This is a genomic window from Arthrobacter pullicola (genome assembly GCF_014836875.1).
Taxonomy (GTDB): Bacteria; Actinomycetota; Actinomycetes; order Actinomycetales; family Micrococcaceae; genus Arthrobacter_B; species Arthrobacter_B pullicola.
In genome coordinates, this window is sequence record NZ_JACSQC010000004.1 from 457,927 (window position 1) to 510,195 (window position 52,269).

A 52,269-nucleotide genomic window follows, 5' to 3' on the forward strand; every position below is an offset into this window, starting at 1 on the left:
CTCCACGTCATCGATGCCTGGACCGGAGTCCGCCGGGATACTTCCACGCTTTCCGGCGGGGAATCATTCATGGCATCGCTTGCGCTGGCACTGGGGCTGGCCGATGTTGTGCAGCAGGAATCGGGCGGCACCAGCATGGAGACGCTTTTCGTAGACGAAGGCTTCGGCAGCCTGGACGAGGAAGCCCTGGAACAGGTGATGGATGCTCTGGAAGGGCTCCGGGACGGAGGCCGGGTGGTGGGACTGGTCAGCCACGTGGCGGAGATGAAGCAGCGGATCGGAGCTCAACTGCAGATCACCCGGGGCCGTAACGGGTCCAGCATCCGGTTCCGGGCCGCGGACGCTTTACCTGCCTGACCTGCACAGGAGCAGGGGAGAGTAGTAGAATCGCGGTGTAACCGGGTCGGGCGCATCGGGAGGAGGGACGATGCGCGGTTTTCGCGTGAACAGAGCCAGGAAATGACCCGAGACTACGAACCCGAACAGCGCTCACCGGCCGCCTCCGGGACTCAACCCGACATCTCCAGCGTCCGGCCAAACGTGCCCACAGCGCAGCCGGAAGCAACAGCCCCGCCAGAACCCCTGGCCAGCCCCGCATCCGCGCCCCCGCCGTTGTCCCAGGGCCGATACGGGCGGATCTTCGAGATTGCGGGGAAGGCATTTTTCCCCGTTGCCTTCCTGGCGAGGCTTCCCCTGGCAATGCTCACGATCGGCGCACTGACCCTCATCACCAGCATCACCGGCTCCTATGCCCAGGGCGGGTTCGCCGCCGGTGCCGTCGGCTTGGGGTCCGCAGTGGGAGGCCCGCTCCTCGGGTACCTGGCGGACCGTGTGGGCCAGCGCCCGCTGCTGCTCGGGGCCGCCGTCGTCAATCCGCTGATGATCCTGACCGTCCTGTTCACGGCAGCTCAGCTGCCTGCGGGCGGCCCGCTGCCCGCTGTGCTCGCAGCGGCCTTCGCGATGGGAGCTACCGGCGCCCAGGTAGGCCCGCTGGCGCGCGTGCGGTGGATGGCCATGACCAGCCGGGACCGCAGCGGCCGGGAACTGGGCACCGCGCTGTCCTACGAGAGCATGGCCGATGAACTCAGTTTTGTCCTGGGCCCGGCCCTGGTTGGCCTGCTCGCCGCAGCGGTGGCGCCGTGGCTTCCGCTGGTGCTGGCTGCAGTGATCTCCGGGACCATGGTGACGGCCTTCGCATTGCACCGCTCCGCTGAGACAGTAGTGCCTGCCGGGCGCCGCCGCACGGATCGGAACCGGGCCAAAGCCCGTGCCGCCGGCGCAGACCGGCCGTCACCGGCCGGTATCTGGCGCACCTGGGCGGTGCTGGCGCTGCCGATCCTGGGGATGGTGGCCATGGGGACATTCTTCGGTGCCACCCAGGCCAGCCTCACCGCATTTGGCGGGACCTTCGGCATCGCCGACGCGGCCGGGCTGCTCTACGCCGTGATGGGGATCAGCTCCGCTGTGGCGGCGCTGTCGGTTGCGTTCTGGCCGGAACGTCTGAGCCAGTCCGTGCGGTGGGTCCTCTCCGCACTGGCAATGACGGGTGCCGCCCTGATGCTGCTGCTTCCGGCCGGGATTCCGGAGATGCTGGTGGTTCTGTTTGTCCTGGGCATCCCCGTGGGACCAACCATGGTCAGTATTTTCGGCATCGGCGCCCAGCTGGCGCCCCAAAACCTGATGGGTACCGTGATGACCCTCCTGGCCAGCGGGACGGTGGCCGGAACTGCAGTGGGTTCGGCCCTCGCCGGTCCGCTGGCGCAGGAGTACGGGCACTCGGCAGCGTTCTGGGTCAGCTCCGGGGCAGCCGGTGCCCTCCTGGTCCTGGGCGTGGCATCGGCAGTTGCCGTACGGCGGCTAAAAAAGCCTCAAGCCTAACCGAGCACGCACGCATTGCGCGCATTCTTTGCGGGCAGCGCGGGTAGATTACGTGCCGGTATCAAATGTGGCTCCAATCACGTTTTTTCCTTGACGGAGGGTGACCTATTTCATAGCGTTTACCTGTAGAACTTATGTTCAACATGCGAACAAGATGCAAACCTCAACGATTTTTGTGGCTGGTTGTTTCTGCGCCGTTCCGTTGTTGTTGAACTGAGGTCTGGATCCCGCGACCGTCTTCGCGGGGTTTCCCCCGTACAAGGAGCGCTTTAGTGAAACGCAATACCCCCCTCCTCCTGACTGCCGCGCTGGCCCTGACTCTCAGTGGCTGTGGAGGCGGATCTCTCTCCGGTGGCGAGGACACCTCTGCTGCAGAGGGCACCTCCGGACTGACCACCCTCTCCGTGGGCATCATGCCCATCGTTGACACCGCCCCCATCTGGCTGGGCAAGGAACAGGGTTTCTTTGAAGCCGAGGGCCTGGACCTGGACATCCAGACCACCACCGGCGGGGCCGCGGCCGTGCCCGGCGTGGTCAGCGGAGATTTCGATTTTGCCTTTGGCAACGTCGTGTCCGTCATGGTGGCTAATGACAAGGGCCTGGACATCGAGCTGGTTTCCAACGGCAACTCGACCACCGGAGACACATCCTCGGACTTCGGCGCCGTCGTCGTTCCTGCCGGATCCGACATCCAGAGCGCCGCCGACCTTGCCGGCAAGACGATTTCGGTCAACAACCTCTCCAATATCGGTGACACCACAATCCGGAAACTCGTGGAGAACGCCGGCGGTGACCAGGAGAGCATCAAGTTCGTGGAGATCCCGTTCCCCGACGCACCTGCGGCGGTCGAATCCGGGCAGGTCGATGCCGCCTGGATCCTGGACCCGTTCCTCACCCAGACCGTCGAAAACGGTGCCCGGGTCATCGCCTACAACTTCGCCGAAACGCACCCGAACCTGGACATCAGTGGATACTTCACCACCTCCGCCTACGTCGAGGAGAACCCTGAACTGGTGGAGAAGTTCACTGCGGCGATGAAGAAGTCGCTGGAGTATGCCCAGGAGAACCCGGATGAGGTCCGGGAAATCGTCGGCACCTACACCAAGATTGACGCCGAGATGCGCGCCAAGATGATCCTGCCGACCTTCCGGGCAGAATTCGACCGCGACGGCCTGACCGTTTTGGGCGAGGCTGCCGCAAGCTACGGAACGCTTTCCAAGGCACCGGACCTGGCCGCTATGCTGCCCGCACAGGACTAGCACCGGACATCCGTCCGGATAACAGAACGAGACCATATGAACACCTCCAAACGACTCCCCACGGGGCCGTTGCTGGGTTTGGCGGGAATCCTCGGATTCCTGCTGACCTGGGAACTGATTCCCCGGCTGGGCGTGGTCAACCCCCGTTTCCTCCCTCCCGCCAGCGAGGTGCTGGGAGTCTTCTTCAGCAACCTGGGCCTGGGAGCCTTCTGGAACGCCGTCCTGGACACCATGACCGGCTGGTTCCTGGGCCTGCTCATCGCCACCGTTGCCGCCATTGTCCTGGGACTGGTGATCGGCTCCAGCGATTTCCTGCGGAAGGCCACCAACTCCACCATCGAATTCCTGCGGCCGATTCCCTCGGTCGCACTGATTCCGCTGGCTGTGCTGCTGTTCGGTCTCAAGCTCGAATCGACCCTTCTGCTGGTGATTTACGCCTCCTTCTGGCAGGTCCTGATCCAGGTCCTGTATGGGGTGGCGGACGTGGATCCGGTGGCCAGCAACACCGCCAAGAGCTTTGGCCTTGGCCCGCTGGCCCGGATCCGGTACGTCGTGTGGCCCACCACGCTGCCTTACCTGATGACCGGCATCCGGCTGGCTGCGGCCGTAGCCCTGATCCTGGCGATCACCGCCAGCCTGATCATCGGCTCACCCGGTCTGGGCAAGGAGATTGCCAACGCCCAGTCCGGCGGCGCGATTTCCCAGATGTACGCGCTTGTACTGACCACCGGTGTGCTGGGCATCCTCATCAACATGGGCATGCGATTCGTTGAACGCCGCACCCTGTCCTGGCACAGCTCGGTCCGCGGGGAGGTCGTGGTATGAACACGCTCAAGAAAGCCGGCTACCTGGTCGCACTGCCCGTCCTGCTGATCTTCATCTGGTGGGTCAGCACGCTGGGGAGCACCAACTTCTTCGTTCCCAAGCCAGGCATGCTCGTGGACAAGCTGGTGACGGTTTGGACGGGGGAGCGGCTGGTCGGGGACGTGCTGCCCAGCCTCACCCGGCTGATTATCGGCATCCTGCTCGCAATTGTCCTGGGCACCGGACTCGGCATCCTGGTCGGCACCACGCGCTGGCTCCGGAACCTGCTGGAACCGGTTCTGGAGTTCTTCCGGGCCATCCCGCCACCGGTGCTCATCCCGGTCCTGATGCTGCTCATCGGGGTCAATGACCAGATGAAGATCGCGGTCATCGTTTCGGGCTGCATCTGGCCGGTGCTGCTGAACACCATTGAAGGCGTCCGCGCCGTCGACGGCGTGCTCAGCGACTCCGCCCGCACCTTCCGGATCAGCGGGTTCGCCCGTCTGCGCTACTTGGTCCTGCCCAGCGCCAGCCCGCAGATTATGGCCGGCGTGCGGCAGTGCCTGTCCATCGGACTGATCCTGATGGTGATTTCGGAGATGTTCGCATCCTCGGAGGGCCTTGGTTTCACCATCGTCCAGTTCCAGCGCTCCTTCGCTATTCCGGAGATGTGGAGCGGCATCGTGGTCCTTGGACTGATCGGTGTGGCCATGTCATTTATGTTCCAGTGGGCCGAACGCCGCATTCTCGGCTGGTACCACGGTTTGAGAGAGGTAGAACATGCAGAGTAACCCCACGGACGGCCCGGGCCAGCCGCTGCTTTCGGTCAGGGGCATCCAGAAGATCTACAAGGTTGACGCCGGCGAAATCGAAGCCGTCCGGAACCTGACCTTCGACCTGCGTCCGGGGGAACTGGTCTGCCTGGTAGGCCCCTCCGGCAGCGGCAAAACGACCCTGCTGAAGATTATCGCGGGCCTGATGGCTCCGACGTCGGGCGAAGTGGTCCTGGCTGGCAAGAAGGTCACCGAGCCGCCGAAGGACATGGCCGTGGTCTTCCAGGAGTACGGACGCAGCCTGTTTCCATGGATGACAGTCCGGGGCAACGTCGAGCTTCCGCTGAAGAACGCCGGAATCGCGAAGGGCGAGCGTAACAAGTTGGTGGACGATGCCCTGGAGGCTGTGGGCCTGGCCCACGTTCCCACCAGCTACCCGTGGCAGCTGTCCGGCGGTATGCAGCAGCGCGTGGCCATCGCCCGCGCCGTTGCCTACCAGCCCAAGGTGCTGCTGATGGATGAGCCGTTTGCCGCCGTCGACGCCCAGACCCGGGCGGATCTCGAGGACCTGGTCCGCAGCGTTTGGGAAAAGCTCGGCGTGACCATCCTGTTCGTCACGCACGACATCGATGAGTCCGTCTACCTGGGGGAGCGGGTGGTGGTGCTTTCGAGCTCGCCGACCGTTGTCCAGGAAGACATCATTATCGATCTGCCGGAGAAGCGCGACCAGCTGACCACGCGTTCACTGCCGCGTTTCGTGGAACTGCGCAACCACGTATACGAGCAGATCCAGATCGCGAAGAAGAACAAGGGAGTTGCCAACCCCGCTCCGGTGGACCCGCGGGTCACAGTGCCGCATGCCGCGGCGGCCGTGGAGGGTCTTCCTCCGGTTAGCGGAGTAGACGTTTCCTAGCCGGTGAGGGAACGGTTCCGGGCAGCCGCCCGGAACCGCGAAGGGACCTGGGTTCGCCCGCTTCGGCGGGGGAGGCCAGGTCCCTGTCCACTTAAAGGATGGTGGCCTAGTATCGGAAGTCAGCGGCCACGGCAGGCAGCGCGGCCGAGGTACCAGCCGAAGGAGAAAGTCATGGCTGAATCAGGCAAGCAGCCGGAAGAGCAGCATGGGAAAGAGCAGGCGGACCGCCCCGAGGCGAAGGGTGGAGCTGGGCCCGAAGGGACCATTCCAGCTTCGGCGGACGGCGTTGCGGCCGGAAGCGCGGACGAGGCCTCAAACTTTGAACCGGAAGAGGACACTGACTCTGCCGGGGACGGCGGGTCCTGAACCTGCTTAGCCCAGGCTGGGCGCGTGGTCCGGCGGCAGCGGGATGTAGATATTGCCGGTGGTGATTCCGCCAGTGCTGACTTCGTCGTCCTCAGCCGGGGGCAAGCTGCCCACCTCCGGCCCGGTATCGGGTTCCGCGGCCAGCAGGCGCAGTGCCGCGGCCGCTTCATGCGCTGCCGGGCGGACATCGGGAAGGCGTGCCGTCATGGCCCGGAGGAGTTCCACCCAGTCCTCGCCGAGGGCAGCGGGAACCTCGGGATCCCGCAGCAGGCGCGCCACTGCAGCTTCCACGATGGGACCGGGGAAGGCTTTTTCCCCGGTCAGTGACTCAAGGAGCACCAGGCCCAGCGAATACACATCCGTCGAGGGCTGGACTGCGCCGCCCTGGGCCTGTTCCGGGCTGAGGTAATTCGCGGTACCGATGGTCGCGCCGTGTGCGGTCGCCACAGTGGCTTCCACCAAGCGGGCAATGCCGAAATCCGTGAGCTTGGGGTACAGCCGGGAATCATGTTCCTGCGGGAAGAGCAGGATGTTGGCCGGCTTCACGTCGCGGTGGATGACCCCCTGTGAGTGCACATAGGCGAGGGCATCTGCCAGGTCGGCGCCGAGCGACGCGACCGCGACCGGGGGCAGCGGACCCGATTTCAGGGTGCGGCGCAGGTCCGGTCCGTCAACCAGTTCCATTACCAGGTAGCTCAGCACCCGGCCGTCCTCTTCGTGGTGCAGGCCGGCATCCAGGAGCGTTACGAGTCCCGGGTGGTTCAGAGTCGCCAGCAGCAGTGTTTCAGTATGCTGCCGGCGGTAGTTGTCGTCTTCCTGCACGGTGGGTCGAAACAGCTTCACGGCAACTTCGCGTCCCAGGTTCTCATCCGTCGCGCGGTGTACGGATGCAGCGCCGCCGGTGCCGATGAGCTCGGTAATGCGGTAGCGCTGCCCCAGGAATAGGTCCAACGGCGTCCTCACTTATTGGTTGAACTGCAGCGGAAGGCTGCGGCATAAAATGCAGGGGGAAAGGTGCAGGCAGTAATCGTCAGCACGCTTAGTAATTCTTTAAGTGTACTGACGATTCGATCCTAGCCTGTACCTGTACCCTGCATCCCGCATTTGCGGCAGGTCGTGACCAATTCTTGACCTGGCGTGCCTTAGGTGGACTCCGCGCTGTCCGGTCCGAGGAACTCCACCGCGGCTGTCTTGAATGCCCGCGAGGTCACGGCGTTCGCATGGCTTCTGCCCGGTAGAAGCAGCAGGTCCGCCCGGCCGCTGAGTTCTGCCAGCCGCGGGGCGGTGACGGCCAGGGTGTCCTTGTCTCCGGCGACCAGCAGCAGCGGCATGGCAGGAACTGCTGCTGCGGGCTGGAACGGTTCCTGTTTGATGGCCTCAATCAGTGTGAACAGTGCCTCAAGGTCATTGGACGGGACCAGGGTGGCCATCCGGAGCAGGTCAGCGCTGACCGGATCGGGAAGGGGTGCACCTCCGGCCAGCGACTCGCGGGCAGCAGCCAGGTCGAAGTCCGCCAGCGGATCTCCGGTACCCGGGCCGCCCAGAACCATTCTGTGGACGTAGCCGGGCGCTTCGGCACCAAGTTCCCACGCCAGGCGGGAACCCAGCGAGTAACCGGCCACGTCGACGCCGGAGGACTCATCGCCGTCCACCAGCGGACGGACCCCGTTTGCGATGAGCAGCTGCAGCAGTCCGGCCCGGATGCTGCTGGGCCGGCAGCTGTCCCGATCTGCCGGGGCAGGGCTGCGCCCGTGGCCCGGCAGATCGGCGGCGATGACCCGCCGTCCGGCCTCGGTGAGGGCCGGGATCCAGCCGGTGGACTGCCAGTTCATTTCCGTTGAGGAGGCAAAACCGTGCAGCAGGAGGATGGGCCGCAGGCCGGCATCTGTTCGCGGGGCTGGTTCGTGAATCTCGACGTGCAGCGCTGCCCCTGTGCCGTTGAGGGTGCCCGCCGTCATCAGTCTTCGTCCAGGACCGCGGAAAGCCGGACCCGGCGGCGCGCCGGAGCTTCCTCGGGAACGGTGCCGACGATGCCGGCGGTGTTGTCCGGAACCTCGAACACCACCAGGGGTTCGCCGACGTTGATCTTGTCGCCCGGTCCGCCGTGGATGCGGGCCACGACGCCTGCCTGCGGTGAGGGAAGCTCGACGGCGGATTTGGAGGTTTCCACCTCAACCAGCGGCTGGTTGCGCTCCACCTGGTCACCGGGGGCCACCAGCCATTCGAGGATGGTTGCTTCAATCAGGCCTTCGCCGAGGTCGGGCAGGGGAAAAGATATTTCAGCCACGCCGGTACTCCAATACTCGCTGGATCCCAAAGAGGATGCGGTCAATGTTCGGGATGTATTCGTCTTCGAGGTCACCTGAGGGATACGGTACGTCGAATCCGGTGACGCGTTCCACCGGAGCGCGCAGGGTATCAAAGCACTGCTGCGTGATGAGGGCGGCTACTTCCGCGCCCAGTCCCGCGGTCAGCGGAGCTTCGTGGACGACGACGGCGCGCCGGGTCCGGCTCACCGAGGCTGCCAGCCCCTCGGCGTCGATCGGCTTGAGCCAGCGCAGGTCCAGGACTTCGATTTCGATCCCGTCCTCGGCGGCGAGTTCGGCTACCTGCAGGCAGCGCGCGACCATGGCACCCCATGCGACCAGGGTCAGGTGCGCGCCGGGCCGGACCACCTTGGACCCCAGCGGCGAACCGGCGTCCGTGAAGTCCACGGAACCCTTCTGCCAATAGCGGGACTTCGGTTCCATGAAGACCACCGGGTCCGGCCGCGAAGCGGAGTACTTGAGCAGGTGGTAGGCCTCGTGCGGGCTGGAGGGTGAGACGACCAGCAGTCCCGGAACATGGGCGAACAGGGCTTCGAGTGACTCCCCGTGGTGTTCGGGCGCACGGATGCCGCCGAAGCTGGGAACACGCAGGGTTACCGGCATGGGTAGCGTGCCGCGGCTGCGGTAGTTCATGCGGGCCAGCTGCGTAATGATCTGGTTAACGGCGGGGTAGGTGAAACCGTCGAACTGGACCTCGGGAATGGGGTGGAAGCCGGCCATCGCCAGGCCCACGGACATGCCCAGGATTCCGGATTCGGCCAGCGGAGTGTCAAAGACACGGTCCGGGCCGAAACGCTTCTGGAGTCCGTCCGTGATGCGGAAGACGCCGCCGAGCCGGCCAACGTCTTCGCCGAGCACCACGGCCTTGTCGTCTCCGGCCAGGATTTCTGCCAGCGCACGGTTCAGTGCCGCCTGCATGGAGATCGTCTCGACGGCCGGGGACTCTGCGGCGCCCGCGGGGCGGATTCCTTCTGTGAGTTGGCTAGACATGTTCGGATTCCTCCCGCCAGGCCCGTGCCTGGGCCTTCAGTGCTTCAGTGGGTTCTGCAAAGACAAAGTCGAACATTTCCCGGCCGGGCCGGGACTTGAGTGCCTGGACCCCTTCGCGGACGGCCTCGGCGTGCGCCTTCGCTTCGGCAGCCGCAGCGTCCAGGAACTCCCTGGTGGCCGCACCGCTTGTCAGGATGAGCTCAGCCAGCCGGGAGACAGGATCGGTGCCGGCGTCGCGGCGTTCCTCGTCGAGGGTACGGTAGCGGCCGGGATCGTCGCTGGTGGAGTGTGGTCCCCGCCGGTAGGTCATGGCTTCGATCAGCACCGGCCCGTTGCCTGCGCGGGCATGTGCGGCGGCGCAGCGGGTGGCACGCACGACGGCGGCGGCATCGTTGCCGTCCACCGTGACGGACGCCATCCCGTACCCGGCGGCACGGGCGGCCACTCTGCCGCCCGCAACCTGTTCTTCGGTTGGCAGGGAGATCGCCCAGCCGTTGTTCTGCACGAAGAAGATCACCGGGGCTTTCAGGACCCCGGCGAAGTTCATCGCCTCGTGGATGTCGCCCTGTGAACTGGCGCCGTCGCCAAAATAGGTGATCGCGACGGGAAGTTCCGTTCCGGGCTTAGCGGAAAGCCTGGAACCGTGGGCCCAGCCGACTGCGTGCAGCACCGATCCGCCGACCACAGCCTGGATCGGGGCAAGCCGGGTCTCGACGGGGTTGTACAGCCCGCCGTGCCAGCTGGCTTTGTGGGTGGACATGTACTGAACCATGTCCACGCCCAGGGCGAGTGCGACTCCCATTTCGCGGTAGGTCGGGAACAGGAAATCCCGGGCGGGATCCATGGCAAAGGCGCTGCCGACCTGGGCCGCTTCCTGTCCCAGCTCAGGGGCGTAGCCGGGAATGATGCCCTGGCGCTGCCACGCTACGGCGGCCAGATCCAGTTCCCGGGTGGCGCTCACCAGCGAATAAAGCCGGCGCAGTTCCTCATGCGTGAGCTCGGGAGTGCTCTTGATGTCTAGGTCCATGTGCTGAAAAGTAACCGCTGTCACATGACCATGGCAATCAGCAATGACGGGGGTGAGCAGACTGTGCATGTTGCTTGCCCGAAACGGTAAATACCTGGACAAATTGCCAAGCGATTCGATGAACAACTATTCAGAGGGCGCAGCCGGCCAGTGCTGCGCGGGTGGGTCGGCGCCACCGCTGGGCCTCCCTTCGTTTGCCCCGAAAACGGAGGTTGCCGGATGAATTTCGCGACCCGGACTGGCATTTATTTTATTTCCCGGTATGGTCTGAAAGTATCCAATGGTTGAGTGACACAGGAGTGTAAATTGTCTGGAAAATCACCGCAAGGATCCGACGCCAAAAAACCCGGCAAGTCGATCAAGGAGAAGCGGGCCGAGAAACGGGCCAAGTCAGCCGCCGACACCGAGCTCGTGCCCAGGAAGCGTAAGGGACAGTAGCGCACAGGGGGTGCCGGCAGCCCAGGGGCGGCCGGCCGGCCGGCTAGCGGCCCGGATGGGAAGCCGTGTTTCTCTGGAAAATAAAAAGCCGTCGAAAGCAGGCGGCCTGTTTTCCAGTTTTATGCCTTTTCCTGCCAGCGGGCCGTTTTGCAAAATGCGGCGGTGCCCGCAGGGACCCTTTTACGTTTTTATCCCTGAAAAAAATAATCTAAAAAACAGCCGCCCCCACTGGTTTTCCGGTGGGGGCGTTTGCCGTGGCGTGCTGAGCGCCGCGCCGGTTCTGCAGATAGAGTTCCGCAAGAGGGCCAGCGCACCTGAGCTCTCCGGCCCGGATCTGTGCGGGCTACCGGTTGCGCTTCCACGGAAAGGTTGCCATGGCGACGGATCAACTCGATGCCAGGATCGTCTCCCTTTTTACTGACGACCCCCGCATGTCGGTGCTCGAGGCATCACGAATACTGAAGGTCGCCCGGGCAACCGTGCAGGCACGGCTGGACCGGATGCAGCGAAGCGGAGTAATAGCCGGCTGGGGCCCCCGGGTTGATCCCGCGGCGCTGGGGTATGACGTCGTCGCCTACTGTTCTCTCACCATCAGGCAGGATATGGGCCACGACGCCGTGGTCGCCGCGCTGTCAGAGATCCCGGAGATTCAGGAGGCCCATACGGTCTCCGGGGAAAGCGACCTGATCGCTCGGGTGGCCGCCCGCTCCAACTCGGATCTGCAGCGCGTCATCGACTCCATGGTCGCCACCGGAACGGTCCTTCGATCCTCCTCCGTGATCGTGCTCAACACGCATTTTGAAGGGCGCATGCTCCCGCTGCTGCGCGCTGCGGCCGGCATCGGTGCGCAGGAGGGTTCCGGCCAAAGCGCGTAACGTTGGGTCAAGCTGCGCTAACTGTTACTGACGTCCTAGGAAGGGCCTGCGGGGATGACTCCGAAATACGCCAATGTCTCTGAGCGGGAGCAGGAGCCGCCGTCGCTGGCCATTTCGACCGTGATTTTCGCACTGCGCCCCGATCCGGAAACCGGCAGGCTCAGTCTGTGGCTGCCTTTGGTCCGGCGGATCCGTCAGCCGTACCGGGAACTCTGGGCCTTGCCCGGAGGTCCGCTGCGGCCCAGTGAGTCGCTCCAGGACGCCGCGGCCCGGAACCTGCAGGACACCACCGGGCTGTCCCCGCGTTATCTTGAGCAGCTCTATGCCTTCGGCGGGCCGGACCGTTCGCCCACGCCGCGGGTGGTCTCGATTGTGTACTGGGCGCTCGTTCAGCCGGACGAAGCCGCCCTCGCCCGCCAGGACGAGAATGTCGACTGGTTCCGCGCTGACGCCGTCGGTACGCTCGCCTTCGACCACAACCGGATAATCGACTATGCCCTCTGGCGGCTGCGAAACAAGATGGAGTATGGCTCCATCGCGTACGCCTTCCTGGGCGCTACGTTCACGCTCGCGCAGGTCCGTGAGGTGTACGAAGCCGTGCTGGGGCGGGAACTGGACCCGGCCAATTTCCGCCGCCAGCTGCAGGCGACCCAGGATATTGAACGGACGGATTCCTTCCTCCAGGGCGGCCGGCACCGGCCGCCCCGGCTGTACCGCTACACCGGGCCTGAGCTGCAGTCAGACGCCTTTCCGCCAGCCTGAACCACCCGGCGCGCAACGGCGCCGTCGGGGGGCTTACCAGCGTCCTGGAGCTCCCGCTGGGCGGGAGCCACAGGGTACGGCGGCGGTGGGATCAGGCCGGGCCGGACTTGCCGTCCGAGTTGAGGCTGTCGAGCAGTTTGTCGGTCAGGGACTTCAGGTCGCTGAGCTCCTCGGGGGTCAATGCCGGGGCCAGCAGATCGTGGATGCCGCGGACGTGGATCCGGCCAAGGCGCTTCTGCACAGCCCGGCCTTCCTCCGTCAGGGACAGCTCCACGCCCCGCTGGTCATTCTGGGCCGGGCGGCGGCAGACCAAACCCTTGTTCTCCAGCCGGTCCATCATCCTGCTCAGGCTTGGCTGGCTAATGAGGAGGTGTTCGTTGAGCTCGTTCAGCCGGGTCCATCCGCCGGGACACCGGCTGAGATTGAACAGCACGTCGTACTCGCGCATAGTGAGTTCCTTGAACTCCCGGTCACGCTGGAGCCTCCGCATTACGCCGACCTGGGCCCGGAAAAGCGATTCCCAGGTTTCGGCTGTCTGTTTGACGGGAGTTGACCCGCTGTTCTCCGAACTCATCCCTTTAGCCTACTGAAGAAGACGCGCTCTGTGTGCCGGAGGTGGAGCCGGCGCGTGCGGAGACCCGGCCTGCGTGGGTCGGGCCATCGGGAACGTGCGCCGGGCGGCGGGAATCAAGCTCGCGGCGGAGCTCCGGCAGGACGTACTCGCCAAAGAGGTCCAGCTGCTCCAGGACGGTCTTGAGCGGCAGGCCGGCATGATCGATCAGGAAGAGCTGACGCTGGTAGTCGCCGAAGTACTCCTGGAAGGTCAAGGTCTTTTCCAGCACTTCCTGCGGGCTGCCGACGGTCAGCGGGGTCTGCGCGGTGAAGTCCTCCATCGACGGGCCGTGGCCGTAGACCGGGGCGTTGTCGAAGTACGGCCGGAACTCGTTCACGGCGTCCTGGGAGTTTTTCCGCATAAAGAACTGTCCGCCGAGGCCAACGATTGCCTGGTCCGCGGAGCCGTGGCCGTAGTGCTCGTAACGCTCGCGGTACAGTCCGATGAGCTGCATGTAGTGCTCCTTCGGCCAGAAGATGTTGTTGGCAAAGAAGCCGTCACCGAAGTAGGCGGCAATCTCGGCAACCTGCGGCGTGCGGATCGCGCCGTGCCAGACGAAGGGTGCGACGCCGTCGAGAGGCCGGGGCGTGGAAGTGAAGTTGCGCAGCGGCGTGCGGAACTTGCCCTCCCAGTTGACGGTTTCGTTGTCCCAGAGCTGGCGCAGCAGGTTGTAGTTCTCCACGGTCAGGTCAACCGAGTCCTGGATGTTCTTCCCGAACCAGGGGTAGACCGGGGCGGTGTTGCCGCGGCCCAGGACCAGGTCGGTGCGGCCGCCGGAGAGGTGCTGCAGCATGGCAAAGTCCTCGGCGATCTTCACCGGATCGTTGGTGGTGATCAGGGTGGTGGTCGTGGAGAGGATGATGCGCTCGGTCTGAGCCGCAATGTAGCCCAGCAGCGTAGTGGGGGAGGATGCGTAGAACGGCGGATTGTGGTGCTCGCCGGTGGCGTAGACATCCATGCCGATCTCTTCGACCTTTTTCGCTATCGCGACGGCGGCCTGGATCCGTTCGCCCTCGGTCGGCATCCGTCCCGTGACAGGGTCCCGGGTGATGTCGCTGACGCTGAATACGCCGATCTGCATGGTGGCCTCCTGTTGCCCATCTGTGCCCCGCCCGGTGGCCGGGAGGGAGGTATATGCATTTGCATCTACTGACAGGATACAACAGGGCAACGCTTCGAATCATTCCTCCCCGCAAACATTGTCCGCACGGGCCTCGGAACCATGCCCAAACAGCCCTTGGCTGCAGCGGGTCAGCCTGCTTCTGCAGCAGCTTGGCGGGCTGATTCCTCCTTCGCCTGGGCACGGCGTTCCCTGGGTCCTTCCACCAGCTGGTACAGGACCGGGACCAGGATCAGCGTGAGCAAAGTGGAGCTCACCAGGCCGCCGACGACGACGATTGCCAGCGGACGGGAAATGAATCCGCCTTCTCCGGTGACACCCAGGGCCATCGGCGTCAGTGCAAAGATCGTGGCCAGCGCCGTCATCAGGATCGGACGCAGCCGCTGCCGGGCTCCCCGCAGGATCGCGTCCCGCACGCTCATGCCCGGTTCACCGCCTCGGGGCCTGCGGTACTGGTTGATCAGGTCCATCAGCACAATGGCATTCGTGACGACGATGCCCACCAGCATCAGCATCCCCACGAGCGAAGGAAGGCCCAGCGGCACATTGGCGATCAGCAGGAGCAGAATTGCGCCGGTCGCGGCGAATGGAACGGAGACCAGCAGGATCAGCGGCTGCACCAGTGATTTGAACGTTGCCACCATAATCACGTAAACGATCGCGATGGCGGCCAGCAGCGCCCAGCCCAGCTGCGTGAAGGACTCGTTCTGCTGGGTGGCGGCGCCGCTCAGCGTCGCGGTGACGGTGGGCGGCAGCTCCACGTTGGCCAGCTCGGCCTGAACCTCGGCAATCGCACCGCCGAGGTTGTCACCGGCCGGGGTCACCGAGACGACGGCGGTGCGTTCGCCTCCGGAGGAGGAAACGGTGGTGGGGACGCTGGTTTCCTCGACGACGGCGAGATCGCTCAGCGGCACCGGCCCGGCTGCCGTTGGCACCGTAATTCCGGCGAGCTGCTCTGTGGTGGTCACCAGCGTGCCTTCGCCGATGAGGACCGGAAAATCGTCGGTGCCCAGCCGGACGGTTCCGGCCGGCAGGGGGCTCAGGGTGGAGGCGAGGATCCCCGCCACCTGCTGCTCGTCCAACCCTGCGGCCACGGCCTTCGCCCGGTCGATGGTTACCTGGACCACCGGTTCCGAGGAGGCCAGGTTCGACGCGGCTTCGGAGACGCCCGGCAGCACGGACATGGCCTCAACGAGGGCGTCCGACGCAGGCTGGAGCTCCGCCGGATCCCCGGCTGAAATCTCGATGTCCACTGTGTTGGACGTGCCGAACCCGCCGCCCTGGGTGCCCAGGGAAACGGTTCCGGCTTCTTCGCCAAGCCCGTCGAGTTCCCGGCGCACGGTTTCCCGGAGCTCAACCTGATCCACCCCCTGATCGGTGATCACGGTGAAGTTGGCAACCGACGCCCCGCCGGCGCTGAACGCGGCAATACCGGAGGTGGAGGTTCCCATGGTGACCTGGACGTCCTTCACCCCGTCGGTGCCGGCGAGGATGTCTTCCACCGCGGCCGCGGCTTCCGAGGTGGTTTCCAGGGAGCTGCCCGGCGGGAGCTCCTGCCGGACGCTGAAGGTGTTCTGGCCGGTGTCGCCAAGCAGGTTCGTCTGCAGCAGCGGCGTCATGGCCACGGTTCCAGCCAGGACCAGGGCACCCGCCAACAGGGTGTACACCGGATGGCGCTGGGTGCCGCGCAGGATCGGCAGGTAGCCGCGCTGCAGGAAGGTGGATTGCTCACGGCGTTCGGCCTCGGCACGGTACGCCTCCGGATCGCTGACCGGCTTGGGCGACTTCAGGAACCAGTAAGCCAGCACGGGAACAATCGTCAGGGACACCAGCAGCGAGGCCAGCAGTGCCAGCGACGTGGTGATGGCAAAGGGCCGGAAGAGCTCTCCGGCCAGTCCGCCGACCAGGGCGATGGGCGCGAAGACGGCCACCGTCGTCAGTGTCGAGGCCGTGACTGCCCCGGCGACTTCCCGGATGGCGGTGAGGATGGCCGTGCGTTTCTCCTCGCCGTAGCCCAGGTGGCGCTTAATGTTCTCGATCACGACGATCGAGTCGTCCACCACCCGGCCGATCGCGATGGTCAGCGCACCCAGGGTCAGGATGTTCAGCGAGTAACCGAACGCCAGCAGACCAATAAACGTGACCAGCAGTGACAGCGGGATGGACACCGCAGTGACCAGGGTGGACCGGACGGAAAGCAGGAACACCAGGATGACCAGGACGGCAAAGCCCAGGCCCAGCAGGCCTTCGGTGGTGAGGTCGGAGATGGATTTTTCGATGAAGGGGGCCTGGTCAAAGATCACCGTGAACTTTGCGCCGTTGCCCAGCTCGTCCTGGAGGGAGGGCAGCAGGTCCATCACTTCGTGGGAAATTCCAACGGTGTCGCCGGCAGGGGTTTTGGTAATCGAGATGGCCAGCGTGGCTTCGCCGTTCGTGCGGGTGATCGAGGTCTGTTCGTTATCGGTGATTTCCACAGTGGCGACGTCGCCGATGGTGGGCGGTTCTGCGCCCGGTGACGTATTTTCGGTTTTCAGCGGGAGGGCGGAGATCTTCTCGATCGAATCCAGCGGGCTGCCCACCTGGATTGAGAGGGTGCGGCTGTCTTCCTGGACTGTTCCGGCGGGGATGAGCGCACCGCTGTTTTCCAGTGCCGCGGAGATGTCTGACGGCGAGGCGCCCAGCGCCGCCAGCGCGGCGTCGTCGGGCAGGACGGCGATATGCCGTTCGGAACCGCCGGTGACCTCCGCCGTGCGGACCCCCTCGATCTTCTGCAGCCGCGGCACGGTCAGCCGCTCCAGGTCTGCACTGAGTTCGCTCAGCGGCTGGTCGCTGGAGACAGCCAGGTACACGATGGGGAAGTCGCTGATGCTGCCGGCCAGGGACTGGGGGTTGCTGTCCTCCGGCAGGGACTGCCTCGCGTTGGAAATGGCGCGGTCCACCTGGCCGCGTGCCCGGTCCAGGTCGGTGCCGTACGCGAAGGTCAGGGTGATCGCGGAAATCGAGTTCCGGGAGGTCGCGGAGGAAGACTCCAGCCCTTCGACGGCGGTGAGCGCGGCCTCCAGCGGTTCGCTCACCTGCTTGTCCACGACTTCGGGGGATGCTCCGGGCAACGCCGTAATCACACTGATCTGGGGGAATTCCAGTGCCGGGATGAGTTCCTGTTTAAGCGAGTTCAGCGAGATGACGCCGAAGACCGCCACGAAAACGGTGATGAGGGCAATGAGTGCCCGGTTGGAGAGCGAAAGTTTGGCCAGACGATCCATGAACCTGCCTTTTGACGTAGACGGATTCATCATACGTGCGCTGCGGACAGCGCCCGTCCGCGATCCTGCACCTCAGGCGGCGGACGGGGGTAACCCGTAGCCTTAACGCGCTGTGCCCCGGACCGTTGAAACGGTCCGGGGCACAGCTTTGTTTGTGAGGCCGGCTAACCCAGGTTCAGGACCCTGTTGGTCTCGGCGTCGATCTCTTCGGCGAGCGACTCGTTTTCGTTCAGCTTCACGCCATAGCCCGGGATCATTTCCTTGATCTTCGGCTCCCAGCCGGCAAATTCGGCGGGGAAGCAGCGCTTCATGAGGTTGATCATGATGGGGGTCGCCGTGGAGGCGCCGGGGGAGGCACCTAGGAGGGCCCCGATGGAGCCGTCCGCCGAGGTGATGAGTTCGGTGCCGAACTGCAGCACGCCGCCGCTCTTCGGGTCCTTCTTGATGACCTGGACGCGCTGGCCGGCGGTAATGAGGTCCCAGCCTTCAGTGAGGGCCTCAGGGTAGAACTCGCGCAGGGCCTTGGTTTTGCCTTCGCGGGATTTCAGCACCTCGGTGACGAGGTACTTCACCAGGGACATGTTGTCCTTGGCGACGGCCAGCATGGGCACCAGGTTGTGCGGGCGCACGGACAGCGGCAGGTCCAGGAAGGAACCGCCCTTGAGGAACTTGGGCGAGAAGCCGCCGTACGGACCGAAGAGCAGGGACTTCTTGCCGTCCACAAAGCGGGTATCCAGGTGCGGAACCGACATGGGCGGAGCACCGACCGAGGCCTGACCGTAGACCTTGGCATTGTGCTGCGCGATGATCTTTTCATCCGTGGAGCGCAGGAACTGGCCGGACACCGGGAAGCCGCCGAAGCCCTTGCCCTCGGGAATGCCGGAGCGCTGAAGCAGGTGCAGGGCGCCGCCGCCGCCGCCGATGAAGACGAATTTGGCGGAAACCATGCGGGTTGTTTTGGTGGCGCGGTTGCGGACGGTGACATCCCAGCCGCCGTTGGAGGCGCGCGTGACGTTGGTGACCTCATGCCCGAAGTGCAGGTCGGCACCGTTGGCGCCCAGGTAATTGATCAGTTCGCGGGTGAGCGCGCCGAAGTCCACGTCCGTGCCGCCCGCGACGCGGGAAGCTGCAACCCGCTGCCCGGATTCCCGGCCCTGCATCAGCAGGGGAGCCCACTCGGCGATCTTGCCGTGGTCCTCGGTGAATTCCATGGTCTTGAACAGCGGCTGGGCGCTGAGCGATTCGTAGCGTTTGCGCAGGTATTCGGAGTGCGCGTCGCCCCAGACAAAGCTCATGTGGGGGAGCGGGTTGATGAAGCCGCCGGAGATGTGGCCCTGGGCGACCATGTGGGACCAGAACTGGCGGGAGACCTGGAACTGCTCATTGATGCCGACTGCCTTGGCCGGGTCAACGGTTCCGTCGGGTCCGGCCGGGCTGTAGTTGAGTTCGCACAGTGCGGCGTGGCCGGTGCCCGCGTTGTTCCACGGGTCGGAGCTTTCGGTGCCGGCACGGTCCATCCGCTCGAAGAGGGAAATGCTCCAGTCCGGAGCCAGCTGCTTCAGGAACGCTCCGAGAGTCGCGCTCATGACGCCGCCGCCGATCAGCAGTACGTCGGTTTTTGTTGCGGACTTCTCCGCCGGGCTATCAGCAGTCAACTTCATATCTCCAGTCACGTGGACGCTAGCCTAAGAAGCGTATCCCCCGTAGCGCCCTTACTAAAATTCCGTGCCCTCTGTTTGCCCGGACAGGCCGTCACGGGTGCCTCAGCCTAGTTGGCGAGCCGGACCTTGTTAAAGACTTCGTTGAGCACCGGCGAGGTTGGATACTGGGTGACCCGCGGCGAAACCGTCAGCGTCGAGATGGGATAGGCCAACGGGACGGCCGGCACACGGGTAGAGATCCGGTCCGAGATCGAGCGGTAGGCGTCGGAACGGTCCTCGCCTGCCGGAAGCGTGCGGGCCCGGTCGATCTTGGTGAACAACTGCGGATCCTCGTAGCCGAACTCGTCGCTGTAGCCCCCGAACAGGGTGCCCACAAAGTTATCCGGGTCCATGTAGCTGCCGCTGAGTCCGGAGAGGTGCAGGGCGCGGTCTCCCTTCCGGGAGATTTGTTCCAGATACCCCTCGGACCATTCGACAGGAACAGGACGGATGTTCAGTCCCGCCGCGGTGAGCTGCCGGCTCAGCTCGGCGTAGACCTTCTCCGGATTGGGCAGGTAGGCGCGCGTCACCCGGCGGGGGTAATAGAAGGGCAGCTCTTCTCCGGTATATCCGGCCTCCTCCAGGAGCTCCTTGGCCCGCTCGGTGTTGTGCCCGTAGTTGGTCACGTTGTCCGACCTGACACCGAGTTTTTCGGGGATGAACTGGTTGGCGGACTTTGTGCCGCTAAGGAACAGGTCCTCAAGCAGGGCCGGTTTGTCCACGGCGTGGGCAATGGCCTGGCGCATTTTCGGTTCGTCCAGGCCGGGGAAATTCTGGTTGATGCCCAGGTACAGGATTGAGTAGGGGTCGCGCTGCAGGATCTGCATGCCGGCCCGTGCCAGTTCTCCCACGTCGGAGACCGTCACCAGGTCGTAACCGTCCACTTCACCGTTCTTCAGCGCGCGCAGCCGGCTCTCCGGGCTGGTGATGGTCCGGAAGACCAGTTCGCGGATCTCACCCCGGTCGCCCCAGTACTGCGGATTCGATGTCAGCAGCAGTTCGTCTTCCGTCCAGCTCGTGAAGGCGAACGGTCCGGTGCCGACCGGGTGCTGCGCGTACGCGGAGATCCGGGTTCCGTTGCGGTCCTCGGAAAGGGTGTCGGCCCGTCCTTCGGCCAGGGCACGGGGAGAGGAGATGCCGAACTCAGGTGAAGCCAGTGCAGGAATGAGTCCCGTGAGCCGGGTGTTGAGTTCCAGCCGGACGGTGTACTCGTCCACGGCTGTGCAGGACTTGTAAGCGGAGAGCTCCGGCGTGTCAGCGAAGCCCTTGAAGACGGAGCGGAACGTGAGCACCTCGGGGCCGCGGACGGATGCCGGCAGGTTGTACCAGCGTTCAAAGTTTGCGCAGACGGCTGCCGCGTTCAGCGGTTCGCCGTCGTGGAAGGTCACGCCGCGGCGGAGTGTGAAGTCATGGATCCGGCCGTCCTCGGACTCGGACCAGGACTCCGCCAGCAGAGGTACGGGTGCAGATGTCACGGGGTCCACGCCCACCAGGGTCTCCAGGACCTGGCGGGTGACCCGGTGGGACTCCGTGTCCACGGCCAGGAAGGGATCCAGCCCCGCAGGGCGGGCAGCCGTCGCAAAGGTGAACGACGCAGTGGGTTCAGCGGAGGACGACGGCGAAGGAGAAGTGCTGGTGGTGTCCTCATCAGGGCGGGCGGCCGTGCAGCCTGCCAGCGCCAGGGCTGCGGCGATGGCTCCGGCCTTGATCACGGAGCGACGTGTGGCGGATTGGGTCACAGCTGTTTGGTTCTCCTCCGGGACGCACCATCCCTGCCGGCTGGGTGAATTCCTTAGTCTAAATGATTAAAAACCGGTAAAGGCGGGTGAGAGTTGGCTCACAAGCGCCCTTTGGTAAGGCAGGATATGGAAATGACTGAAACCAGCCTTGAATCTCCGCTGCTCGAAGTGACCGATCTCGCTGTCGGCTTCCAGACTATGGACGGCCATGTGCCGGCGGTCCGCACGGCAGGATTCAGCCTCGGAGCCGGACAGACCCTGGCGATCGTTGGGGAATCCGGATCCGGAAAGTCCACCACCGCCATGGCGGTGATCGGCCTGCTGCCGGGCAACGGCAAGGTAACGGCTGGGAGCATCCGTTTCGACGGGCAGGAACTCGTGGGACTGGCCGAGTCGAAGATGCGTGCCATCCGCGGCCGTTCCATTGGGCTGGTGCCGCAGGACCCGATGTCCAACCTGAACCCGGTGACGAAGATCGGCACCCAGGTCGCCGAGACGCTGCTGGTGCATGGTATGGCCACGTCCAAGGACGTCGACCGGAAAGTCGTGGAGGTCCTGACCGCTGCAGGGCTGCCGGACGCCGCTGAACGCGCCAAACAGTATCCGCACGAATTCTCCGGCGGCATGCGCCAGCGTGCGCTCATCGCAATCGGCCTGGCGTGCCGGCCCAGGCTGCTGATCGCCGATGAACCCACCAGTGCGCTGGACGTCACGGTCCAGCGGACCATCCTGGACCAGATCGGCCGCATGACCGATGAACTGGGCACGAGTGTCCTGCTGATCACCCACGACCTTGGGCTGGCGGCGGAGCGTGCCTCGGAGCTGGTGGTGATGCACCGGGGCGAGGTCGTGGAGACCGGTCCGGCCCGGCAGCTGCTGGAGGACCCGCAGCATCCCTACACCCAGTCACTTGTCCGGGCAGCTCCGAGCGTCGCGGCAGTCCGGCTGAGCCCCGGCGCGTTTGCGGCCCCGGCATCACAGCGCCTGCACCTGGCGGACTCGGGGGTTGCCTCCGGCAGCGGCGCCGGACCGGCCGGCTTAGCTTCAGCTGCGGCCTCCGGGCCTGCGGTGGATCCGGCGGACGGGGCTTACGCGAAGACACCGAACATTGTGGAAATCCGGGACCTGAATAAGGTCTACAAGATCCGCGGCAAGGCCGGCGAGTTCCACGCGGTGCGCAACGTCAGCCTGGAAATCCCGCGCGGCCGGACCGTGGCGATCGTCGGTGAGTCGGGTTCCGGTAAGACCACCACCGCCCGGATGCTCCTGAAACTGATCACGCCGACCAGCGGCACCATGACGTTCGACGGCGTCGACATCGCATCGCTGGAGAAGAAGCCGCTGCGCAGTTTCCGCCAGCGGGTCCAGCCCATTTTCCAGGATCCGTATTCGTCCCTGGACCCGATGTTCACGATTGAGCGGATCCTGGAGGAACCGCTCAAGACCTTCAAGCGCGGGGACCGGGCCGAACGGGCAGCCCGTGTCCGGGAGCTCATGGAGCAGGTGGCGCTGCCGGCGTCGATGCTGCGGCGGTATCCGGCTGAGCTGTCCGGCGGTCAGCGCCAGCGTGTGGCCATTGCCCGGGCGCTCGCCTTGAACCCGGAATTGATCGTGTGCGACGAACCGGTGTCTGCCCTTGATGTGCTGGTGCAGGCACAGATCCTGAAACTGCTGGGGGATCTGCAGCGGGACCTGGGACTGAGCTACCTCTTCATCTCCCACGACCTGGCTGTGGTCCGGCTGATCTCGGACTATGTCTGCGTGATGAAGGACGGCGAACTCGTCGAGGCGGCGACGTCGGAGGAAGTCTTCCAGAACCCGCGGCATCCCTATACCCGCAAGCTCCTGGCTTCGATCCCGGGCAATGAGCTGAACATCCAGGACGAAATGGCGTCCTAGCGCCGGCACAGGCAGCCCCGGCGGCCGGTACAGCGAAAAGGGCCCGTTTACTCACAGAGGAGGCGGACCCTTTTCGCTGTTCCGGAGCCGGGCTATTTGCTCCGGGTCTTGGGGTCCAGCGCTTCACGCAGCGCTTCGCCCAGCAGGGTGAAACCAAGTGCGGTGACGGCGATGCAGATACCGGGCAGGAAGGCCAGCTGCGGCGCCACCGCCAGTTCGTTCTGCGCGTAGGTCAGCATCCGGCCCCACTCGGCGCTCTCCGGGCGCCCGCCGCCCAGTCCCAGGAAGGACAGGGCCGCTGCGTCGATCACGGCGGTCGCCAGGGTCAAGGTGGCCTGGACAATCACGGGACCGACGCTGTTGGGCAGCAGATGGCTCATGGTGATGGTCCGGGTGCTCAGCCCCAGTGCCTGCGCCGAGAGGACATAGTCCGCGCCGCGCTGGCTGATCATGGAGGAACGCAGGAGCCTCGCGAAGATGGGCACCTGGGAAACGCCGATGGCAATCATTACTGCCGACGGCGTCTGTCCCAGCACGGCTGCGATACTCACGGCCAGCAGCAGATTCGGAACCGAGAGCAGGATGTCTACGAAGCGCATGATGACGCTGTCCACCCAGCCGCCGACACCGCCGGCGATTACACCGAGCAGCATGCCGCCCAACAGGCCGAGGGCCGTGGAGACGACACCGATCAGCAGGGACGCGCGTGCTCCCCAGATGAGCTTGGACAGGACATCGCCGCCAAACCTGTCCAGGCCGAGGGGATAGCCCTCGATGTCACCGGGGCCGGGAATCGACGTCGGCGTGATCTCGGTGCGGCCCGGGAGTTCCTCGCCGCCGTAAGGCGCAAGAATCGGAGCGAAGATGGCGACCAGGATGAACAGACCTACGATCACGGCGCCGGCGACGGCCGCAGGGTTGCGGCGCAGCCGCCGGAAGGCGTCCTGCCACATCCCGCTGCCGCGGGTGTCCGGGGCTGTGGCATCATCCGGACGAACGGCCCCGCCGGAAGGAGGGGGAAGAACCGTACTCATTGCACCCTCACCCTCGGGTCGATGAAGCCGTAGGACACGTCAACCAGCAGATTGATCAGTGAATACGCTACGGCGATGAAAATGATGAAGCCCTGCAGCACGGGGTAGTCCAGGTTGAAGATGGCATCCCGCAGGAATCTGCCCACTCCGCTGAACGCGAAGACAGTTTCGGTCAGCACCGCCCCTGAAATGAGGAGACCGGTCTGCAGGCCGATTGTCGTCGTGACGGGGAGCATGGCATTGCGCAGCACAAACCGGTTGCGGATGGTCCGCTCCATCAGGCCCTTGGCCCGGGCCGTGCGGACGTAGTCTGCGCCCTGCACTTCAAGGACCGAGGCGCGCGTGATGCGCACGATGATGGCCAGCGGAATGGTGCCCAGGGCGATGCCGGGAAGGATCAGGTGCATCAGGGCATCCCAGGATGCGTCCCATTCCCGGGTCAGTAACCCGTCCAGGACGTAGAAGTCCGTCACGTGAGTAGCGTTGATTCGCGGATCCTGCCGGCCGTCCGTGGGGAAGAGGGGGATCTGGATGGCCAGGAGCCATTTGAGGATAAAGGCCAGGAAGAAGACCGGCACAGTGATGCCGATCAGGGACAGCACCACCGAGGAGTGGTCCCAGAACCGGCCGTAGTGCCTGGCTGCCAGGTAGCCCAGCGGGATGCCGATGCCGATCGCGAAGATGAGGGCGACGGCGGCGAGTTCCAGTGTGGCCGGGAAACGGGTGGCGAACTCTTCCAGGACGGGCCGCCCGGTGACTGTTGACGTGCCGAAATCGCCCTGGAGGAGCTTTCCGACGTAGGTGAAGTACTGCTCAATGAGCGGGCGGTCGAAGCCGTAGGCTTCGTTGATCCTGGCGATGGCCTCGGGCGTGGCCTTGTCACCCAGGAGAGCGGTTGCTGGGCCGCCGGGAAGACTGCGGACCCAGATGAACAGGAGGATGGACAAGCCGATCAGGGTCGGGATCAGCATTAACAGGCGCTTGCCGATGACTTGCAGCACGCGTGTCCTTTCTCAGCCGGTTGTCAGGCTGGGGAAGAGGTAAGGACAGAACGGACCGGGACCCAGCATGCTGGATCCCGGCCCGGTTCGCCGCTACTTGTTGAGCTTGATCTGGTTGAACACTTCGTCGTTGACGGGGGAGGCGGGATAGGAATCCACACGCTCCGAGAAAGCCAGCGACGGCGCCGGGTGGGCCAGCGGTACAGCGGGGACATACTTGGCGATGTCGTCGTTGATCTTCTCGTACATCGGGGTCTGCTCCTCCAGGCTGCTTACCTGGCGGGCGGCCTCGAGCTGGTCGAAGATCTCCTGGTTGGTGAAACCGAATTCCGGCTTCTCCTGGCCGAAGAAGACGCCCACGAAGTTATCCGTGTCGTTGTAGTCGCCGGTCCAGCCCAGCAGGTGGATGCCGTGGTCCTCGGTGGCCTGTACCCGGTCAAGGTAGTCCGGGGACCACTTGCTCGGCTGCGGGTTGACCTTGATGCCAACTTCCTCCAGCTGGGCGGAGATGTTAGAGAACACCTGCTCAGGGGTCGGCATGTACGGGCGGGAAACACCGGTGGGGTAATTGAAGTCCACGGTGAAGCCCTCAGGGTAGCCCGCTTCCGCCAGCAGTTCCTTGGCCTTCGCCGGGTCGTAGTCGTACGTGGTGACATCCTCGTTGTACCCGTTGACGACGTCGGGAATGAACTGCGTGGCGACCTTGGTGCCTTCGGGAAGGGTCTGGTTGACCAGCGCTTCCTTGTCGATCGCGTGCGCGATTGCCTGCCGGACCAGCGGATCGGCGAGCTGCTCGACCTTCTGGTTCATGCCCAGGTACAGGATGGTGAAGGGGTCACGCGGGATGACCTTGAAACCGGCGTCAGCCAGCGCCTGGGTGTCGGCCGGCGCCACCAGGTCGTAGCCGTCAATGTCGCCCGACTGCAGGGACTGGCGGCGGGAGTTCGGATCATCGATCACCCGGAAAATGATGTCCGTGACCTGTCCCTGCTCGCCCCAGTAGTCCTCATTGGCGGCAAGCTTGATCTGGTTGCCGACTTCCCAGCCCTCGAACGTGAAGGGGCCGGTGCCGGTGGGGTGTTCCTTGGCGTAGGTGGTCAGGGTGGGAGCCTCGGCAGTGCCGGAGGCCTCATCGGCTCCGAATTCCTCCATGGCGGACGGGCTCTGCATGGAGAACGCGGGCAGGGAGAGGGCTGCGATGAACCCGGCGAACGGCTTGGCCAGCGTAACTACGGCCTCGTTTTCAGCGGTGGCTTCACAGGACTCATAGGTGGCGGTCTCCGGAGTGTCAGCGAATCCCTTGAAGAGCTTGCCGTAGTAGTAGGCGAGGCTCTCGGCCTGCTGGATACCGGTGAAGTTGTACCAGCGGTCGAAGTTGGCGCAGACAGCTTCCCCGTTGAAGGGCGTGCCGTCGTGGAACGTAACGCCCTCCTCGAGGGCGAAGGTGTACGTCAGCGCGTCCTCCGAGGTTTCCCACGACTTGGCCAGCAGCGGGGCCGGGTCGGCGGTGCCAGGCTCTACACCCACCAGGCCCTCGAAGATCTGGCGGCTGACGCGGAAGGACTCGCCGTCGGAGGCGAAGGCAGGATCCAGGGTTTTGGGATCCGAGGACGCGGCGAAGACGAACGTGCCGTCAACTTCCGAGGCGGTGGCGCCGTCATCTGCGGCCTCACGGTTGCTTTGGGCGCAACCGGAGAGCACGAGTGCGCTCATGGCCAGTCCTGCGGTCAGGGCAGCTGCCCGTTTCCGGGTGGACCTGCTGAGAGTGAATCTGCCAGCAAGGGTCATTGTTATCTCCTCTGGGGCGGTGAATCCGGTCAGCGTGCTGGCCGGCGGGTGTGGTGTGGCGTAGAACACAAACGTAATGTCAGAGCCTAATGGCACCGTGCTGGTGGTTTGGGACGCTAAGCAGGTCCGGCGCGGTCACAATTCGGTTAAGCCCACCCGGCCCCGGCGGGCTGCCTTCGCGGCTTATCTGTGGACTCTGCCGGCCTGCCGCCGTAGCTTCGAAGGGTGAGATCCAGTTCATCTGCTGCACCTTCGCCCGCCGGCGCACCAGCGCTCGCGGCTCTGGCCGCCGGAGCCGCTGCAGGCCTGGCGGCAGCGGCAGCCGCCGCGGTGCTTCGCAGAATGCTCCGGCATCCGGCCATAACCTCAGCGGTTCCGAAAGCGGAACCGCTGAGTGCTGACGATGAGCCTGGTCTTGGCAATCCGCCGCCGGTGACGGCCGTCAAGGATGCGGGTGAGTCCCTGCCTGGCTGGAAAGAGGTATTTCCAGCTGTACGCGAGGGGCCGGTCGAGGCGGTGGAGGTCACCCCCTTGGATGCTCCGTCCGCACTCCCGCCCCGTACATGGGTGGTGCGGGGCGGCCCTGAATGGGAGGGGGAGCCGGGGGAGTTGATGGTTCCACGGCCGGGCCCGCGGCAGGGCGGGAGGGCTGCCGGACGGTGAGCCGGCCTCTCGGCGGCCGCCGATTTCGCTTTTGCGAATCAGTACTGGTAGAGTTTCATGTCGTTGCGGAGGAGGAACTGCGGAATTTTCCAGCAGATTCAACCCCCATAACTGCCAGCACCTCTAGCTCAATTGGCAGAGCAATTGACTCTTAATCAATGGGTTCCGGGTTCAAGTCCCGGGGGGTGCACAGAGTGGAAATCCCCGCGTCGTCCGGTCAAATGACCAGATGGGGCGGGGTTGCTCATTCCGGCTGCCAGCCTGCCGGTTCCTCGTCGCACCGGTTCGGTGCCGTGCGGAAAAGCTGGTAGAGTAACTTGTCGTTGCTCATCGCCCAGGACTGTAATTCAGTCTGGGGAAGAAAGCAGCACAGCATCACCGCCAAGCACCTCTAGCTCAATTGGCAGAGCAATTGACTCTTAATCAATGGGTTCCGGGTTCAAGTCCCGGGGGGTGCACAGCTGGGCCCCGTTTGGAAGGTTCGTCCTTCCAAGCGGGGCTTTTTTGTGTCCGGGCCGGGTTGGGAAGCCTGCGCGGCCGTGTCTTCCGCCCGCGGTTCGTTCGGGCGGCGGGGGCCGGAGCGTGTGAAAGTTCCCGTTCAGCAGGCCAGCCAGGGCTCCGGTGGCGGTGCGCTTAGGGTGCCTGCTTGAACAGCGGCTTAAACGACAGTGTGCACGCTCAGAAGTGAGCGCGCACACTGGAAATTCGGCTGCCGGCGGTCCTTGGGACGGCGGGCCGGGTGCCGTTAAGCGGTTTGCTGCTCCGGGTTCAGGGGTGCCGCCAGGGGAGTCTCCAGCGGAACGGGCAGGCCGGGAACGTCAACGGCCATGTGCCAGCGCGGGTTGCCAAGTTCGCGGATGACGCTCCGCAGCTGGCTGCGCAGGTCCTCGGAAAGCAGTTCTTCGCCGTCGAGCAGCGTCCGCTCAATGTCGTGTGCCTCGCGCAGTGCCTCGACGCCTGCGGGGGTGATTGAAACCATGTGGCTTCGCTTGTCCAGGTCGTTTCGGACACGCGTCACGTGGCCGTGCGACTCCAGCCGGGCCAGCGTCTTGCCCATGGTCTGTGCCTGCACCCGGACCAGCTGGGCGAGGTGGGCCTGGGTCATAGGCCCCTGGGAATCCAGGACACCAAGTGCGATGACGCCCGCGTGGGTCACCCCTATACGGACAAGTCGCTCATTCCAGGCATGCTCCACCAGGCGGGCGGCTGTCGATAAGAGGCGACCGGTGGGCCAATGCTCCATATCCGGCATAAAACTGAACTCTTCCTTTCGAGTACGGATTCACCAGGCCAATCGGATAGCCTACAAATCCAGTGTCTAGGATATCCATCCGAAAGCCTGCTGTCCTCCTGTGACACAGCCGATGCGCAATCGATACCGAAGGAGCACCTTTTAATGCCCAGACTAACCGTTGGTGACATCGCACCGGATTTCACCCTGACGGCGTCCGATTCCTCCGTCGTATCGCTCGCGGACCTGCGTGGCCGCAGCGTTATTGTCTACTTCTATCCTGCGGCCGCTACCCCGGGTTGCACCAAGGAAGCCTGCGACTTCCGGGACAACCTGAACTCCCTGACCGCTTCCGGATATGCCGTTCTGGGCATCTCCCCGGACAAGGTGGAGAAGCTGGCCAAATTCTCGGCGGACGAGGCCCTGACCTTTCCGCTGCTGTCCGACCCGGACCACGCCGTTGCTGAGGCATACGGTGCCTGGGGCGAAAAGAAGAACTACGGCAAGGTGTACGAGGGGCTCATCCGGTCCACCGTGGTGGTGGATCCCGAGGGCAGGATTACCCTCGCCCAGTACAACGTCCGGGCCACCGGGCATGTTGCCAAACTTCGGCGTGATCTCGGTCTCGACTGAACCTCAGGTACACTGAGTGCTGGCCTTTGCCGGATATCCGGTGGGCCGCGCGCGAGTGGCGGAATTGGCAGACGCGCTGGATTTAGGTTCCAGTGTCTTCGGACGTGTGGGTTCAAGTCCCTCCTCGCGCACCAAAGGGATGAGCCGGGACATCGTTTCCGGATGAGTCGCGGCACAGGTAACACCCCGGTCTTCGGACCGGGGTGTTTTTCTTTGCCGGGGGCCGGCTGCCAGCCCGCTAGGCTTATGTCGCATGTCACCAGAATCACGCGCAGTAAAAAACATCACCGTTCCGACAGAAGAACTTCTCGATTCTCTTGGGCCCCTGCCAGTCGGCATGCGGGCCGGAGTCTGGGACCTTGTTGGTGAGCCCCGCGGTCTGGACTATCCGGAGATCGACGCCGTTGTCACCCCCTACGCGAGTGCCACTGATTGGCGCTCCGGCGTCGCCCGGGTTCCGAACCTGCAGCTGCTCCAGGCCCAGACCACCGGACACGACGGGCTTCCGGAACTGGTGGGCAGCGGTACGGCGGTTGCCAGTGCGGCCGGCGTCCATGCCGCTGCGACGGCGGAACTTGCCGTCGGTTTGATGCTCGCCTCCCTCCGGGGCATTGATGCGGCGGTCCGTGACCAGCTGGATGCCAGCTGGAATCCGCAGCGCTGGCCCGGGCTGGCCGACAGGCGCGTCCTGCTGGTCGGCGTAGGGGGCATCGGCCAGGAGATTGCGGCCCGGCTGGCACCGTTCGAAGTGGAGCTCACCCGGGTGGGAAGCCGGGCCAGGGAAGACGAGTTCGGGCACATTCACGGAACGGATGAACTGGTGGAGCTCGCGTCCGGCACCGATGTGCTGGTGCTGATTACCCCGTTGAATGACCAGACCCGGCACCTGGTGGGCCGGGAGGTGCTGGCCGCGCTGCCCGACGGCGCGCTGGTGGTGAACGTGGCCCGCGGGGCCGTCATCGACACCGATGCACTGACCGAAGAGGTGGTGTCCGGACGGCTCAAGGCCGCCCTCGACGTCGTCGACCCTGAGCCGCTGCCCGCTGACCATCCGCTGTGGAAAGCACGCAACGCTCTCCTGACGCCTCACGTAGGCGGGAACTCGGATGCCTTCACTCCCAGGATCCAGGCCTTCCTGCGCCGCCAGGTGCACAGGCTGGCCGAAGGGCGCGAACCGCTCAACCTGGTCCAGCGCGGACCCTGGGCCTAACCCCCTTCACGGGGAGTGCGCAGGCACTAGGCGAGCTCCAGGAAAGTATCCAGGAAGGAATTGAAGTCTTCCTGGTCCTCTTCCTGGAGTACCAGCAGCTGTCCTCCGCCGCCGGAGGACAGCTGAGCCTGGGGTTCGACCCCGAAACGGAAGATCCGTCCGGTGGAGGTGCCCACTTCATAACTGCCTGGAGCAACCTCGTCGGCGTGCGAGAGGTTGGTGGTGTTCACCGCCGTCGGAGGTTCAATGCTCTCGAAGGACCCGGGGGAGAACGGAGCGAAAACGAGTTCCGCCGGCCGCCAGCGGTAACCCACCACGTAGTAGGCGGAGGACCCGGGGACCGGCGTGGCACAGACCAGGTTGTAGTCACCATAGTTGGGGATCTGCGAGTCGAAGATCCTGCGGAGCAGGGCCTTCAGGGCTTCGCTGGACTGGACATCGGTTGAGCCGGGTTCCGGAGTCATGGTCCCCAGTGTATGGACAGGCACTCCCATCGGGGGAAGCACAGCCGTCCCGCAGGCTGTCTTCATCCGGCCGTTGAGGCTGCGTAACCCGGACGTAACAAGCAGCGGCGCGGGGCGGTGGATGCGCCTGCCGGGCCGGCTTGGGAATAGGATTTCTGGTATGAGCATGGAGAACACCCCTGACATCAAACCCCGCAGCCGAGTAGTAACCGACGGTATCCACGCGGCGCCTGCGCGCGGCATGTTCCGTGCTGTCGGAATGGGGGACGACGACTTCGCCAAGCCGCAGATTGGCATCGCCAGTTCCTGGAACGAAATTACCCCGTGCAACCTGTCGCTGAACCGGCTGGCCCAGGGCGCCAAGGAAGGCGTCCACGCGGGCGGCGGGTTCCCGATGCAGTTCGGCACCATTTCCGTCTCGGACGGCATCTCGATGGGCCACGAGGGCATGCACTTCTCGCTGGTCTCCCGCGAAGTCATCGCCGACTCGGTCGAGACCGTCATGATGGCTGAGCGCCTCGACGGCTCCGTCCTGCTGGCCGGCTGCGACAAGTCCCTCCCGGGCATGCTGATGGCCGCGGCCCGCCTGGACCTCTCCAGCGTCTTCCTGTACGCCGGCTCGATCATGCCCGGCTTCGCCAAGCTCGAAGACGGAACCGAGAAGGAAGTCACCCTCATTGACGCCTTCGAAGCCGTGGGTGCCTGCGCCGCCGGCAAAATGAGCCTCAAGGACCTGGACACCATTGAACGGGCCATCTGCCCGGGTGAAGGTGCCTGCGGCGGTATGTACACCGCCAACACCATGGCCTGCATCGGCGAGGCACTGGGTATGTCCCTGCCCGGCTCCGCCGCCCCGCCCTCGGCCGACCGCCGGCGCGACGAATTCGCCCGCAAATCCGGCGAAGCCGTCGTCAACCTGCTGCGCAAGGGCATCACCGCCCGCGACATCATGACCAAGAAGGCCTTCGAAAACGCCATTGCCGTCACCATGGCCTTCGGCGGTTCCACCAACGCCGTCCTGCACCTGCTGGCCATCGCCCGCGAGGCCGAAGTCGACCTGACGCTGGAGGACTTCAACCGCATCGGCGACAAAATCCCGCACCTGGGCGACCTGAAGCCGTTCGGCCGCTACGTGATGTTCGACGTCGACAAGATCGGCGGTGTGCCGGTCATCATGAAGGCACTGCTCGATGCCGGCCTGCTCCACGGCGACTGCCTCACCGTCACCGGCAAGACCGTTGCGGAGAACCTCGAAGCGATCAACCCGCCGGACCCGGACGGCAAGGTACTGCGCGCCCTGGACAACCCCATCCACAAGACCGGCGGAATCACCATCCTGCACGGTTCCATGGCACCGGAAGGCGCCGTGGTGAAGAGCGCAGGCTTCGACGCCGATGTCTTCGAAGGCACCGCCCGCGTGTTCGAACGCGAGCAGGGCGCCCTGGACGCGCTCGACGCCGGAGAGATCCACGCCGGCGACGTCGTCGTCATCCGCTACGAAGGCCCCAAGGGCGGACCGGGCATGCGCGAAATGCTCGCCATCACCGGTGCCATCAAGGGCGCCGGGCTGGGCAAGGACGTCCTGCTGCTCACCGACGGCCGGTTCTCCGGAGGCACCACCGGCCTGTGCATCGGCCACGTTGCGCCGGAAGCCGTCGACGGCGGCCCCATTGCCTTCGTGAAGGACGGGGACCGGATCCGCGTGGACATCGCAGCCCGCAGCTTCGACCTGCTGGTGGAACCCGAAGAACTCGAAGCCCGCAGGATCGGCTGGGAGCCGCTGCCGGCCAAGTTCACCAAGGGTGTCCTGGCCAAGTACGCCAAGATGGTCAACTCGGCCTCGACGGGTGCTTACTGCGGTTGAAACCCCTCCCCAAGCGGAACGCGCTGGAGCGCGTTCCGCTTGGGGCCCCTAAGGGGTTTCAACCTTATTAAGCCCTGCCGCCTCTGGTGGGCAGGGCAAAACCCCGCTAGCGCGGAGTGGGAGCCCTGCCGCCTTTGGTGGACGGGTCGGGTGTCCAGAAGGTGGGATGGGTGTCCATATAATGAGACCGTAGAGCCTCCGGTTGACACTGTTGCCGGGGGAGGGGAAGACTGATCACTATGCAGATCGTAACCGTCGTCCTTACCAAGCGCGTGGCGTAACAGCCCGACTTGTCTAAGACGTCACGCGCGAACCCCTACGGAGCCAACAGGCACGAGGGGTTTTTTTATTGGCTTCAGAAAGTACAAAGGCCGCACCGGACCGACCGCCCGGGCAGCCGCCGCATCAGAACAACATGGATATGTATCCGCAAAGGAAGTTTCCGATGAGTAAGGGATCGCCAATCAGCCCGTCGCTGATGGCACAGAAGGCAGGCCCGGCACGGTCCGTGCATGCCAAGAAACAAGATGCAGCATTCCCTGTAGCGGCCTCGGCTGAAGCCACGGACACCCGGGTCCAGGGTCCGAACAACGTAGTGCCCCCAACTGAAATGACCGGTTCGCAGGCCATTGTCCGTTCGCTGGAAGAGCTCGGAGTCGACGACGTCTTCGGCCTTCCCGGCGGCGCCATCCTGCCGACCTATGATCCGCTGATGGATTCCAAGAAGCTGCGGCACATCCTGGTCCGGCACGAGCAGGGCGCCGGCCACGCAGCCGAAGGCTATGCCATGGTCACCGGCCGCGCCGGTGTCTGCATCGCAACCTCGGGTCCCGGGGCCACCAACCTGGTCACCGCCATTGCCGACGCGCACATGGATTCCGTGCCCATGGTTGCCATTACCGGGCAGGTCTCGAGTGCGGTCATCGGCTCGGATGCCTTCCAGGAAGCGGACATCGTCGGCATCACCATGCCGATCACCAAGCACTCCTACCTGGTGACCAACGCGGATGACATTCCCCGTGTGCTGGCAGAGGCTTTCCACATTGCCACCAGCGGACGCCCCGGCCCCGTGCTGGTGGATATCACCAAGGACGCCCAGCAGGGAAAGACAACCTTCTCCTGGCCCCCGAAGATCGACCTGCCGGGCTACCGCACCGTGGTGCGCGGACACTCCAAGCAGGTGCGGGAGGCTTCCCGGCTGATCGCCGCCGCCCAGCGGCCGGTGTTCTACGTCGGCGGCGGTGTCCTGAAGGCCAACGCCTCGCCGGAACTGCTGGAACTGGCAGAGACCGTCGGCGCCCCCGTGGTGACCACCCTGATGGCCCGCGGCGTCTTCCCCGACTCCCACCCGCAGCACGTCGGCATGCCCGGTATGCACGGTTCTGTCTCCGCCGTCACGGCGCTGCAGCAGTCCGACCTGCTCATTACGCTCGGCGCCCGCTTCGATGACCGTGTTACCGGAGTCCTGAGCACCTTCGCTCCGAACGCCAAGGTGATTCACGCCGATATCGACCCTGCAGAGATTTCCAAGAACCGGACCGCGGATGTTCCGATCGTCGGCTCGGTCAAGGAGATCATCCCCGAACTGACGGAGGCGGTCCGCGCCCAGTTCGAGGCTTCCGGTACACCGGACATCACTCCGTGGTGGTCCGTCATTTCCCGGCTTCGCGACACCTACCCCACCGGCTGGACTGAGCCGGAAGACGGGCACATCGCCCCTCAGCAGGTCATCTCGCGGATCGGTGAACTCACCGGACCCGAGGGTGTGTACGTGGCAGGTGTGGGTCAGCACCAGATGTGGACCGCACAGTTCATCAAGTACGAACGTCCCCGTGCCTGGCTGAACTCCGGCGGCCTGGGCACCATGGGCTACTCGGTGCCTGCCGCCATGGGCGCCAAGGTCGGCAGCCCGGACCGTGTGGTCTGGGCGATCGACGGCGACGGCTGCTTCCAGATGACGAACCAGGAACTGGCGACCTGCCTGATCAACAACATCCCGATCAAGGTCGCGATCATCAACAACTCCTCGCTGGGGATGGTGCGCCAGTGGCAGACGCTCTTCTATGAGTCCCGCTACTCCAACACCGACCTGAACACCGGCCATGACACCGTCCGGGTGCCCGACTTCGTCAAGCTGGCTGACGCCTACGGCTGCGTGGGCCTGCGCTGCGAACGCGAAGAGGACATCGACGCCACCATCAAGCAGGCACTGGAAATCAACGACCGTCCCGTGGTGATCGACTTCGTGGTCAGCCGCGACTCCATGGTCTGGCCGATGGTTCCGACCGGGGTCAGCAACGACCTCATCCAGATTGCCCGCAATATGACGCCCACCTGGGAAGAGGAGGAGTAGGGACATGGCACGCCACACCCTTTCCGTGCTGGTCGAAGACGTCCCGGGTGTCCTGACCCGGGTTGCGTCCCTGTTTGCCCGCCGGGCCTTCAACATCAATTCTTTGGCTGTCGGACCATCGGAGGTTGCCGGGCTGTCCCGCATCACCGTGGTCGTCGAGGCCGAGGGTGATCTGCTCGAGCAGGTCACCAAGCAACTGAACAAGCTCGTCAACGTCATCAAAATCGTCGAGCTGGTTCCCGATTCCTCCGTGCAACGCGACCACATCTTGGTCAAGGTTCGCGCGGATGCCGCAACCCGGCTGCAGGTAACCCAGGCAGCCGAGCTGTTCCGTGCTTCAGTGGTAGATGTGTCCACCGACTCCCTGATCGTTGAAGCAACTGGCACCGCCGATAAGCTCAATGCACTGCTTTCAGTGCTGGAGCCCTTTGGCATCCGCGAAATTGTTCAATCCGGAACCCTGGCCGTTGGCCGCGGCGCGAAGTCCATGAGCGACCGCGCGCTGCGCAGCGCCTAGGTTCCACCCCAAACCTTTATCCAAGAACCCAAACAGGAGATATTTCAGTGACTGACATGTATTACGACGACGACGCCGACCTGTCGATCATCCAGGGACGCAAAGTCGCCGTCATCGGCTACGGCAGCCAGGGCCACGCACACGCCCTCAGCCTGCGCGATTCCGGTGTTGATGTCCGCGTTGGCCTCAAGGAAGGCTCCAAGTCCCGCGCCAAGGCCGAGGCCGAAGGCCTGCGGGTCCTCAGCGTCGCCGAGGCCGTAGCCGAAGCCGACCTGATCATGGTGCTCACCCCGGACCAGGTCCAGCGCTTCGTTTACGCGGAGGAAATCGCCCCGAACATCAAGTCCGGCGACGCACTGTTCTTCGGCCACGGCTTCAACATCCGCTACGGCTACATCCAGCCGCCGGCCGACGTCGACGTTGCCCTCGTGGCACCGAAGGGCCCGGGCCACATCGTCCGCCGCGAATTCGAAGCCGGCCGCGGTGTTCCCGACCTGATCGCCGTGGAGCAGGACGCAACGGGCAAGGCCAAGGACCTGGCACTTTCCTACGCCAAGGCCATCGGCGGTACCCGTGCGGGCGTCATCGAGACCACCTTCACCGAAGAGACCGAAACCGACCTCTTCGGCGAGCAGGCTGTTCTCTGCGGCGGCGCTTCGCAGCTGATCCAGTATGGCTTCGAGACCCTGACCGAAGCCGGCTACAAGCCGGAGGTCGCGTACTTCGAGGTCCTGCACGAGCTCAAGCTGATCGTTGACCTGATGGTCGAGGGCGGCATTGCCAAGCAGCGCTGGAGCGTTTCCGACACGGCTGAGTACGGCGACTACGTCTCCGGCCCGCGCGTCATCACCCCCGAGGTGAAGGAAAACATGAAGGCTGTACTCGCCGACATCCAGAACGGTGCCTTCGCCAAGCGCTTCATCGATGACCAGGATGCCGGCGCTCCGGAGTTCAAGGAACTGCGCCAGAAGGGTGAAGACCACCCGATCGAGGCCACCGGCCGCGAGCTGCGCAAGCTCTTCTCCTGGATCAAGTCCGATGACGATTACACCGAAGGTTCCGTCGCGCGCTAGTCGCCTGAGTAACAAAGACGCGGATTCCCCGTGTCAATAAGCGGCACGCTAGGCTGAAAAAGCAAGCCGTTTCGGTAAGGAGGCCGGGCCCGTAAGCGGGTCCGGCCTCCGGCGTGAATACCCAAACCACATCGACACACAGCTAAAGAGGTCATCGGTGACTGCCACCAAACCAGTAGTACTCCTCGCGGAGGAACTTTCTCCTGCCACGGTTGAGGCCCTCGGCCCCGATTTCGAGATTCGCCAGACCGACGGAGCAGACCGTACCCAGCTGCTGTCCGCCATCAAAGACGTTGACGCCATCCTGGTGCGCTCCGCTACGCAGGTCGACGCCGAGGCCATTGCCGCCGCCAAGAATCTGAAGGTTATTGCCCGCGCAGGCGTAGGCCTGGACAACGTGGACATCCGCTCAGCGACCCAGGCGGGCGTAATGGTGGTCAACGCCCCGACGTCGAACATCATCTCCGCTGCGGAGCTGACAGTTGGTCATATCCTTTCGCTGGCCCGCCACATTCCGCAGGCTTCCGCAGCCCTCAAGGGCGGGGAGTGGAAGCGTTCCAAGTACACGGGCACCGAGCTCTTCGAGAAGAAGATCGGCATCATCGGCCTGGGCCGCATCGGCGCCCTGGTGGCCGCCCGCGTGCAGGGTTTCGGCACCGAGGTCCTGGCGTATGACCCGTACATCACCTCCGCCCGCGCTGCCCAGCTGAACGTCAAGCTGGTCACCCTGGACGAACTCCTGGAGCAGTCGGACTTCGTCACCATCCACATGCCTAAGACCCCGGAAACCCTGGGCATGCTCGGCGCCGAAGCGTTCGAGAAGATGAAGGAAACCGCCTACGTTGTGAACGTGGCCCGCGGCGGCCTCGTGGATGAAGAAGCCCTCTACACGGCGCTCACCGAAGGCAAGATCGCCGGCGCCGGTGTTGACGTCTTTGTCAAGGAGCCGAGCACCGACCTGCCGTTCATGTCCCTGGACAACGTCATCGTCACGCCGCACCTCGGTGCGTCCACCGACGAGGCGCAGGAAAAGGCCGGCATCTCGGTCGCCAAGTCCGTGCGCCTGGCGCTGGCCGGCGAACTGGTGCCCGACGCCGTGAACGTTGCCGGCGGCGTCATCGCCGAGGACGTCCGCCCGGGCATCCCGCTGATCGAAAAGCTGGGCCGGATCTTCACCGCCCTGGCCCACGATTCCTTGACCGCCATCGACATCGAGGTGGCCGGCGAGATCGCGTCCCTGGACGTCAAGGCACTGGAACTGGCCGCGCTGAAGGGGATCTTCACCGACATTGTCTCCGAGCAGGTGTCCTACGTGAACGCACCGGTGCTCGCCGAGCAGCGCGGCATTGCCGTGCGGCTGATCACCACTCCCGACGTGGATGACTACCGCAACCTGCTGACCATCCGCGGCGCCCTCTCCGACGGCACCCAGCTGGAGGTCGCCGGCACCCTGACCGGACCGAAGCAGATCCAGAAGCTCGTGGGCGTCAACGGCTACGATCTGGAAATCCCCATCAGCGAACACCTCCTGGTGCTGATCTACCAGGACCGCCCCGGCGTGATCGGCTCCCTCGGCCGGATCCTGGGCGAAAAGGAGATCAACATCGCCGGTATGCAGGTGGCCCGGAACTCCGAGGGCGGCCAGGCGCTGTCCCTGCTGACCGTGGATTCCTCCGTGCCGCAGGAAGTGCTGGAAGCACTGCGCGACGCCATCGGTGCCTCCGTGGCGCGCGAGGTGGACCTGCAGGACTAATTCGCCCTGCTTTGAGGAAAGGCCGGTTCCGTACTGAGCAGTTCAGTCACACGGAGCCGGCCTTTCCTGCGTCCGGGGGAGCACTTCGGGCGGCCTGATCTCCACCTGCAGTACGACGCCGTCGCTTCCCTGGTTCAGGCCGGAAGGCGATGTGCGGCAGGCTGACTCCGGGACACGATGGAGTCATGAGTGTATCCCTGCCCGGCCGGCCCCTGCTTGCGGCCGCCAACCTGACTAAGTACTACGGAAATTCGACAGCACTGACCGGTGTCAGCCTCGAGGTACGGCCCGGAGAGGCCACCGCAGTAATGGGTGCTTCCGGTTCAGGCAAGACCACCCTGTTGCACTGCCTGGCCGGCATCGTGCTCCCGGATGAAGGGGGCGTTCGTTACGCCGGGGCCGGGGCAGCACCGGCGGAAATCACCTCGCTGGATGACGAGGCCCGCTCGGCGCTGCGCCGCACTGAGTTTGGGTTCGTCTTCCAGCAGGGACTGCTGATCCCCGAACTGACAGCCGGAGAAAACGTAGCCTTGGCCCTCATGCTCAATGGAGCCCCGCGCCACGCTGCCGAGCAGCAGGCTGCCACCGCCCTTGCCTCGCTGGGGCTGACCGGGATGGAAGGGCGCCGGATCGGTGAACTCTCCGGCGGACAGGCCCAGCGGGTGGCAATTGCCCGGGCACAGGTGAACGGAGCGCGGGTGTTGTTCGCCGACGAACCCACCGGGGCCCTGGACTCACGCACCTCCGCAGATGTGATGGCACTGCTACTGCAGTCCGTCGCCGGAACCGGACGCGCACTGGTGGTGGTCACCCATGATCCCGAGGTTGCCCGCTGGTGCAGCCGGGTTGTGACCCTGGCCGACGGACAGATCATCGCCGACACCGCCGGTGTAGCCCGATGAGTGCGTCCTCCGTCCTGACCCGTGCCGTGGACTCATCCCCGTGGGCCGTTCCGCTGCGGCTCACCTGGCTGCTGAACCGGCCCGGCACCTCCGGGTCTGCTGCGGCACTGCTGCCCGCAGCGTCCTTCGCCGTCGTCACTACGCTGCTGCTCACCGTGCTCGCCGGAGCCCTGTCCTTCACCCAGTGGGGAGACGACGAAGGATCCCTGTACCTGCTGCTCGCAGCCTTTGCCCTCATCCTGCTGGTCCTTCCACTCCTGACACTGGGCGGTTCAGCTGCCCGCCTGTCAGCCCGCCGCCGGGATGAACACCTCTCCACCCTCCGGCTGCTCGGCGCCTCCGCCCGGACAGTCCGGCAGGTAACCATCCTGGAAGCTGCTGCGCAGGCCCTCGCCGGAGCCCTCGCCGGTGTACTGGGCTACGTCGCGTTCGCACCGTTCGTGCAGCTCATCCACTTCCGTGGCGCTGCGCTGGGCAGCGCCTACTGGCTGCATCCGGCCGCCGCCGCGGCGGGTGTTGCCGCCGTCGTGGCCCTTGCGGTGACCAGCTCGGTCATCAGCCTTCGCCGCGTAGTCATTTCACCGCTGGGCGTGCGAACCCGCGCCGATGCGCAGAAAGTCCACTGGTCCCGGGCAGGCATCGCGGTGCTCATTGTGGTGTTCTGCGTGGCGGCGCTGCTGACTCCGGTCGGCGTGGCGGCGCTTGCCCTGGTCATCCTCTTCGGCGCCTTTGCGGGAGGACTCGCCGTCCTGAACCTGGTGGGACCGTGGCTGGTGGCTCTTTCAGCGAAACTGCGCCTGCGGCGGGCGGCAACACCGCAGGCACTGCTCGCCGCCCGGATCGTACTGGATGCACCGAAGGCAGCCTGGCGCCAGGTCAGCGCACTTTCGATGGTCTGTTTCACCGCCGTCGTTGCCGGTGCCGGCGCTGCCCTGCTGCAGACCGCGCAGGCCGAGGGACCGGAAGACTTCCTCCTCCAGGACATCATGACCGGAGTCTTCATCACCGTCATCGCCGGATTCCTGATGGTGGCCTGCTCAGCCGGCATCAACCAGGCAGCGACGGTCCTGGACCGGGCTGAACTCTACCGCAGCCTGCACCGGATGGGGATGCCCCGTGAGGTTATTGATGGGGCGCGCACCGGCGCAGTGATGCAGCCGGTGGTGCTGGTGAGCGCCGCGTCCGCTGCCGTCTCTGCGGCCCTGATCTTCCCAGTTGTCGGTGCCGCCTTCGTCTTCAACCCGGTGGCCATGGGATTCCTGGCAGCCTCCGTTGCGGTGGGTATTGCGCTGGTGCGTGCCGGGCTGGCAGCCACCTCCCCGGTGCTTACATCGGTGCTGGAGCGGGACGCGCACTGACGCACGCTGCCTCGGGTTGGGGCAGAGCACTGACCCGAAGCGACAAGCCGCTCCGAAACAGGGTAATTTTCTAGTGTGACTTCAACCGACTCCAAGACCCCGTTCTACATCACCACGGCAATCTCCTATCCCAACGGCACGCCCCACATTGGGCACGCCTGGGAAGCGATCGCCACCGACGCGATGGCCCGCTTCAAGCGCCTGGACGGGTACGACGTTTTCTTTATGACCGGCACCGACGAGCACGGGCTGAAGATGCAGCAGTCAGCGGACCGCGAAGGCATCCCGGTCAAGGAACTGGCGGACCGCAACTCCGCTGCCTTCCGGCAGATGAACGATGATCTGGGTACGTCCTACAACCGGTTTATGCGCACCACGGACGCCGACCATAAAGCTGCAGCGCAGGCCATCTGGAAGCGGATGGAGAACAACGGAGACATCTACCTCTCCAAGTACGCCGGCTGGTACTCCGTACGTGACGAGGCCTACTACGGCGAAGACGAAACCGAGCTGCGCGAAGACGGAATCCGCTACTCCAAGGAGACGGACACCGAACTGACCTGGACCGAAGAGGAAAGTTACTTCTTCCGGCTCTCCAACTACCAGGACAAGCTCCTGGCGCTGTACGAGGAGCAGCCGGACTTCGCGGCACCGCGTTCGCGTTTCAACGAAGTGATCAGCTTCGTTAAGGGCGGACTCGAAGACCTCTCGATTTCCCGCACCACCTTCGACTGGGGAATTCCGGTTCCGGGCAACCCGGACCACGTCATGTACGTGTGGGTGGATGCACTGACCAACTACCTGACCGGCGTCGGCTTCCCGGACACCGAATCGGAGTCTTTCAAGAAGTACTGGCCTGCGGATGTCCACGTGATCGGCAAGGACATCTCCCGCTTCCACGCGATCTTCTGGCCTGCGTTCCTGATGTCCGCCGGCCTGGAACTGCCCAAGCGCGTGATGATCCATGGATTCCTGCACAACAAGGGCGTGAAAATGTCCAAGTCGCTGGGCAACGTGGTGACGCCAGCGGCATGGGTGGAGCAGTACGGGCTCGACGCCGTGCGGTTCTTCCTGCTGCGCGAAGTGCCGTTTGGCGGTGACGGCTCCTACAGCCATGAAGCCATCGTGGGGCGCATGAACGCGGATCTGGCGAACAACCTGGGCAACCTGGCGCAGCGGTCGCTGTCCATGGTCGCGAAGAACTGCGGTGCAGCCGTTCCGCAGCCGGGGGAGTTCAGCCCGGAGGACGAGGCCTTGCTCGCCGCGGCCCGCGGACTGCTGCAGGTTTCCCGCGAAGCCTACGATGTGCAGGATTTCCACGGTGGGCTCGAAGCCACGTGGAAGGTCCTGGGGGACACCAACGCCTACTTCGCCGAGCAGGCTCCTTGGGTGCTGCGGAAGACCGACGTCGAACGCATGAACACCGTGCTCTACGTGACGCTCGAAGTTCTGCGGATCGTTGCCATCCTGGCGCAGCCGGTGATGCCCACCAGCGCCGGGAAACTGCTCGATGTCCTTGGCCAGCCCGACGGCGCGGCCCGGACATTCGCCGCCCTCGGCACCCCGCTGGTTCCCGGCACCGCGCTGCCGGCTCCGGCGCCGATCTTCCCCAGGTACGAGGAACCGGCGGAGTAGTTTCCGTCCCCACCGGGCGGCGGAAGCCCACAAAGCAGAAGGTGGCCGGATAACCGGCCACCTTCTGCTTTTCGTTTGTTCGGGCACCTGCGGAAGGACGGCCTAGGTGAGAGTTGCACCTAGGTGAGGAAACGCGCCGGCGCGGTGTCTTCCATAACCTTGGCGACGGCGTTCTGCTGCTCCTGGGCCATGTGCAGCAGCTCACGGATCCGCGGGGCATGGAAGCGGTGGTCGTGGGTGGAGAGGACCAGCAGCGTGCGCCACAGGCACTCCTTCGCCCGCACAATGGACTGCAGTGTTTCGAGTTCGAGCTGGCCGGTGGTGCCCGAGCCGGTGCTTAGGGGATTGACAGGCCCGGCCCGCCCTACCAGGGCCCCCATCCACGCCAGGGCGGTTTTGATCCTGCTGCGCTGGTAGCCGAGGGCCAGGATCAGCGTTTCAAGTTCGTCACGCTCATCCGAGATCTGTTCCGTGAGACGGGCGAAGACGCCCTCATGCTCGGTGCCTTCCCAGGTCCGGCGCGCTGCCTTGAAGAGCCGCACGCCGGACTCTGCACCCAGCAGATGGTCATCCAAGTAGGCGGCCAGGGACTCGTGGCGCGGGGTCCGGCCGGATCCTGTCGGGGGCATTGGGGCTCCTTCTTCGTTCCGGGCGGCAGGTAAAACCCGCCGCATAAGCTCAGTCTGCTTTGTATCTTCGCAGATCGCCAAACACAAGCGCGAGGTATCCGCCCTGCAGCGGATACCTCGCGCGTCGCGGAGCAGTCCCGAATCAGTCTGCTGCCAGCCCAGCCACGGGGGAAAGGCGGGCTGCCCGGCGGGCCGGAAGCAGCGAGGCGCCCAGTCCGGCCACCAGGGCCACGGCCAGCACTCCGGCCAGCTGCGCCCACGGCAGGGCCGGGACCACGTCTGCGAAGGAACCGAGTGCGGACTGGGCGCCCAGCCACCCGTACACCGCACCGAGCGCGATCCCGAATAGTGCGGCAACGCCCGCAATCAGGACTGCTTCCAGCGCCAGCATGCCGCGCAGCTGGCGTTTGGTCAGCCCGAGAGCCCGCAGCAGGGAGGATTCCCGGGTGCGTTCCAGGACAGAAAGCGAGAGCGTGTTCGCTACGCCCACCAGGGCAATCACGACGGCGACTCCGAGCAGTCCGGTGACCACCATCAGCAGGACATCGATCACCTGTTCGAAGGCGGCCCGCTCAATGACGGAACCCATGATCTGGTAATCCTCAATGTTCAGCTTCTCCGCCAAGGCCGACTGGAGTTCCAGGATCTCCGAGGTGTTCAGGCCCTCGGCGACGGCAAGCCACAGCAGCGGCTGTGCCTGGAACTGTGCCGGTGCCTGCTGTTCCGGAACCCCGCCCAGCGTCCTGGCTGTCCCGGCGGAGACCAGGGGAGGGAAAGACCTGCTTTCGGAAGTCACCACGTCCAGTTCCATGTCCCCGGCAGCTCCCCGTACCGTGACGGTTTCTGCCTTGGTTCCCTGCGGCATCATGATGGTGCCGTCCACCGGGACCATGGAGGCATCCTGCAGGACGGAGCTGTCTGCGGCATCGAGGGAGTAGACCGGCGTTTCATCCTCATCGCCCACCAGCCCGGCCAGTGGCAGGAAAGCCGCCCGGTCCACGTTCTCCACGGCCGCAGCGGCAGCGGCGTCCTTCCCTGTGAACGGCGACTCGACGGGAATGGATCCACGGACGGTCACGTCCACCGGGAACTCACCGGCAAGTGTGTCGTTGAAGGCACTCCTGGCAGTGGCCGCACCCGTCATCATCATGACGACGAGGGTTACGCCGATCAGCAGGGCCGAGGAGGTCGCCGACGTCCGCTGCGGGTTCCGCACTGCGTTGACAGCCGCCAGCCTGCCCGGAACGCCCAGCGGTGAGGCGAGGAAACCTACAGCGCGGACCAGGGGCGGAATGAAGAGCGTGGAGCACATCAGGATGCCGACGAAGCTGAGGATCCCGCCCGGAAGGGCGATGAGCAGGTCCCCGTCGTAGGCGCCGAAGGCCAGCAGTCCAGCACCGCCTGCAACCAGCACCAGTCCCGAGACCAGCCGGACACGTCCCTTGCGGGTACCGGCGCGGACTTCCTCAGCCGGGCGCAGGGCAGCCAGCGGTGCTACGGCAGTGGCCGCGCGGGCGGGCACCAGTGCAGCAAGGACAGTGAGGACGACGCCGGCAGCCATGCCAGCAGTAACCGCCAGCGGCGGAACATCGAGGGTAGCGAAACCACTTTCCGGAAGGGTCTGGAGGTAGGCAATGATTCCGGCCACCAGGCCCACTGCCGCGAGCACGCCGACAATGGAGGAAACGATGCCAACCAGCAGTGCTTCGGCGAGCACGGAACGGCGGATCTGCGAGCGGCCGGCACCGATGCACCGCAGCAGGGCCAGCTCGCGGGTGCGCTGGGCCACCAGCACGGAGAAGGTGTTGGAGACCACCAGGGCACAGACCAGCAGCGCGACTGCTGCGAAGGCGAGCAGAATTACGGTCAGGCTGTCCTGACCACCAGTGAAGCCGGCCATGAGTTCAGTGGTTTCCTCCGCCACTGTGCGTACCGTCACTGCCCGGATGCCTGCACCGGCAATTGCCTCAGTCAGCTCAGCCTGGACGGCGTCCACAGACACTCCGTCTGCCAGGGCAAGCTGGATCGAGTCAAAGCCGTAGATGGTGTTGGCGAAGGGAGCGGCTGTCTCGTCGGTTGCGTACAGCTGGGCGTTGCCCATCATGCTCGGATTCGAGGAAGCTTCAACGATTGCAGTCACGGTGAGGGAAGTTTCGGGTCCCTCCAGTTCTTCCGAGGAGACCACGGGGAGCACTGAGCCAATGTCAATGCCGCGGCGCTCGGCGGTCTGTTTGTCGATGGCGACGTCGCGGCCGGCGGCCGGAAGGGTGCCCTTGACCACGTCCACGGGCAGCAGCGATTCATCCGCCGGAATGTTGGTCAGCATCGCATAGGACGTGCCGCGTCCGTCGCGCACCGCAACGGACCCGCCGAACACGGTGTAGGTGTCTGCGACGCCGTCCATGCCGCGGGCAAGGTCAGCGGTCCGCTCGTCGAGGACGGCGAAGGACTCTGCCTCTTCGTCGTAGCCCGCGGAAACCACCAGGTCGGCGTTCCGGAAGCTCTGCCCCACGCTCTCGGTGAGCGAGGCCTTCGAGGAAGCGTTGATGACCAGGGTGGCAGTGAGGAACCCGACAGCGATCATCACGGCCACTCCGACGGCGATGAAGCGGCGGGCGTTCAGGCGCACCTGCGCCAGGGCTACCTGCAGCACCGCTACGCCCCCAGCTTCGTCAGGGCTGCCAGCACGCTCTCCGGAGTGGGGCTGGCGAGCTCGCCCACCAGGGCGCCGTCGTTCATCAGGACCACGCGGTCTGCATAGGACGCGGCCACGGGGTCATGGGTGACCATGATGATGCTCTGGCCCATCTCGCGGGAGGAGCGCCGCAGCAGCGAGAGGACTTCGGTGCCGGAGCGGGAGTCGAGGTTGCCTGTGGGCTCGTCGCCGAATATGACGTGCGGGCGGGTCAGCAGGGCACGTGCGACGGCGACGCGCTGCTGCTGGCCGCCGGAAAGTTCGTGAGGCCGGTGGCTCAGTCGGCCTTCCAGCCCAAGGGTGCGGGTGATTTCCTGCAGCCAGGCGTTGTCCACTTTGCCATTGGCGAGGGACACCGGGAGGGTGATGTTCTGCTCGGCGGTCAGAGTGGGAACCAGGTTGAAGGACTGGAACACGAACCCGACACTGTCCCGGCGAAGCTTCGTGATTTCCGCGTCCTTAAGGCTGGTGATCTCCGTGCCGCCGATCCAGATACTGCCGGAGTCGGCGGTATCCAGGCCGGCCAGGCAGTGCATCAGGGTGGACTTGCCGGAGCCGGACGGACCCATGATCGCGGTGAAGGTGCCGGACTCGAACCGGACATCCACATCGCGCAGCGCATGGACGGCGGTGTCGCCTTTTCCGTAGGTCTTGTTCAGTGCCTGTGCCGCCGCGGCAGCCGTGGTGCTGCCTCGGCCGGGCACAGCGTTTTGCTCAGTAAGGGTTGTCATACCCCCAACGCTATTTCGGTGCCCCCTGCCGGCACATCGGAGGGTGGGCGGGGATCCCGCACTGTCCTCTCATACCGTGGGTGGAACCGGACCGGCCAGCCGGTAGGACTCGAGCAGCAGCTCCTGCAGTTCCGTCTCCTCCACCGCCTCCAGCCGGACCAGCACCAGCAGGGGAGAGCGGTCGTGGTGGGGTGTCCAGAAGAACTTCTGCGGATCCGTGCCGGCGAGGGCCTCGCGTTCCTCCGATTTCACGGTCAGGATCCCGTCTTCCCACATTCTGGCCATCAGCGTGCGGGCGAACCAGGCGGGCTGCTGCCAGCTCAGGCGTTCGGTGACGCCCGGGAGTGCCAGGCAGAGGGAACGAACATCGGCTTGCGTGGACATGGCGGAGCCTCCCGGCCGGGCAGCTGAGTGTTATGGGGCGACGATACCCGTTTCATAGGCGATGACAACGGCCTGGACCCGGTCACGGGCGCCGAGCTTGGCAAGGATGTGGCCAACGTGGGTTTTGACGGTGGCCTCGGACAGGAACAGCCTGGCTGCAATCTCCGGGTTGGAGAGCCCGCCGGCAATCAGCGTAAACACCTCGCGCTCGCGGGGTGTCAGGGTGTCCACGCTGGCTGCATGCCGGCTCACCTCTGGGGTGGGCTCACGCAGCAGGGGAGCAACGTGGTCCAGCAGCCGGCGGGTGGTCGACGGAGCGATCACGGCATCCCCGCGGTGGACCGTGCGGATCGCGTCGAGCAGTTCCTCGGGCGGGGCATCCTTGAGCAGGAAGCCGCTGGCCCCGGCGCGGATAGCGGAGAGCACATATTCGTCCAGGTCAAAGGTGGTCAGGACGACCACCCGTATCCCGGCCTCCGCCTCCGGCTGTGCCGCGGCCCGTTCCAGGATCCTGGCGGTGGCCTCGATACCGTCCATGCCCGGCATCCGCACATCCATCAGGACGACGTCGGCACGCACCGAAGAGAGGACCCGGACAGCCTCGACGCCGTTGCCGGCCTCTGCTACGACGAGCAGGTCCGGCTGGGAGTTGATGAGCATCTTGAAGCCGCCGCGGACCAGCTGCTGGTCATCGACCAGGGCTACGCGGATCGGTTCCTGGCCGGCTTCGGGGCCGGCGGGCTGGGGGGACAGGGTGGCGGTCATGCTCAGGCCTCCGTATAGGGAATGAACGCGGCCACGCGGAATCCGCCGCCTGCCGCGGATGCAGCTTCAAAGCTTCCATCGTAAAGGGCCACGCGCTCGGCCATGCCCCTGATGCCCTGGCCCTGGATGGCCCCCGGGTTTCCGGAACCGCCAGGCGCCGCTTCATCCGCAGCGGCTCCCCGCCCGTCGTCGTGCACCTGGATTGCCAGTCCGCCCGGCGTCCAGTTGAGGTCCACTGTGGCGCGCGCCAGCGGACCGGCGTGCTTGAGCACATTCGTGAGGGCTTCCTGCACTACCCGGTAGGCCGTGAGCTCGGCGCCGGCTGGCAGGGCACGCCGCATCGTCCCGGTGGTGATCACCTGGACGTCCAGGCCGGCCCGTTTGACGCCCTCCACCAGATCGCCAATGTCCGCAAGCGAGGGCAGCGGACGGGTGGACGCGCCGTCGTCACCGCGCAGGACGCCGAGAAGGCGCCGCATTTCCCGCAGCGATCCGCGGCCGGTCTCGGCAATGGTGCCGAGCGTCGCCGTCGCGATTTCCGGGTCCTGGGCGCTCGCATACCTTGCGCCGTCCGCCTGGGTGATGATCACAGACAGTGAATGGGCAACGATGTCGTGCATTTCCCGGGCGATGTGCGTGCGTTCATCCGCCGCGGCTAGGTCCCGTTCCTGCTGGCGCTCCACTTCGAGCCGGCGGGCCCGGTCGCGGAGGGATTCCATGGCCAGGCGGCGGGTCCGGGCCAGGTCGCCGAAGGTCCAGCAGACAAGGACCACGGCTTCAACAGCGACGAGTGCGATGAGCCAGAAGCCGATCATCCCCGTCGGCGGGTTTTGGGCGAAGGTCTGGAGGGCGGGAAGGGCCAGATACTGGAAGATCACCAGAACGCCGCCAACCAAGGCCAGTGCCAGTCCGCCCAAGCTGGCCCAGCGCGGGGCGTAGGCGGCCAGCGCATGCACCATCACGAGGACGAAGAGATCCGCCGGCAGCCCCGTCACCGGAGCCAGGGGGAGCTGGATCAGGCAGGCTGCCGCCATCACGGCCGCAGCCGGAACCGGCCGGGTACGCCGCCAGGCCAGCGGCAGGCAGATTGCGGCAGAGAGCAGAAACTCGATGGCGGTTCCGGGCCCGCTGAGCAGAAAAGGAAACGCGAAGAACAGTGCGGCCAGCAGGGCACCGGCGAGGTCAACCTTGAACGGGTTGGCCTGTGTCCAGGCATAGAGGCGTTGGTGCAGCAGCATGGACAACAACTCTAGGGCCCGGTGACAGATGGGCGCGTCATGCCGTGGGCTGAGCTTGTGGGCACGGAGGTGGCAGGGGAAGGACCGGGGAGGCACCCGCTATCGGGGTTATCCTGACACCTCGCCGCCGTCGTCTCACTATGTGATACGTGTTGACCGCTATATGGACACTCTTCCTAGAATTGGCCCATGAGCGAAGCAGCGTCGAAAGTCATCTCCCTGGCCGTCATCCCCGGCGACGGGATCGGTCCCGAAGTAACCGCGGAGGCGGTCAAGGTACTGACGACGGTGACCAAGGGCAGCGCCACCCGCTTCGATCTCACCGAATACTCCCTCGGCGCAGAGCACTGGCTCCGGACCGGTGAAACCCTGCCGGATGAAACCCTTGAGGCGCTCAAGGGCCACGACGCGATTCTCTTCGGCGCCGTCGGTGCGGCTCCGGGGGACACCACCATGCCGTCGGGCCTGATCGAGCGCGAACTGCTGCTCAAGCTGCGCTTCAGCCTGGACCACTTCGTGAACCTGCGGCCCTCGAAGCTCTTCCCCGGCGTCGCCAGCCCGCTGGCCAACCCCGGAGACATCGACTTCATTGTCATCCGCGAAGGCACGGAAGGCCCCTACGTCGGCAACGGCGGTTCACTGCGCACCGGGACCCCGCATGAAATTGCCACCGAGGTTTCACTGAACACGGCCTACGGCGTCGAACGCGTGGTGCGGGACGCCTTCCGCCGGGCCAATGACCGGCCGCGCAGGAAACTGACCCTGGTGCACAAGCACAACGTCCTGGTGTACGCCGGCAAGCTGTGGAAGCGCATCGTGGAGGAGGTTGCCCTAGAGTTCCCGGACGTCTCGGTGGACTACCTGCACGTGGACGCGGCAACGATCTTCCTGACCACGGACCCGTCCCGGTTCGACGTCATCGTCACCGACAACCTGTTCGGCGACATCCTCACCGACCTCGCGGCCGCGGTCACCGGCGGAATCGGCCTGGCAGCCTCCGGCAACATCAACATGGAAGGCACCTTCCCGTCGATGTTCGAACCGGTCCACGGCTCAGCCCCGGACATTGCCGGCCAGCAGAAGGCCGATCCGACGGCGGCAATCCTCTCGGCCGCGCTGCTGCTGCACCACCTGGGTTTCCACGCCGAAGCCGAACGCGTGGAACAGGCTGTGGAAGCCGACGTCGCAGGCCGCAGCGGCCAGGCACGCAAAACGGCGGAAATCGGCGATGCGATCGCCGCGGCTGTGTCATAAGCTCAACAGTGACCCAATCAATCGGAAAGAGAACGGCTTCCCCGTTCACCGTGGAGGAATAATGTCTGTCAGCGCTCTGGAATTCACCCAGAAGCTATCCGCCCAGCGCAAGTCCGAGGAGGAGCGCGCAAGGATTCTCGCGGATCCGGGATTCGGAAACCACTTCACGGACCACACCGCCGTCATTGATTACCGCGCCGCGGAAAACGGCGAAGGCCAGTGGCAGGACGCACGTATCGAGCCTTACGGCCCGATCGCCATGGACCCGGCTGCCGCCGTCCTGCACTACGGCCAGGAAATCTTCGAAGGCCTCAAGGCCTACCGCCACCAGGACGGTTCCATCTGGACCTTCCGCCCGGAGGCGAACGCAGCCCGGCTCAACACCTCGGCCCGCCGCCTTGCGCTGCCGGAACTGCCCGAAGAACTGTTCCTTGAATCCCTTCGCCAGCTCGTCGCCGTCGACAGTGACTGGGTGCCCACCGGCGACGGAGAGTCGCTGTACCTGCGCCCCTTCATGATTGCCACCGAACCGTTCCTCGGTGTCCGTCCGGCCCGCGAGGTGTCCTACCGCGTCATCGCCTCGCCCGCCGGCAACTACTTCGGCGGCGAACTGAAGCCCGTGTCCATCTGGCTTTCCACCAAGTACGCCAGGGCAGGCCGAGGCGGTACCGGTGAAGCCAAGTGCGGCGGCAACTACGCGGCGTCGCTGATTGCGCAGATGGAAGGCGAAGCCAACGGCTGCAAGCAGGTGCTCTTCCTGGACGAGTTCAACGACAACGCTGTGGAAGAACTTGGCGGTATGAACGTGTTCTTCGTCTTCAAGGACGGACGGCTCGTCACGCCGGCACTGTCCGGCACCATCCTGCACGGCGTGACGCGCAATTCCGTATTGCAGCTGGGCCGCGACCGCGGGCTGTCAGTCGAAGAACGCAAGATCACCCTGGATGAATGGCGCGACGGCGTTGCCTCCGGCGACATCACCGAAGTTTTCGCCTGCGGCACTGCTGCGGTGATCACCCCGGTTGGTGAGCTGAAGTCGGAGACCGAGACCATCGGTTCCCCGGAAGCCGCGGCAGGGGAAGTCACCATGTCCATCCGCCAGGAACTTCTGGGAATCCAGACCGGAGCCGTGGAGGACACCCGCGGCTGGCTGACCCGGCTGGCGTAACCGAAGATGACTGAATCGGCACAGCCGGCACCGGGATCGCTGGTGCGCAGTTCCCCGCTCACCCGGTACCGGCTGGCCGATAACCCCGGGCCCATGAGCCTGGAAGGCACCAAAAGCTACATCATTGCCGCCGTCGACGGCGGTCCTTCGGTGGTGGTTGATCCGGGGCCTGCCCAGGAAGACCACCTCGCGGCGCTGGCCGCCACGGGGGAGATCACGCTGATCCTGATCACCCACCGGCATCCGGACCATACCGAAGGTGCGGAACGGCTGCACCAGCTCACCGGCGCGCCTGTCCGCGCGGCCGATCCCGCGTTCTGTTTCGGCGGGGTGAAACTGGCGGACGGCGAAGTCATTGATGCCGGCGGCACCAAGATCCAGGTGCTTGCGACCCCGGGGCACACCGCTGACTCGGTTTGCTTCTACCTCCCCGGCGATGGCACTAACGGATCGGTCCTTACCGGGGACACCATTCTGGGCAGGGGCACCACGGTGCTCGATTACCCGGACGGAACTCTGGTGGACTTTATGGCCAGCCTGGACAAACTCGGCAAGCTGGGCCCGGCGACGGTGCTGCCGGCCCACGGCCCGGATCTTGAAAACCTGGAATCAGTGGTGCTGACGTACCGGGACCACCGGGACGAACGGCTCGCGCAGATCAGGGCGGCACTGGAACAGCTGGGGGAGGGGGCCACCGTTCAGGAGGTAACCGACGCCGTCTACGCAGATGTGCCGGCATCGGTTCGCGCTGCTGCCGAGCTCTCAGTTGCCGCGCAGCTGGAATACCTGCGCGTCACCAGCTGAATCCGGCCGGTGTGAGCACTGGCACGGGGGTTCGGCTTGCGCCCGGAGACCCCTCTCTCCCTACAATGGATCTGTGCTCCTCACCGGAGCCGGGCTGGTTCCGGAACGGGAAGGGCACGCACCGAAGGCGGTTTGCACGGTGCGGGGCATCACAGTCCCGCCGAGTTGCAGGAACCGTCCGGAGTGTGGCAAGATAAACGAGTTGCCGCCGACCAGGACTGGTCGGAACGGAAACCAAACCCACACAAAACCGCGGAGAAATCCGGTGCTTTTGTGTGGCTCGGACAGCCGGTTTGAATGGTTCGGAACGATTTCCACGGAAATCCGCCGAATTGCAAAAACCGGAAAGATGAAATAGAATTATGAAACACCGCAG

General features: G+C 65.0%; 45 protein-coding genes and 3 tRNA genes (1 of these 48 only partly in view). 26 read left to right on the forward strand and 22 right to left on the reverse strand.

Features of this window, described 5'->3' with window-relative positions:
- The 7 genes from H9638_RS10950 to H9638_RS10980 form a co-directional block, all read left to right on the forward strand.
- Positions 1–357, forward strand: partial view of an AAA family ATPase gene (locus H9638_RS10950; protein WP_191747197.1) — the end only. Its footprint begins 2,778 nt before the window's first position; 357 of the gene's 3,135 nt are visible here — the last part of the coding sequence; its start codon lies off the left edge, out of view; its stop codon occupies positions 355–357.
- A gap of 102 nt (positions 358–459) precedes the next feature.
- On the forward strand, positions 460–1,878 hold the full coding sequence (locus H9638_RS10955) for an MFS transporter (protein ID WP_191747198.1): 1,419 nt from the start codon (positions 460–462) through the stop codon (positions 1,876–1,878).
- 272 nt (positions 1,879–2,150) lie between these two features.
- Positions 2,151–3,137: an ABC transporter substrate-binding protein gene (locus H9638_RS10960; RefSeq protein WP_191747199.1), complete on the forward strand. Its 987-nt coding sequence runs from the start codon at positions 2,151–2,153 to the stop codon at positions 3,135–3,137.
- A gap of 36 nt (positions 3,138–3,173) precedes the next feature.
- A complete protein-coding gene (locus tag H9638_RS10965; protein WP_191747200.1) occupies positions 3,174–3,962 on the forward strand; it encodes an ABC transporter permease in 789 nt (262 codons plus the stop codon).
- Positions 3,959–4,732 carry an ABC transporter permease gene (locus tag H9638_RS10970; protein WP_191747201.1) on the forward strand — a complete coding sequence of 258 codons (774 nt, stop codon included), beginning with the start codon at positions 3,959–3,961 and terminating at the stop codon, positions 4,730–4,732. Before H9638_RS10965 ends, H9638_RS10970 begins: the two co-directional genes overlap by 4 nt.
- Positions 4,722–5,627: an ABC transporter ATP-binding protein gene (locus tag H9638_RS10975; protein WP_191747202.1), complete on the forward strand. Its 906-nt coding sequence runs from the start codon at positions 4,722–4,724 to the stop codon at positions 5,625–5,627. The genes H9638_RS10970 and H9638_RS10975 overlap by 11 nt, the downstream gene beginning before the upstream one ends.
- 171 nt (positions 5,628–5,798) lie before the next feature.
- A complete protein-coding gene (locus H9638_RS10980) occupies positions 5,799–5,993 on the forward strand; it encodes a hypothetical protein (RefSeq protein WP_191747203.1) in 195 nt (64 codons plus the stop codon).
- A 6-nt stretch (positions 5,994–5,999) separates the two neighbouring features.
- On the opposite strand, the gene H9638_RS10985 is transcribed toward H9638_RS10980, so the two are convergent.
- The 5 genes from H9638_RS10985 to H9638_RS11005 form a co-directional block, all read right to left on the reverse strand.
- A complete protein-coding gene (locus tag H9638_RS10985) occupies positions 6,000–6,944 on the reverse strand; it encodes a serine/threonine-protein kinase (RefSeq protein ID WP_191747204.1) in 945 nt (314 codons plus the stop codon).
- Positions 6,945–7,135: 191 nt separating this feature from the next.
- Positions 7,136–7,951: an alpha/beta fold hydrolase gene (locus H9638_RS10990; protein ID WP_191747205.1), complete on the reverse strand. Its 816-nt coding sequence runs from the start codon at positions 7,949–7,951 to the stop codon at positions 7,136–7,138.
- Positions 7,951–8,280: a biotin/lipoyl-containing protein gene (locus H9638_RS10995; protein ID WP_191747206.1), complete on the reverse strand. Its 330-nt coding sequence runs from the start codon at positions 8,278–8,280 to the stop codon at positions 7,951–7,953. Before H9638_RS10995 ends, H9638_RS10990 begins: the two co-directional genes overlap by 1 nt.
- A complete protein-coding gene (locus H9638_RS11000; protein WP_191747207.1) occupies positions 8,273–9,310 on the reverse strand; it encodes an alpha-ketoacid dehydrogenase subunit beta in 1,038 nt (345 codons plus the stop codon). The genes H9638_RS10995 and H9638_RS11000 overlap by 8 nt, the downstream gene beginning before the upstream one ends.
- Entirely contained in the window at positions 9,303–10,337 is a 1,035-nt protein-coding gene (locus H9638_RS11005) for a thiamine pyrophosphate-dependent enzyme (RefSeq protein WP_191747208.1), read from the reverse strand. Before H9638_RS11005 ends, H9638_RS11000 begins: the two co-directional genes overlap by 8 nt.
- Positions 10,338–11,149: 812 nt before the next feature.
- On the opposite strand from H9638_RS11005, the gene H9638_RS11010 reads away from it, so the two are divergent.
- Entirely contained in the window at positions 11,150–11,650 is a 501-nt protein-coding gene (locus tag H9638_RS11010; protein WP_191747209.1) for an Lrp/AsnC family transcriptional regulator, read from the forward strand.
- Between the two features lie 54 nt (positions 11,651–11,704).
- A complete protein-coding gene (locus tag H9638_RS11015) occupies positions 11,705–12,412 on the forward strand; it encodes an NUDIX hydrolase (RefSeq protein WP_191747210.1) in 708 nt (235 codons plus the stop codon).
- A 91-nt stretch (positions 12,413–12,503) separates the two neighbouring features.
- On the opposite strand, the gene H9638_RS11020 is transcribed toward H9638_RS11015, so the two are convergent.
- From H9638_RS11020 to H9638_RS11040, 5 genes are all read right to left on the reverse strand, one after another.
- On the reverse strand, positions 12,504–12,986 hold the full coding sequence (locus tag H9638_RS11020) for a MarR family winged helix-turn-helix transcriptional regulator (RefSeq protein ID WP_191747211.1): 483 nt from the start codon (positions 12,984–12,986) through the stop codon (positions 12,504–12,506).
- A gap of 4 nt (positions 12,987–12,990) precedes the next feature.
- Positions 12,991–14,106: an LLM class flavin-dependent oxidoreductase gene (locus H9638_RS11025; protein ID WP_191747212.1), complete on the reverse strand. Its 1,116-nt coding sequence runs from the start codon at positions 14,104–14,106 to the stop codon at positions 12,991–12,993.
- A gap of 170 nt (positions 14,107–14,276) precedes the next feature.
- A complete protein-coding gene (locus H9638_RS11030) occupies positions 14,277–17,408 on the reverse strand; it encodes an efflux RND transporter permease subunit (protein ID WP_191747213.1) in 3,132 nt (1,043 codons plus the stop codon).
- Between the two features lie 164 nt (positions 17,409–17,572).
- Entirely contained in the window at positions 17,573–19,069 is a 1,497-nt protein-coding gene (locus H9638_RS11035; protein ID WP_191747214.1) for a malate:quinone oxidoreductase, read from the reverse strand.
- 107 nt (positions 19,070–19,176) lie between these two features.
- Complete coding sequence (locus tag H9638_RS11040; protein ID WP_191747215.1) at positions 19,177–20,847, reverse strand: ABC transporter substrate-binding protein; 1,671 nt, start codon at positions 20,845–20,847, stop codon at positions 19,177–19,179.
- A gap of 132 nt (positions 20,848–20,979) precedes the next feature.
- On the opposite strand from H9638_RS11040, the gene H9638_RS11045 reads away from it, so the two are divergent.
- On the forward strand, positions 20,980–22,746 hold the full coding sequence (locus tag H9638_RS11045) for a dipeptide ABC transporter ATP-binding protein (RefSeq protein WP_225217267.1): 1,767 nt from the start codon (positions 20,980–20,982) through the stop codon (positions 22,744–22,746).
- Between the two features lie 92 nt (positions 22,747–22,838).
- On the opposite strand, the gene H9638_RS11050 is transcribed toward H9638_RS11045, so the two are convergent.
- The 3 genes from H9638_RS11050 to H9638_RS11060 form a co-directional block, all read right to left on the reverse strand.
- Positions 22,839–23,780, reverse strand: a complete 942-nt coding sequence (locus tag H9638_RS11050) for an ABC transporter permease (protein WP_191747217.1) — start codon at positions 23,778–23,780, stop codon at positions 22,839–22,841.
- Positions 23,777–24,781, reverse strand: a complete 1,005-nt coding sequence (locus H9638_RS11055; RefSeq protein WP_191747218.1) for an ABC transporter permease — start codon at positions 24,779–24,781, stop codon at positions 23,777–23,779. Before H9638_RS11055 ends, H9638_RS11050 begins: the two co-directional genes overlap by 4 nt.
- 93 nt (positions 24,782–24,874) lie before the next feature.
- Positions 24,875–26,569, reverse strand: a complete 1,695-nt coding sequence (locus tag H9638_RS11060; RefSeq protein ID WP_191747219.1) for an ABC transporter substrate-binding protein — start codon at positions 26,567–26,569, stop codon at positions 24,875–24,877.
- A 780-nt stretch (positions 26,570–27,349) separates the two neighbouring features.
- On the opposite strand from H9638_RS11060, the gene H9638_RS11065 reads away from it, so the two are divergent.
- Positions 27,350–27,422, forward strand: a tRNA-Lys gene (locus H9638_RS11065).
- 195 nt (positions 27,423–27,617) lie between these two features.
- Positions 27,618–27,690, forward strand: a tRNA-Lys gene (locus H9638_RS11070).
- 287 nt (positions 27,691–27,977) lie between these two features.
- Here the strand turns inward: H9638_RS11070 and H9638_RS11075 are convergent.
- Positions 27,978–28,388, reverse strand: coding sequence for a MarR family winged helix-turn-helix transcriptional regulator (locus H9638_RS11075; RefSeq protein WP_404799659.1), 411 nt, complete (start codon positions 28,386–28,388; stop codon positions 27,978–27,980).
- A 240-nt stretch (positions 28,389–28,628) separates the two neighbouring features.
- Between H9638_RS11075 and bcp the strand changes: the two genes are divergently transcribed.
- The 3 genes from bcp (at position 28,629) to H9638_RS11090 (ending at position 30,306) form a co-directional block, all read left to right on the forward strand.
- Positions 28,629–29,096, forward strand: a complete 468-nt coding sequence (gene bcp / locus H9638_RS11080) for a thioredoxin-dependent thiol peroxidase (protein WP_191747221.1) — start codon at positions 28,629–28,631, stop codon at positions 29,094–29,096.
- A gap of 49 nt (positions 29,097–29,145) precedes the next feature.
- Positions 29,146–29,230: transfer RNA gene (locus tag H9638_RS11085), tRNA-Leu, on the forward strand.
- A gap of 119 nt (positions 29,231–29,349) precedes the next feature.
- Positions 29,350–30,306, forward strand: coding sequence for a 2-hydroxyacid dehydrogenase (locus H9638_RS11090; RefSeq protein ID WP_191747222.1), 957 nt, complete (start codon positions 29,350–29,352; stop codon positions 30,304–30,306).
- Between the two features lie 26 nt (positions 30,307–30,332).
- Here H9638_RS11090 and H9638_RS11095 read toward each other — a convergent pair whose 3' ends face one another.
- Entirely contained in the window at positions 30,333–30,770 is a 438-nt protein-coding gene (locus H9638_RS11095) for a hypothetical protein (protein ID WP_191747223.1), read from the reverse strand.
- A gap of 160 nt (positions 30,771–30,930) precedes the next feature.
- Between H9638_RS11095 and ilvD the strand changes: the two genes are divergently transcribed.
- From ilvD to metG, 8 genes are all read left to right on the forward strand, one after another.
- Complete coding sequence (gene ilvD / locus H9638_RS11100; protein ID WP_191747224.1) at positions 30,931–32,634, forward strand: dihydroxy-acid dehydratase; 1,704 nt, start codon at positions 30,931–30,933, stop codon at positions 32,632–32,634.
- A 445-nt stretch (positions 32,635–33,079) separates the two neighbouring features.
- Positions 33,080–34,987 carry an acetolactate synthase large subunit gene (locus H9638_RS11105; protein WP_191747225.1) on the forward strand — a complete coding sequence of 636 codons (1,908 nt, stop codon included), beginning with the start codon at positions 33,080–33,082 and terminating at the stop codon, positions 34,985–34,987.
- A gap of 4 nt (positions 34,988–34,991) precedes the next feature.
- Positions 34,992–35,504 (forward strand): acetolactate synthase small subunit, encoded by a 513-nt coding sequence (gene ilvN, locus H9638_RS11110; RefSeq protein WP_191747226.1) that lies wholly within the window; start codon positions 34,992–34,994, stop codon positions 35,502–35,504.
- Between the two features lie 47 nt (positions 35,505–35,551).
- Entirely contained in the window at positions 35,552–36,577 is a 1,026-nt protein-coding gene (gene ilvC / locus H9638_RS11115) for a ketol-acid reductoisomerase (RefSeq protein ID WP_191747227.1), read from the forward strand.
- A gap of 157 nt (positions 36,578–36,734) precedes the next feature.
- Entirely contained in the window at positions 36,735–38,330 is a 1,596-nt protein-coding gene (serA, locus tag H9638_RS11120) for a phosphoglycerate dehydrogenase (RefSeq protein ID WP_191747228.1), read from the forward strand.
- 185 nt (positions 38,331–38,515) lie between these two features.
- A complete protein-coding gene (locus tag H9638_RS11125) occupies positions 38,516–39,232 on the forward strand; it encodes an ABC transporter ATP-binding protein (RefSeq protein WP_191747229.1) in 717 nt (238 codons plus the stop codon).
- On the forward strand, positions 39,229–40,590 hold the full coding sequence (locus H9638_RS11130) for an FtsX-like permease family protein (RefSeq protein WP_191747230.1): 1,362 nt from the start codon (positions 39,229–39,231) through the stop codon (positions 40,588–40,590). Before H9638_RS11125 ends, H9638_RS11130 begins: the two co-directional genes overlap by 4 nt.
- A 75-nt stretch (positions 40,591–40,665) precedes the next feature.
- Positions 40,666–42,225 (forward strand): methionine--tRNA ligase, encoded by a 1,560-nt coding sequence (metG, locus tag H9638_RS11135; RefSeq protein WP_191747231.1) that lies wholly within the window; start codon positions 40,666–40,668, stop codon positions 42,223–42,225.
- A gap of 119 nt (positions 42,226–42,344) precedes the next feature.
- On the opposite strand, the gene H9638_RS11140 is transcribed toward metG, so the two are convergent.
- From H9638_RS11140 to H9638_RS11165, 6 genes are all read right to left on the reverse strand, one after another.
- Positions 42,345–42,854 (reverse strand): hypothetical protein, encoded by a 510-nt coding sequence (locus H9638_RS11140; RefSeq protein ID WP_191747232.1) that lies wholly within the window; start codon positions 42,852–42,854, stop codon positions 42,345–42,347.
- Between the two features lie 142 nt (positions 42,855–42,996).
- Positions 42,997–45,507, reverse strand: coding sequence for an ABC transporter permease (locus tag H9638_RS11145; RefSeq protein WP_191747233.1), 2,511 nt, complete (start codon positions 45,505–45,507; stop codon positions 42,997–42,999).
- Between the two features lie 2 nt (positions 45,508–45,509).
- Positions 45,510–46,280 carry an ABC transporter ATP-binding protein gene (locus H9638_RS11150; RefSeq protein WP_191747234.1) on the reverse strand — a complete coding sequence of 257 codons (771 nt, stop codon included), beginning with the start codon at positions 46,278–46,280 and terminating at the stop codon, positions 45,510–45,512.
- A 69-nt stretch (positions 46,281–46,349) separates the two neighbouring features.
- A complete protein-coding gene (locus tag H9638_RS11155; protein WP_191747235.1) occupies positions 46,350–46,664 on the reverse strand; it encodes an MmcQ/YjbR family DNA-binding protein in 315 nt (104 codons plus the stop codon).
- Between the two features lie 30 nt (positions 46,665–46,694).
- Entirely contained in the window at positions 46,695–47,429 is a 735-nt protein-coding gene (locus H9638_RS11160) for a response regulator (protein WP_191747236.1), read from the reverse strand.
- 2 nt (positions 47,430–47,431) lie between these two features.
- Entirely contained in the window at positions 47,432–48,667 is a 1,236-nt protein-coding gene (locus H9638_RS11165) for a sensor histidine kinase (protein WP_191747237.1), read from the reverse strand.
- 189 nt (positions 48,668–48,856) lie between these two features.
- Between H9638_RS11165 and H9638_RS11170 the strand changes: the two genes are divergently transcribed.
- The 3 genes from H9638_RS11170 to H9638_RS11180 all read left to right on the forward strand — a co-directional run bounded on the left by H9638_RS11170 (position 48,857) and on the right by H9638_RS11180 (position 51,893).
- A complete protein-coding gene (locus tag H9638_RS11170) occupies positions 48,857–49,921 on the forward strand; it encodes a 3-isopropylmalate dehydrogenase (RefSeq protein WP_191747238.1) in 1,065 nt (354 codons plus the stop codon).
- A gap of 61 nt (positions 49,922–49,982) precedes the next feature.
- Positions 49,983–51,089, forward strand: a complete 1,107-nt coding sequence (locus H9638_RS11175) for a branched-chain amino acid aminotransferase (RefSeq protein ID WP_191747239.1) — start codon at positions 49,983–49,985, stop codon at positions 51,087–51,089.
- Positions 51,090–51,095: 6 nt separating this feature from the next.
- Positions 51,096–51,893 carry an MBL fold metallo-hydrolase gene (locus tag H9638_RS11180; RefSeq protein ID WP_191747240.1) on the forward strand — a complete coding sequence of 266 codons (798 nt, stop codon included), beginning with the start codon at positions 51,096–51,098 and terminating at the stop codon, positions 51,891–51,893.
- 149 nt (positions 51,894–52,042) lie between these two features.
- Here H9638_RS11180 and H9638_RS16875 read toward each other — a convergent pair.
- On the reverse strand, positions 52,043–52,269 hold a 227-nt coding region (locus H9638_RS16875), incomplete at its 5' end, for a hypothetical protein (protein WP_225217268.1).

Bases quoted from the DNA above. Each gene is read 5' to 3' on its own strand.
- H9638_RS10955 (WP_191747198.1), top strand. From the start codon at position 460: ATGACCCGAGACTACGAACCCGAACAGCGCTCACCGGCCGCCTCCGGG.
- H9638_RS10965 (WP_191747200.1), top strand. From the start codon at position 3,174: ATGAACACCTCCAAACGACTCCCCACGGGGCCGTTGCTGGGTTTGGCG.
- H9638_RS10970 (WP_191747201.1), top strand. From the start codon at position 3,959: ATGAACACGCTCAAGAAAGCCGGCTACCTGGTCGCACTGCCCGTCCTG.
- H9638_RS10975 (WP_191747202.1), top strand. From the start codon at position 4,722: ATGCAGAGTAACCCCACGGACGGCCCGGGCCAGCCGCTGCTTTCGGTC.
- H9638_RS10980 (WP_191747203.1), top strand. From the start codon at position 5,799: ATGGCTGAATCAGGCAAGCAGCCGGAAGAGCAGCATGGGAAAGAGCAG.
- H9638_RS10990 (WP_191747205.1), bottom strand. From the start codon at position 7,951: ATGACGGCGGGCACCCTCAACGGCACAGGGGCAGCGCTGCACGTCGAG.
- H9638_RS11000 (WP_191747207.1), bottom strand. From the start codon at position 9,310: ATGTCTAGCCAACTCACAGAAGGAATCCGCCCCGCGGGCGCCGCAGAG.
- H9638_RS11005 (WP_191747208.1), bottom strand. From the start codon at position 10,337: ATGGACCTAGACATCAAGAGCACTCCCGAGCTCACGCATGAGGAACTG.
- H9638_RS11010 (WP_191747209.1), top strand. From the start codon at position 11,150: ATGGCGACGGATCAACTCGATGCCAGGATCGTCTCCCTTTTTACTGAC.
- H9638_RS11015 (WP_191747210.1), top strand. From the start codon at position 11,705: ATGACTCCGAAATACGCCAATGTCTCTGAGCGGGAGCAGGAGCCGCCG.
- H9638_RS11020 (WP_191747211.1), bottom strand. From the start codon at position 12,986: ATGAGTTCGGAGAACAGCGGGTCAACTCCCGTCAAACAGACAGCCGAA.
- H9638_RS11025 (WP_191747212.1), bottom strand. From the start codon at position 14,106: ATGCAGATCGGCGTATTCAGCGTCAGCGACATCACCCGGGACCCTGTC.
- H9638_RS11030 (WP_191747213.1), bottom strand. From the start codon at position 17,408: ATGGATCGTCTGGCCAAACTTTCGCTCTCCAACCGGGCACTCATTGCC.
- H9638_RS11035 (WP_191747214.1), bottom strand. From the start codon at position 19,069: ATGAAGTTGACTGCTGATAGCCCGGCGGAGAAGTCCGCAACAAAAACC.
- H9638_RS11045 (WP_225217267.1), top strand. From the start codon at position 20,980: ATGACTGAAACCAGCCTTGAATCTCCGCTGCTCGAAGTGACCGATCTC.
- H9638_RS11050 (WP_191747217.1), bottom strand. From the start codon at position 23,780: ATGAGTACGGTTCTTCCCCCTCCTTCCGGCGGGGCCGTTCGTCCGGAT.
- H9638_RS11060 (WP_191747219.1), bottom strand. From the start codon at position 26,569: ATGACCCTTGCTGGCAGATTCACTCTCAGCAGGTCCACCCGGAAACGG.
- bcp (WP_191747221.1), top strand. From the start codon at position 28,629: ATGCCCAGACTAACCGTTGGTGACATCGCACCGGATTTCACCCTGACG.
- H9638_RS11090 (WP_191747222.1), top strand. From the start codon at position 29,350: ATGTCACCAGAATCACGCGCAGTAAAAAACATCACCGTTCCGACAGAA.
- H9638_RS11095 (WP_191747223.1), bottom strand. From the start codon at position 30,770: ATGACTCCGGAACCCGGCTCAACCGATGTCCAGTCCAGCGAAGCCCTG.
- ilvD (WP_191747224.1), top strand. From the start codon at position 30,931: ATGAGCATGGAGAACACCCCTGACATCAAACCCCGCAGCCGAGTAGTA.
- H9638_RS11105 (WP_191747225.1), top strand. From the start codon at position 33,080: ATGAGTAAGGGATCGCCAATCAGCCCGTCGCTGATGGCACAGAAGGCA.
- ilvN (WP_191747226.1), top strand. From the start codon at position 34,992: ATGGCACGCCACACCCTTTCCGTGCTGGTCGAAGACGTCCCGGGTGTC.
- H9638_RS11125 (WP_191747229.1), top strand. From the start codon at position 38,516: ATGAGTGTATCCCTGCCCGGCCGGCCCCTGCTTGCGGCCGCCAACCTG.
- H9638_RS11130 (WP_191747230.1), top strand. From the start codon at position 39,229: ATGAGTGCGTCCTCCGTCCTGACCCGTGCCGTGGACTCATCCCCGTGG.
- H9638_RS11140 (WP_191747232.1), bottom strand. From the start codon at position 42,854: ATGCCCCCGACAGGATCCGGCCGGACCCCGCGCCACGAGTCCCTGGCC.
- H9638_RS11150 (WP_191747234.1), bottom strand. From the start codon at position 46,280: ATGACAACCCTTACTGAGCAAAACGCTGTGCCCGGCCGAGGCAGCACC.
- H9638_RS11155 (WP_191747235.1), bottom strand. From the start codon at position 46,664: ATGTCCACGCAAGCCGATGTTCGTTCCCTCTGCCTGGCACTCCCGGGC.
- H9638_RS11160 (WP_191747236.1), bottom strand. From the start codon at position 47,429: ATGACCGCCACCCTGTCCCCCCAGCCCGCCGGCCCCGAAGCCGGCCAG.
- H9638_RS11165 (WP_191747237.1), bottom strand. From the start codon at position 48,667: ATGCTGCTGCACCAACGCCTCTATGCCTGGACACAGGCCAACCCGTTC.
- H9638_RS11170 (WP_191747238.1), top strand. From the start codon at position 48,857: ATGAGCGAAGCAGCGTCGAAAGTCATCTCCCTGGCCGTCATCCCCGGC.
- H9638_RS11175 (WP_191747239.1), top strand. From the start codon at position 49,983: ATGTCTGTCAGCGCTCTGGAATTCACCCAGAAGCTATCCGCCCAGCGC.
- H9638_RS11180 (WP_191747240.1), top strand. From the start codon at position 51,096: ATGACTGAATCGGCACAGCCGGCACCGGGATCGCTGGTGCGCAGTTCC.